The 57,671-nt window shown below is 22.8% G+C and carries 81 protein-coding genes (2 of these 81 only partly in view); 34 read left to right on the top strand and 47 right to left on the bottom strand.

Annotated features, from left to right (window positions below; translation table 4 throughout):
• The 3 genes in view from AACL03_RS04750 to AACL03_RS04740 are tightly spaced (at most 14 nt apart) and all read right to left on the bottom strand, a layout consistent with a single transcriptional unit that may run on beyond the window.
• Positions 1–1,002: the 5' portion of a hypothetical protein gene (locus tag AACL03_RS04750; RefSeq protein ID WP_339039614.1), read on the bottom strand. It extends 237 nt beyond the left edge of the window; only the first 1,002 of its 1,239 coding nucleotides appear in the window; it begins with the start codon at positions 1,000–1,002; its stop codon lies beyond the left edge, outside the window.
• A 14-nt stretch (positions 1,003–1,016) separates the two neighbouring features.
• Positions 1,017–1,139 (bottom strand): hypothetical protein, encoded by a 123-nt coding sequence (locus AACL03_RS04745; protein ID WP_338957828.1) that lies wholly within the window; start codon positions 1,137–1,139, stop codon positions 1,017–1,019.
• A 4-nt stretch (positions 1,140–1,143) separates the two neighbouring features.
• The gene (locus AACL03_RS04740) at positions 1,144–1,701 is read right to left on the bottom strand and encodes a hypothetical protein (protein ID WP_339039612.1); all 558 of its coding nucleotides are present in this window, start codon (positions 1,699–1,701) and stop codon (positions 1,144–1,146) included.
• 40 nt (positions 1,702–1,741) lie between these two features.
• Here AACL03_RS04740 and AACL03_RS04735 point away from each other — a divergent pair, with 40 nt between their 5' ends.
• Positions 1,742–2,692 carry an IS30 family transposase gene (locus AACL03_RS04735; protein WP_339038665.1) on the top strand — a complete coding sequence of 317 codons (951 nt, stop codon included), beginning with the start codon at positions 1,742–1,744 and terminating at the stop codon, positions 2,690–2,692.
• Here the strand turns inward: AACL03_RS04735 and AACL03_RS04730 are convergent.
• From AACL03_RS04730 to AACL03_RS04660, 15 genes are all read right to left on the bottom strand, one after another.
• Positions 2,689–3,825: a hypothetical protein gene (locus AACL03_RS04730; RefSeq protein WP_339039610.1), complete on the bottom strand. Its 1,137-nt coding sequence runs from the start codon at positions 3,823–3,825 to the stop codon at positions 2,689–2,691. The genes AACL03_RS04735 and AACL03_RS04730 overlap by 4 nt on opposite strands.
• 244 nt (positions 3,826–4,069) lie before the next feature.
• A complete protein-coding gene (locus AACL03_RS04725) occupies positions 4,070–5,767 on the bottom strand; it encodes a hypothetical protein (RefSeq protein WP_339039608.1) in 1,698 nt (565 codons plus the stop codon).
• Positions 5,768–5,781: 14 nt separating this feature from the next.
• Positions 5,782–6,966, bottom strand: a complete 1,185-nt coding sequence (locus AACL03_RS04720) for a hypothetical protein (RefSeq protein ID WP_339039606.1) — start codon at positions 6,964–6,966, stop codon at positions 5,782–5,784.
• Between the two features lie 18 nt (positions 6,967–6,984).
• On the bottom strand, positions 6,985–7,362 hold the full coding sequence (locus AACL03_RS04715) for a hypothetical protein (protein ID WP_339039604.1): 378 nt from the start codon (positions 7,360–7,362) through the stop codon (positions 6,985–6,987).
• A gap of 17 nt (positions 7,363–7,379) precedes the next feature.
• The gene (locus AACL03_RS04710; RefSeq protein WP_339039602.1) at positions 7,380–7,565 is read right to left on the bottom strand and encodes a hypothetical protein; all 186 of its coding nucleotides are present in this window, start codon (positions 7,563–7,565) and stop codon (positions 7,380–7,382) included.
• Between the two features lies 1 nt (position 7,566).
• The gene (locus tag AACL03_RS04705; RefSeq protein ID WP_339039600.1) at positions 7,567–7,755 is read right to left on the bottom strand and encodes a hypothetical protein; all 189 of its coding nucleotides are present in this window, start codon (positions 7,753–7,755) and stop codon (positions 7,567–7,569) included.
• A 23-nt stretch (positions 7,756–7,778) separates the two neighbouring features.
• Positions 7,779–8,513: a hypothetical protein gene (locus AACL03_RS04700; RefSeq protein WP_339039598.1), complete on the bottom strand. Its 735-nt coding sequence runs from the start codon at positions 8,511–8,513 to the stop codon at positions 7,779–7,781.
• Entirely contained in the window at positions 8,482–8,763 is a 282-nt protein-coding gene (locus AACL03_RS04695) for a hypothetical protein (protein WP_339039596.1), read from the bottom strand. Before AACL03_RS04695 ends, AACL03_RS04700 begins: the two co-directional genes overlap by 32 nt.
• Entirely contained in the window at positions 8,756–8,947 is a 192-nt protein-coding gene (locus AACL03_RS04690; RefSeq protein WP_339039594.1) for a hypothetical protein, read from the bottom strand. Before AACL03_RS04690 ends, AACL03_RS04695 begins: the two co-directional genes overlap by 8 nt.
• Positions 8,940–9,101: a hypothetical protein gene (locus AACL03_RS04685; protein WP_339039592.1), complete on the bottom strand. Its 162-nt coding sequence runs from the start codon at positions 9,099–9,101 to the stop codon at positions 8,940–8,942. Before AACL03_RS04685 ends, AACL03_RS04690 begins: the two co-directional genes overlap by 8 nt.
• A gap of 112 nt (positions 9,102–9,213) precedes the next feature.
• Positions 9,214–9,507, bottom strand: a complete 294-nt coding sequence (locus tag AACL03_RS04680; RefSeq protein WP_339039590.1) for a hypothetical protein — start codon at positions 9,505–9,507, stop codon at positions 9,214–9,216.
• The gene (locus AACL03_RS04675) at positions 9,497–9,934 is read right to left on the bottom strand and encodes a hypothetical protein (protein WP_339039588.1); all 438 of its coding nucleotides are present in this window, start codon (positions 9,932–9,934) and stop codon (positions 9,497–9,499) included. Before AACL03_RS04675 ends, AACL03_RS04680 begins: the two co-directional genes overlap by 11 nt.
• A gap of 2 nt (positions 9,935–9,936) precedes the next feature.
• Positions 9,937–10,092 carry a hypothetical protein gene (locus AACL03_RS04670; protein WP_339039586.1) on the bottom strand — a complete coding sequence of 52 codons (156 nt, stop codon included), beginning with the start codon at positions 10,090–10,092 and terminating at the stop codon, positions 9,937–9,939.
• Positions 10,093–10,226: 134 nt separating this feature from the next.
• Entirely contained in the window at positions 10,227–10,745 is a 519-nt protein-coding gene (locus AACL03_RS04665; RefSeq protein WP_339039584.1) for a hypothetical protein, read from the bottom strand.
• Positions 10,746–10,757: 12 nt separating this feature from the next.
• Positions 10,758–10,889 carry a hypothetical protein gene (locus AACL03_RS04660; RefSeq protein WP_339039582.1) on the bottom strand — a complete coding sequence of 44 codons (132 nt, stop codon included), beginning with the start codon at positions 10,887–10,889 and terminating at the stop codon, positions 10,758–10,760.
• Between the two features lie 229 nt (positions 10,890–11,118).
• On the opposite strand from AACL03_RS04660, the gene AACL03_RS04655 reads away from it, so the two are divergent.
• The gene (locus AACL03_RS04655; protein ID WP_339038665.1) at positions 11,119–12,069 is read left to right on the top strand and encodes an IS30 family transposase; all 951 of its coding nucleotides are present in this window, start codon (positions 11,119–11,121) and stop codon (positions 12,067–12,069) included.
• A 453-nt stretch (positions 12,070–12,522) separates the two neighbouring features.
• Positions 12,523–13,764 carry a DEAD/DEAH box helicase gene (locus AACL03_RS04650; RefSeq protein ID WP_339039580.1) on the top strand — a complete coding sequence of 414 codons (1,242 nt, stop codon included), beginning with the start codon at positions 12,523–12,525 and terminating at the stop codon, positions 13,762–13,764.
• A 63-nt stretch (positions 13,765–13,827) separates the two neighbouring features.
• Here the strand turns inward: AACL03_RS04650 and AACL03_RS04645 are convergent, their stop codons facing one another.
• From AACL03_RS04645 to AACL03_RS04635, 3 genes are all read right to left on the bottom strand, one after another.
• On the bottom strand, positions 13,828–13,983 hold the full coding sequence (locus AACL03_RS04645) for a hypothetical protein (RefSeq protein ID WP_339039578.1): 156 nt from the start codon (positions 13,981–13,983) through the stop codon (positions 13,828–13,830).
• A 157-nt stretch (positions 13,984–14,140) separates the two neighbouring features.
• Complete coding sequence (locus AACL03_RS04640; RefSeq protein ID WP_339039576.1) at positions 14,141–16,312, bottom strand: hypothetical protein; 2,172 nt, start codon at positions 16,310–16,312, stop codon at positions 14,141–14,143.
• A 166-nt stretch (positions 16,313–16,478) separates the two neighbouring features.
• Positions 16,479–17,339 carry a ribonuclease HIII gene (locus AACL03_RS04635; protein ID WP_252319664.1) on the bottom strand — a complete coding sequence of 287 codons (861 nt, stop codon included), beginning with the start codon at positions 17,337–17,339 and terminating at the stop codon, positions 16,479–16,481.
• Positions 17,340–17,470: 131 nt separating this feature from the next.
• Here AACL03_RS04635 and acpS point away from each other — a divergent pair, with 131 nt between their 5' ends.
• The 6 genes from acpS (at position 17,471) to AACL03_RS04605 (ending at position 22,752) form a co-directional block, all read left to right on the top strand.
• A complete protein-coding gene (gene acpS, locus AACL03_RS04630; RefSeq protein ID WP_339039573.1) occupies positions 17,471–17,791 on the top strand; it encodes a holo-ACP synthase in 321 nt (106 codons plus the stop codon).
• A gap of 28 nt (positions 17,792–17,819) precedes the next feature.
• Complete coding sequence (locus AACL03_RS04625; protein WP_339039571.1) at positions 17,820–19,127, top strand: thymidine phosphorylase; 1,308 nt, start codon at positions 17,820–17,822, stop codon at positions 19,125–19,127.
• A 75-nt stretch (positions 19,128–19,202) separates the two neighbouring features.
• Positions 19,203–20,540 (top strand): hypothetical protein, encoded by a 1,338-nt coding sequence (locus AACL03_RS04620; RefSeq protein ID WP_339039569.1) that lies wholly within the window; start codon positions 19,203–19,205, stop codon positions 20,538–20,540.
• Positions 20,541–20,695: 155 nt separating this feature from the next.
• Positions 20,696–21,448: a segregation/condensation protein A gene (locus AACL03_RS04615; protein WP_339039567.1), complete on the top strand. Its 753-nt coding sequence runs from the start codon at positions 20,696–20,698 to the stop codon at positions 21,446–21,448.
• Positions 21,441–22,022, top strand: a complete 582-nt coding sequence (scpB, locus tag AACL03_RS04610; RefSeq protein WP_339039565.1) for an SMC-Scp complex subunit ScpB — start codon at positions 21,441–21,443, stop codon at positions 22,020–22,022. Before AACL03_RS04615 ends, scpB begins: the two co-directional genes overlap by 8 nt.
• Complete coding sequence (locus AACL03_RS04605) at positions 22,015–22,752, top strand: pseudouridine synthase (RefSeq protein ID WP_422397986.1); 738 nt, start codon at positions 22,015–22,017, stop codon at positions 22,750–22,752. The genes scpB and AACL03_RS04605 overlap by 8 nt, the downstream gene beginning before the upstream one ends.
• Before the next feature lie 21 nt (positions 22,753–22,773).
• Here AACL03_RS04605 and AACL03_RS04600 read toward each other — a convergent pair whose 3' ends face one another.
• From AACL03_RS04600 to AACL03_RS04590, 3 genes are all read right to left on the bottom strand, one after another.
• Positions 22,774–23,118 carry a hypothetical protein gene (locus AACL03_RS04600; RefSeq protein ID WP_339039561.1) on the bottom strand — a complete coding sequence of 115 codons (345 nt, stop codon included), beginning with the start codon at positions 23,116–23,118 and terminating at the stop codon, positions 22,774–22,776.
• An 82-nt stretch (positions 23,119–23,200) separates the two neighbouring features.
• On the bottom strand, positions 23,201–23,713 hold the full coding sequence (locus AACL03_RS04595) for a ribosome-inactivating family protein (RefSeq protein ID WP_339039559.1): 513 nt from the start codon (positions 23,711–23,713) through the stop codon (positions 23,201–23,203).
• Between the two features lie 31 nt (positions 23,714–23,744).
• Entirely contained in the window at positions 23,745–23,906 is a 162-nt protein-coding gene (locus AACL03_RS04590) for a hypothetical protein (RefSeq protein ID WP_339039556.1), read from the bottom strand.
• A 352-nt stretch (positions 23,907–24,258) separates the two neighbouring features.
• Here AACL03_RS04590 and AACL03_RS04585 point away from each other — a divergent pair, with 352 nt between their 5' ends.
• The 4 genes from AACL03_RS04585 (at position 24,259) to AACL03_RS04570 (ending at position 28,270) form a co-directional block, all read left to right on the top strand.
• Positions 24,259–25,209, top strand: a complete 951-nt coding sequence (locus AACL03_RS04585; RefSeq protein ID WP_339038665.1) for an IS30 family transposase — start codon at positions 24,259–24,261, stop codon at positions 25,207–25,209.
• Between the two features lie 62 nt (positions 25,210–25,271).
• Positions 25,272–25,769 (top strand): hypothetical protein, encoded by a 498-nt coding sequence (locus AACL03_RS04580; protein WP_338959305.1) that lies wholly within the window; start codon positions 25,272–25,274, stop codon positions 25,767–25,769.
• A gap of 125 nt (positions 25,770–25,894) precedes the next feature.
• Complete coding sequence (locus tag AACL03_RS04575; RefSeq protein ID WP_339039554.1) at positions 25,895–27,829, top strand: hypothetical protein; 1,935 nt, start codon at positions 25,895–25,897, stop codon at positions 27,827–27,829.
• A 315-nt stretch (positions 27,830–28,144) separates the two neighbouring features.
• Positions 28,145–28,270, top strand: a complete 126-nt coding sequence (locus AACL03_RS04570; RefSeq protein ID WP_338959655.1) for a hypothetical protein — start codon at positions 28,145–28,147, stop codon at positions 28,268–28,270.
• Positions 28,271–28,395: 125 nt separating this feature from the next.
• On the opposite strand, the gene AACL03_RS04565 is transcribed toward AACL03_RS04570, so the two are convergent.
• The gene (locus AACL03_RS04565; protein WP_339038665.1) at positions 28,396–29,346 is read right to left on the bottom strand and encodes an IS30 family transposase; all 951 of its coding nucleotides are present in this window, start codon (positions 29,344–29,346) and stop codon (positions 28,396–28,398) included.
• A 435-nt stretch (positions 29,347–29,781) separates the two neighbouring features.
• The gene (locus AACL03_RS04560; protein ID WP_339039552.1) at positions 29,782–30,462 is read right to left on the bottom strand and encodes a hypothetical protein; all 681 of its coding nucleotides are present in this window, start codon (positions 30,460–30,462) and stop codon (positions 29,782–29,784) included.
• 620 nt (positions 30,463–31,082) lie between these two features.
• Between AACL03_RS04560 and AACL03_RS04555 the strand changes: the two genes are divergently transcribed.
• The 12 genes from AACL03_RS04555 to AACL03_RS04500 all read left to right on the top strand — a co-directional run bounded on the left by AACL03_RS04555 (position 31,083) and on the right by AACL03_RS04500 (position 35,132).
• Positions 31,083–31,601: a hypothetical protein gene (locus AACL03_RS04555; RefSeq protein ID WP_338956794.1), complete on the top strand. Its 519-nt coding sequence runs from the start codon at positions 31,083–31,085 to the stop codon at positions 31,599–31,601.
• Between the two features lie 134 nt (positions 31,602–31,735).
• Positions 31,736–31,939, top strand: coding sequence for a hypothetical protein (locus tag AACL03_RS04550; protein ID WP_338956796.1), 204 nt, complete (start codon positions 31,736–31,738; stop codon positions 31,937–31,939).
• 8 nt (positions 31,940–31,947) lie between these two features.
• Positions 31,948–32,403, top strand: coding sequence for a hypothetical protein (locus AACL03_RS04545; protein ID WP_339039551.1), 456 nt, complete (start codon positions 31,948–31,950; stop codon positions 32,401–32,403).
• The gene (locus AACL03_RS04540) at positions 32,393–32,686 is read left to right on the top strand and encodes a hypothetical protein (protein ID WP_338956800.1); all 294 of its coding nucleotides are present in this window, start codon (positions 32,393–32,395) and stop codon (positions 32,684–32,686) included. The genes AACL03_RS04545 and AACL03_RS04540 overlap by 11 nt, the downstream gene beginning before the upstream one ends.
• Before the next feature lie 3 nt (positions 32,687–32,689).
• Positions 32,690–32,851, top strand: coding sequence for a hypothetical protein (locus AACL03_RS04535; protein WP_339039549.1), 162 nt, complete (start codon positions 32,690–32,692; stop codon positions 32,849–32,851).
• Positions 32,851–33,006: a hypothetical protein gene (locus AACL03_RS04530; RefSeq protein WP_338956806.1), complete on the top strand. Its 156-nt coding sequence runs from the start codon at positions 32,851–32,853 to the stop codon at positions 33,004–33,006. Before AACL03_RS04535 ends, AACL03_RS04530 begins: the two co-directional genes overlap by 1 nt.
• A gap of 144 nt (positions 33,007–33,150) precedes the next feature.
• Positions 33,151–33,285: a hypothetical protein gene (locus AACL03_RS04525; RefSeq protein WP_338956809.1), complete on the top strand. Its 135-nt coding sequence runs from the start codon at positions 33,151–33,153 to the stop codon at positions 33,283–33,285.
• Positions 33,285–33,521, top strand: a complete 237-nt coding sequence (locus tag AACL03_RS04520; protein ID WP_338958883.1) for a hypothetical protein — start codon at positions 33,285–33,287, stop codon at positions 33,519–33,521. Before AACL03_RS04525 ends, AACL03_RS04520 begins: the two co-directional genes overlap by 1 nt.
• An 11-nt stretch (positions 33,522–33,532) precedes the next feature.
• Positions 33,533–34,354, top strand: coding sequence for a hypothetical protein (locus AACL03_RS04515; protein WP_339039546.1), 822 nt, complete (start codon positions 33,533–33,535; stop codon positions 34,352–34,354).
• 16 nt (positions 34,355–34,370) lie between these two features.
• Positions 34,371–34,529, top strand: coding sequence for a hypothetical protein (locus AACL03_RS04510; RefSeq protein WP_281747961.1), 159 nt, complete (start codon positions 34,371–34,373; stop codon positions 34,527–34,529).
• 34 nt (positions 34,530–34,563) lie between these two features.
• Entirely contained in the window at positions 34,564–34,725 is a 162-nt protein-coding gene (locus AACL03_RS04505; RefSeq protein WP_339039544.1) for a hypothetical protein, read from the top strand.
• A gap of 47 nt (positions 34,726–34,772) precedes the next feature.
• Positions 34,773–35,132: a hypothetical protein gene (locus AACL03_RS04500; protein WP_339039542.1), complete on the top strand. Its 360-nt coding sequence runs from the start codon at positions 34,773–34,775 to the stop codon at positions 35,130–35,132.
• Between the two features lie 19 nt (positions 35,133–35,151).
• On the opposite strand, the gene AACL03_RS04495 is transcribed toward AACL03_RS04500, so the two are convergent.
• Positions 35,152–36,102, bottom strand: a complete 951-nt coding sequence (locus tag AACL03_RS04495) for an IS30 family transposase (protein WP_339038665.1) — start codon at positions 36,100–36,102, stop codon at positions 35,152–35,154.
• 149 nt (positions 36,103–36,251) lie between these two features.
• Between AACL03_RS04495 and AACL03_RS04490 the strand changes: the two genes are divergently transcribed.
• Entirely contained in the window at positions 36,252–37,436 is a 1,185-nt protein-coding gene (locus tag AACL03_RS04490) for a hypothetical protein (RefSeq protein ID WP_339039540.1), read from the top strand.
• A 15-nt stretch (positions 37,437–37,451) separates the two neighbouring features.
• Entirely contained in the window at positions 37,452–39,113 is a 1,662-nt protein-coding gene (locus AACL03_RS04485) for a hypothetical protein (protein WP_339039538.1), read from the top strand.
• Here the strand turns inward: AACL03_RS04485 and AACL03_RS04480 are convergent.
• The 16 genes from AACL03_RS04480 to AACL03_RS04405 all read right to left on the bottom strand — a co-directional run bounded on the left by AACL03_RS04480 (position 39,110) and on the right by AACL03_RS04405 (position 46,209).
• Positions 39,110–40,060, bottom strand: coding sequence for an IS30 family transposase (locus tag AACL03_RS04480; protein ID WP_339038665.1), 951 nt, complete (start codon positions 40,058–40,060; stop codon positions 39,110–39,112). The genes AACL03_RS04485 and AACL03_RS04480 overlap by 4 nt on opposite strands.
• 72 nt (positions 40,061–40,132) lie before the next feature.
• Complete coding sequence (locus AACL03_RS04475) at positions 40,133–40,282, bottom strand: hypothetical protein (RefSeq protein ID WP_339039536.1); 150 nt, start codon at positions 40,280–40,282, stop codon at positions 40,133–40,135.
• Between the two features lie 9 nt (positions 40,283–40,291).
• Positions 40,292–41,347, bottom strand: a complete 1,056-nt coding sequence (locus AACL03_RS04470) for a hypothetical protein (protein WP_339039534.1) — start codon at positions 41,345–41,347, stop codon at positions 40,292–40,294.
• A gap of 2 nt (positions 41,348–41,349) precedes the next feature.
• Positions 41,350–41,541: a hypothetical protein gene (locus AACL03_RS04465; RefSeq protein ID WP_174481228.1), complete on the bottom strand. Its 192-nt coding sequence runs from the start codon at positions 41,539–41,541 to the stop codon at positions 41,350–41,352.
• 9 nt (positions 41,542–41,550) lie between these two features.
• Entirely contained in the window at positions 41,551–41,748 is a 198-nt protein-coding gene (locus AACL03_RS04460; RefSeq protein ID WP_339039532.1) for a hypothetical protein, read from the bottom strand.
• Positions 41,749–41,750: 2 nt separating this feature from the next.
• Entirely contained in the window at positions 41,751–42,074 is a 324-nt protein-coding gene (locus AACL03_RS04455) for a hypothetical protein (RefSeq protein ID WP_339039530.1), read from the bottom strand.
• Positions 42,075–42,086: 12 nt separating this feature from the next.
• Positions 42,087–42,347: a hypothetical protein gene (locus AACL03_RS04450; protein ID WP_338956747.1), complete on the bottom strand. Its 261-nt coding sequence runs from the start codon at positions 42,345–42,347 to the stop codon at positions 42,087–42,089.
• Between the two features lie 34 nt (positions 42,348–42,381).
• Positions 42,382–42,582 (bottom strand): hypothetical protein, encoded by a 201-nt coding sequence (locus AACL03_RS04445; RefSeq protein WP_339039529.1) that lies wholly within the window; start codon positions 42,580–42,582, stop codon positions 42,382–42,384.
• Between the two features lies 1 nt (position 42,583).
• Positions 42,584–42,772: a hypothetical protein gene (locus AACL03_RS04440; RefSeq protein WP_174481232.1), complete on the bottom strand. Its 189-nt coding sequence runs from the start codon at positions 42,770–42,772 to the stop codon at positions 42,584–42,586.
• A complete protein-coding gene (locus AACL03_RS04435) occupies positions 42,772–42,897 on the bottom strand; it encodes a hypothetical protein (RefSeq protein WP_339039527.1) in 126 nt (41 codons plus the stop codon). The genes AACL03_RS04440 and AACL03_RS04435 overlap by 1 nt, the downstream gene beginning before the upstream one ends.
• 1 nt (position 42,898) lies before the next feature.
• The gene (locus AACL03_RS04430; RefSeq protein WP_339039525.1) at positions 42,899–43,756 is read right to left on the bottom strand and encodes a hypothetical protein; all 858 of its coding nucleotides are present in this window, start codon (positions 43,754–43,756) and stop codon (positions 42,899–42,901) included.
• Between the two features lie 101 nt (positions 43,757–43,857).
• Positions 43,858–44,052 carry a hypothetical protein gene (locus tag AACL03_RS04425; protein ID WP_338959227.1) on the bottom strand — a complete coding sequence of 65 codons (195 nt, stop codon included), beginning with the start codon at positions 44,050–44,052 and terminating at the stop codon, positions 43,858–43,860.
• Between the two features lie 49 nt (positions 44,053–44,101).
• Entirely contained in the window at positions 44,102–44,389 is a 288-nt protein-coding gene (locus AACL03_RS04420; RefSeq protein ID WP_339039523.1) for a hypothetical protein, read from the bottom strand.
• A 210-nt stretch (positions 44,390–44,599) separates the two neighbouring features.
• Entirely contained in the window at positions 44,600–45,292 is a 693-nt protein-coding gene (locus AACL03_RS04415; protein WP_339039521.1) for a hypothetical protein, read from the bottom strand.
• Between the two features lie 60 nt (positions 45,293–45,352).
• Positions 45,353–45,856, bottom strand: a complete 504-nt coding sequence (locus AACL03_RS04410; RefSeq protein WP_339039519.1) for a rolling circle replication-associated protein — start codon at positions 45,854–45,856, stop codon at positions 45,353–45,355.
• Entirely contained in the window at positions 45,742–46,209 is a 468-nt protein-coding gene (locus tag AACL03_RS04405; protein ID WP_339039517.1) for a hypothetical protein, read from the bottom strand. The genes AACL03_RS04410 and AACL03_RS04405 overlap by 115 nt, the downstream gene beginning before the upstream one ends.
• Before the next feature lie 143 nt (positions 46,210–46,352).
• Here AACL03_RS04405 and AACL03_RS04400 point away from each other — a divergent pair, with 143 nt between their 5' ends.
• Together AACL03_RS04400 and AACL03_RS04395 are read left to right on the top strand one after the other, a co-directional pair.
• Positions 46,353–46,994: a hypothetical protein gene (locus tag AACL03_RS04400; RefSeq protein ID WP_338957930.1), complete on the top strand. Its 642-nt coding sequence runs from the start codon at positions 46,353–46,355 to the stop codon at positions 46,992–46,994.
• Entirely contained in the window at positions 46,939–48,966 is a 2,028-nt protein-coding gene (locus AACL03_RS04395) for a hypothetical protein (protein ID WP_339039515.1), read from the top strand. Before AACL03_RS04400 ends, AACL03_RS04395 begins: the two co-directional genes overlap by 56 nt.
• Here AACL03_RS04395 and AACL03_RS04390 read toward each other — a convergent pair.
• Both AACL03_RS04390 and AACL03_RS04385 read right to left on the bottom strand, forming a co-directional pair.
• Positions 48,963–49,439 (bottom strand): hypothetical protein, encoded by a 477-nt coding sequence (locus AACL03_RS04390; protein WP_338957926.1) that lies wholly within the window; start codon positions 49,437–49,439, stop codon positions 48,963–48,965. The two genes, AACL03_RS04395 and AACL03_RS04390, sit on opposite strands and share 4 nt — an antisense overlap.
• A 59-nt stretch (positions 49,440–49,498) precedes the next feature.
• On the bottom strand, positions 49,499–49,798 hold the full coding sequence (locus tag AACL03_RS04385) for a hypothetical protein (protein ID WP_338956837.1): 300 nt from the start codon (positions 49,796–49,798) through the stop codon (positions 49,499–49,501).
• A 298-nt stretch (positions 49,799–50,096) separates the two neighbouring features.
• Here AACL03_RS04385 and AACL03_RS04380 point away from each other — a divergent pair, with 298 nt between their 5' ends.
• Positions 50,097–51,218, top strand: coding sequence for an Mbov_0401 family ICE element transposase-like protein (locus tag AACL03_RS04380; protein ID WP_339039513.1), 1,122 nt, complete (start codon positions 50,097–50,099; stop codon positions 51,216–51,218).
• A 228-nt stretch (positions 51,219–51,446) separates the two neighbouring features.
• On the opposite strand, the gene AACL03_RS04375 is transcribed toward AACL03_RS04380, so the two are convergent.
• Both AACL03_RS04375 and AACL03_RS04370 read right to left on the bottom strand, forming a co-directional pair.
• On the bottom strand, positions 51,447–51,737 hold the full coding sequence (locus AACL03_RS04375; RefSeq protein ID WP_339039511.1) for a hypothetical protein: 291 nt from the start codon (positions 51,735–51,737) through the stop codon (positions 51,447–51,449).
• A gap of 151 nt (positions 51,738–51,888) precedes the next feature.
• Positions 51,889–52,497 carry a hypothetical protein gene (locus tag AACL03_RS04370; RefSeq protein ID WP_339039509.1) on the bottom strand — a complete coding sequence of 203 codons (609 nt, stop codon included), beginning with the start codon at positions 52,495–52,497 and terminating at the stop codon, positions 51,889–51,891.
• A 521-nt stretch (positions 52,498–53,018) separates the two neighbouring features.
• On the opposite strand from AACL03_RS04370, the gene AACL03_RS04365 reads away from it, so the two are divergent.
• The 4 genes from AACL03_RS04365 to AACL03_RS04350 all read left to right on the top strand — a co-directional run.
• Entirely contained in the window at positions 53,019–54,137 is a 1,119-nt protein-coding gene (locus tag AACL03_RS04365) for a hypothetical protein (protein ID WP_339039507.1), read from the top strand.
• Between the two features lie 2 nt (positions 54,138–54,139).
• A complete protein-coding gene (locus AACL03_RS04360; protein WP_339039505.1) occupies positions 54,140–55,834 on the top strand; it encodes an ATP-binding cassette domain-containing protein in 1,695 nt (564 codons plus the stop codon).
• Positions 55,835–55,921: 87 nt separating this feature from the next.
• Positions 55,922–57,040 (top strand): ABC transporter permease subunit, encoded by a 1,119-nt coding sequence (locus AACL03_RS04355; RefSeq protein ID WP_338958857.1) that lies wholly within the window; start codon positions 55,922–55,924, stop codon positions 57,038–57,040.
• 2 nt (positions 57,041–57,042) lie between these two features.
• Positions 57,043–57,671: the 5' portion of an ABC transporter permease subunit gene (locus AACL03_RS04350; RefSeq protein ID WP_338958854.1), read on the top strand. The gene runs 286 nt beyond the window's last position; 629 of the gene's 915 nt are visible here — the first part of the coding sequence; it begins with the start codon at positions 57,043–57,045; its stop codon lies beyond the right edge, outside the window.

Here is a 57,671-nt window from a genome sequence, read left to right as displayed (position 1 = left end):
ATTAATGGTTGAAATATTTACTGCTGTGCTTTCAGGTACTGATTGTTGTGCAGATTTCTTTTGACTTGGTATATGAATTCCACAACGTTTAAATATTTCATTAACATTTCAATCGTATATATCAGTTAAATTTTTACCTTTAAAATTACTACTTGTCATATTAATATTTTCGCTTTTTTCATTATTATCACCAGTAGTTTTTCAAATATAGTTTTTAGTAACTAATGTTCTTATAGCATTATCCATTGTAGATTTAGCATTACCATAAGTTTGGTCAAAAATAAATTTTGGTGAGTTTAAAATACTATCTAAAACAATTTGTTCATAAATAACATCTAATGCTTTAATTTTATCCATTACTTTATCACAATCTGCTAACTCATTTGCTTTATTTCTCATAATTGCTATTGGAATATAATTAATGTTTAATGTTTGTTCTTGTTCTAAATTAGGATTATTACTATATTCTTTAAAAGGTAATGGAAATTGTTTTTTATTATCACTAATACTATAAATTGCACGATTAATTGTTACTTGTTCATTATTTAATTTATAAATTTCAAATAATCTTACTGTTTGTGCATTTTTTTGATAATTATCATAAAAAATAGTACATTGAATTAATTTACCAGTAATATCATAAATTCTTTGTTGTATATCAACAACTTGAAAGTATAAATCATCATTAGCAATAAAAATTAAATAACCACTGATTCCTAACTTGCTTAACTTAAATATAGAATTTCAATTTTTTCTATAAAATTCTTGTTGAATTAAATATTGTTTAATAGTTTCATTATTAATATCTAATGGAGCATTATATAAATTAGCATTATTTTCTGCAACAAAATCAGTAAAATAAGTTTCATGATTAAAATCATTAAAACCAAAATAACTTAAAATTGAAGAATGTGTGGTTTTATCTTCTAAAAAAATTAATTTAGATTTTTCTTCATTATTACTATTATTTGTTTTATCTTTTCTTGGTCAAAAAGGTTTCATATTTTTTCTCCTTTCTAAAATATTTGATTAATTTTTAATACAATTTTTACAATAATAAATATAATTAAACCAGCAACAGCAGAAGATAATAAAACTCCAATTAAACTTAAAATAATTTTTATAATTTTTCAAATCATAATTTTATTCCTGTAACTCTTGTAATTTCCAAAAATTACCGTCATTTGAATTATTTTTTCATGATATTTTATGTTGATTAATTATTATTATTAAATGTGAAAGAGTAGTATCTTTTCAATGTGGTAAATTAATTCATAAATCATTAAAACTACTTCCATCAGTATAAATTCAATAAAATTCACTTATTAAACAAGGATATTTACCAATTAATCCAGTACTTCTTTTATTATTAACATCATAAAATATTCTATAATGTGTATTTGTTTTTAATTCATAAACAATTGTTTCTCTATCTTGTGATATTGCTACATCTTTTCATTGTTGATTACTTGGTAAATGTGCAATTTTATCTTCATCTATTGTTAATCTTTCATTAATTTTTAAATTATTATCATTAATTAATTTTGTTAATACAGTAGTTAAATTTTGTTCATCATCATTAATTTGTTGATTTGTTTTTTCACCAGTTCAATATTTATCAAATGTTTTTAATATTTGCTGAGTTATACTTGTAAGTGCAAGTAAATAAAATTGCAAAAAATTCTCATATAAAAATTTCATAATGCTAAATTTAGTTTAGAAAAAAGTAAGGAGTTTTTATATGAGTTATAAACATCTTGGCATAGATGAAAGAATTTATATTGAGAATCAATTGAAATTTAAATTTAAAATTAGTGAAATAGCTAAAAATCTTAATCGAAGTATTAGTACTATTATTCGAGAAATTAATAGAAATAAAGATAATAATCATTATTTTTCATTAATTGCACAAAATAAAGCTGAAAATCGAAAACAATCACATATTAGTTTTCATAAGTTTAAAAATAAGAATTTAGTAAAATATGTACAACAAAAATTACTATTAGGTTGATCACCTGAACAAATTTATGGCAGAATTAAAAATTTTCATAAAGAATGAGTTATTAGTTTTAAAACAATTTATACTTGAATTTATTTTGGAATGCTTGATAAAGTTACTAGTAAAAATTTAAGAAGAAAAGGTAAAAAACGAAAATCTAAAGAAAATCGTGGCAAGTTTAATGGTAAATCAATTAAAGAACGAGATATAAATGTTAATGATCGTATAACACTTGGTCATTGAGAAGGAGATACTATAGTATCATCACGAGGTAAAAGCAAATCATGTTTAATAACTTTAGTTGAAAGAGTATCACGATTTACTTTAGCAATATTAGTTAAAAACAGAACTACTAAAGTTATTAATAAAAATGTCAGTTATTATTTATCAATTCTTCCTAAAAACATTGTTAAAACTATTACTTTTGATCGTGGCAAAGAATTTTCAAATTGACAACAACTTGAAAAAAATTTAGATGTAAAAATTTATTTTGCCAATCCATATTCACCTTGACAAAGAGGTACTAATGAAAATACTAATGGTTTAATTAGAGAAAAATTTCCTAAAAAATTTATTTTTTCAAAAACTAATAAAAATGAAGTTCATAAATTTATATTGTCTTTAAATCAAAAACCGAGAAAAATACTAAATTATCTTTCACCAATCGAATATTTGGATAGAAAAATAATTTAGTTGCACTTACCTTTACAATTTAGCATTTCATTAATAGCACTTACAACATTTTTATTAGTAGTTTTTAAATTATTATCTTCTATATTTTGTTTCTTATCTAATAAGTCATTAGTTTCTATTTTTGTATAATAATCACGTTCAGTACTTTCTGTTGCAATAAATTCAATTGGTTTTCCTTTACCAATATATTGATATAATTTATTATTATCTAATCAACCTTTATATTTTGTAGATGAAGTTTGTACTATAAAATTTCTAGTATTAAAATCAAAAGAAAGTGTAATGTTAATATTATCTTCAACAATAATTTTTTCAACAACAATGAACATTTGCTCTTTTGTCAAATTATATTCAATAATAACTTTTGTTAATTTTGAAACAGAACTACTTAATTGCTTACTATCAAAATAAACATAAGTTCAAGGAACAATATATCATTGGTTTGTATATAAGTCATTATTATCAATTTTCTTTCATAATGGACTAGTTTCAATATTAAATCAATTATTTTTAATATCATCAATACTTTCATTAGTTTTAGTTAATTTATCATTAAATTTAGTTATATTATTTTCATTTGTAGTAATTCTTTTTTGTTGTTTAGCAGAAAAGTCAGCAGTTGCAGCATGGGTAAAGTCACCAATTTGTGGATTATTTTGTAATGCTTCGGGTGGTAATGTCCCAATTTCATTTGGTCAATTTAAAATCATAGTTTCAGTTTCTTTATTATATTCTGTTGCTACATATCCTTTATTGATAAAATTAGTTACAGCACCACGAAAAACTTCATGTTCATTATTATTAACAACATCATCATATAGTTTAATTTGTTTTGATAATGTAAATTCTTTTTGTTGTTCAATCAATTCATCAACTTGATTTCTAGTATAAAATGCTTTTAAGTCAATTTTTTCAACATCTATTTCATCATCATTATAACTTGAAAATATTTGTTTTAATTCCGTTAATCTTGCTCATATTTTCATTCTACTAGGTGCTAAATCTCAAACATTAATCGTAGGAGTACTACTTGCACTAAATTGACTACCATTATTAAATTGAATAGTAGCATCAACATTAAATTCAATTGGTGTACGATTAAATACTCAATGTTCAGCACATACATAAACCATATCTCTTAATGTTTCTTTAATTAATTCATCTTTAAAACTATCAAAAGGAAATTTAGATAAAATAAAATCAAGATAAGCATTAATATCATTTTGAGCACGAATAGCAAATGTTTTAAATCAATCATTAACATTTGGCCATGTTTTTATATATTTTTGTGGGGTTTCTGTAATTTTTTCCAGTTAAAGGGTATCAGTTATTATAATTTTCTAAACTGACACCAGTTCAAAGTTTATTAATCATATTTTATCATTCCTTAAAAAATGCTTTTTTATAATGTTTAGTACGTGTTTTTGTTTTTCTATGTGCTATATGAATAATTTCTTTTTGTAATTTCTTTTTACCTTTTTCTACAACTTGACTATATGCAAATTTTTCTAAATGATGTAGTAGTCCTGTACCAAATAAAGTATTTACTGAAAATTTTAAACCAACGGTTTTAAATGATTTATCAATATTTTCAATAGGATTATTAATAACATTTACTACTTTATGATAAGTTCTAATTGTTCTAAATATTTCTCTATAAACTTTAAAACTATCTCTAATTACTTGTTGAACAACTGGCGGTGCAAATGCTATTGATTTTAATCACTTATTATGATTTACTCCATAACCAATGTATCAGCCACTATATCATCTATATCAATGAAATGGATGTATTTGAGTAACAAAGGTTTCTGCTTTAACAATACTATCAACTACTACAATTAGTTTATATTTAGGATTACGATGATAAATACTAATAGCACATTTATCTAATGACAAAGGTTGAATTTTACAACCCATAAATACTGGTGAATTTAATGGAATTAATTGTGCATGTCTAATTGCTTTTTTCTCAGCATTACTAAATAAATCAGTTACTTTTTCTTTTAATTTGTTAATTTTTTCAATTGCTTTTTCTTCTAATTGTTCAAATTTTTCTTGTAATTTATATATACTTTCTCGTAATTTTTCAAAATATGGTGTATCTTTTCAAAATTTATTAAAACTCTTTTTTAAGTAAAATCGAATATCAAAATATTTAAAAGTTTGATTTGCTTTTAATACCAATTTATGAATTGAACTATTTTTAAAATTAAATTTAATAGCATTAGCACGAATTTTTTGTAAATCCAAAATTAAAGTTTTTCCATATCTATTATCAGCATGTATTGTATGAACTAAATTTAATCAATCATGTTGGTTCATCGATAATACTTCTTTTAAATCACTATTATATTTTTTTAAAAAGTTATTTGCTTTTTCAATATCTTTAATTTTAAACTTTGGAGTTAATTGTGGACTTAATTTTATTAATGTATTTTGTAATAATAAATAATCTTTTAATTCTTGTTCTTCTAGTTTTTGAAAATTATTTTTAAATTGTCTTTCTGCAACAAATCCTAAATTTTGAATTATTGTTTCACGATTAGGAGCAAAACTATAATTAAATAAGTAACGATTATTACCAATAATTTTATCTGTTAAAAATCTTTTTCCAGTTACTTGATTAATTATTTCTTGTAAGTTTTTAACTTCTTTAACACCAATTTGTTCTAAGGTTTTAGTTTTTTGTACTAATTTAATAAATTTTGTAGTCCGATAACCACGAGTAATTCTATTAAGACCTGAGAATGCTGGTAATAAATTAAAGAAAGTATTTAATGATGTTACATTTCCTTTTAAATAATCATAAACTTGATTAATAGTAAAATCAGTTGCAAACTCAACACCAGTAGCACTAATACTTGCAATTAAATCACTTGCACCTAATCCAAGTGCTAAATCTTCACTTAAACCACCAGTAAAAGGAGCAAGTGCTACTGCTATAACTTGTACACCAATCATTTCTAAAATTTCTCATCATAAACTTTTATGTTCTTGTTGTTGACTTATTCTAGTATGTTTTGGTTTATTTATTTTTAAGAATATTGCTGTATTAGTTGTACCAATTGGCATAATTAATTTCCTTGTTATTTAAGATTTATTTTAATTGGATTTGTTGAACCTTGATAATTTTTATCAGTATCATTAGCAGTGATTACTACATATAAATCACCTGCTTTTTGGTTTTGATTACTTACATCAGTTTGACCTTGTGCATCACTAAAATAATTAATAATCGGACTTACTAAATTTGGATTTAAATTATTTAGTTCAGTTGTATTTTTAATTGTTGTGTCTAATAATTTATTCTTTTTAGTAGTATCAGCATTAATATTAGTTGTTAATGTTGTAATTTCTGCACTTAAATATTTTTTATTAACAATACCACATAACATTCATCTTGATTCTGTTTCTGAGTTTGACATATAAGGAATAGATTCTCCTGTTACTTGTCCACCAACTAAATATCTTTTAGGAACTTTACCATCTTTAATATCTTCAACATATATACTAGTTTGTTGTAACATATATCTTTTCATTGCTTTTGGTGTTGCTAAAACAAAGTTCATAATTTGATTTTTATTTTCAGTATTTTTAAATGTCATATAATCATCCATAACAATTTGACATAATACACCTTTAATATATAAATTTGTTCCATTTAATCTTAATTGTTGTGCTAATTGATTATCAGTAATTAAACCTTTATTATCTGCTAAATAAACTAAAGTATCATAAAGACTATTTGTTATAAAAAATTTACAATTATTACTATTTCTTAATTGAAATAAAGTATTTCATGCTGATAACATTGATTTTAAATATCCTACTGGTGTTGTATCAGTAATGATTACTTTTTTGGCAGATTTAGCAATTGTATTTGTATCATTATTTGCTAAATAATCTGCTAAATCATTAGCAACTTCATATTGCATACTTTCTAGTAAATTTTGCCCATTATCTGCAAATAAATCAACTTCACCAATCATTTCTCCTGTACTAGCTTCTTTTGTAATTTCTTTAATAATTTTATCAGTATCAACATAACCAACTTCTAATCCTTTACTTTTATCATTTCAATGAAGTATTTTGAATGTTGGGTCTTTTGGTTTTTTAACAATAAATTCAATGTTTGTAGAATTAACCATTTCAATTGGGAAAAAACTTGCTCATGGACTATTTGATTGTTTATAAAATTCTATAAATTCAGGTGCTTCTACTAATTTTGTAGTATTATCTAAATTTTGTTTAAATGGTACTGGATTTGGCATTTTAAATTTTCCTTTCTTTTATAAATTATTTTTCTTTTTATAATCTAATAAACTACTTTTTATTGAAGTTTGTTGATTTGTTAATATTGTTTCTTGTTTACCACCTGTATTAATTGGTTCTTTAAATAGTGGTTGTTCTTTAATCATTTTTTTAATTGTTTCTTCTATTTTTGAATTTTCTATATTACTTGTTTTAAATTTTAAAAAATCATAAAATTCAGTTTTAACTTGATATTTTTTAAATATATTAATCATTTCTTTTTCTTTAATTTCTTGATTAAGTTTATTTAACTTATTTTCTAATTCAACAATTTTGGTTTCTTGTTCTTGTTGTAAATCATTATTTTCAGTTAAAGGTTCAGTTGTTTCTTGAACATTAGTTTCATTTTCTAACATTTAACATTCTCCTAATCTTATCCCAATAATCAATCTTTAACTAATTGTGGCATTTCACTTATTAGTTTTTTATAATCATTAACTGCATTTTCTAATATATCAATATCAGAAAATTTAAAACAATTATCAATATGTAAATCAAAATCTCTATCAATACTGATATCTTTTTTTCTATATTTTTCATTAAATTCGATTTTTGTCATATTATTTTTCTCCTTTATTAATCTTTTCATTTAATTTTGCTAATTTTTTTTGATGTTTTATTACTTTATTATTTGCTCGAACATGTTTTGGAGTTGTAATAAATCGTTTAAATCAAACAATTAATTCTCTGCAAATTAATGTTCCTACACTTGTTCCTATAATTATTAATTCATGTATAAATTCTTTCATTTGAATATTTTCCTTTCAATTATTTATAATGGTACTGTTGTTGAACAATACACAGGTCTTTCATATATAACATTACTAGTTAAACTATCAATACTATCATTTGAACCATAAGTTTGTCTTTGTCTTTCATATTCTTGTTCAGTATTATTAATTAAATTAGCATGTTCATTATTAATACCCATAGCAACACCACTTGAAATTAATGCTCCACCAGTAATCATATTTGCAATTTTTCTTATATTTTCAAATTTACTAGGTATTAATTCAGTAACTCCTGCAATTACATTAGCAATACCATAACTATTTAAAGATAAATATGTATCTCAATCCATTAAATTATTAGGATTATTATTTGCATTTAATAATAAATTTGGTGGTCATGGTGGAGTATCTGTTGTTGTAGTACTTGGTGTTGTACTAGTTGTAGTAGGAATAGGTGTTGTTGGAGTAATTGGTTCAATTATTTCATTTATAAATTTACTATAATTTGCTAATCCAATTGTTCCTAATCCTAACAATATTTTTTTAGAACTGTTAAGTAATTTAGTTTTAGTACTAGGTATTTGATTTAAGTTTCATATATCAATTCCTAATTTCTTACTAAACAATAAAGCATTAATACTTCCTAATACTGGACTTTCTAATAATTGACCATAATAAGCACTTGTACCAATCATTGCTGATAATGGACTTATTCCAGTTCTTATTAATTTCGTTAATGTATAATTATTTGATTGTACAATGGTATCATTTGGCATTTTCATTTACTCCTTCTAAACTTGTTCTTTTTTTAATAAATACTTCTACTCAACCTGTGTAATTAATATTATCTCCTACTAAAATAGCAGTATTTGCATGGGGTTGAGAAACAACTAAATATTCAGCAATTACATTAGGATATTTTCATAAAATCAATGCTTTTATATCTTTACTATCTGTTAAATCGTTTGGATTTGGTGAAAATATTTCTATTTTATCTTGACCAAATAAATCTTTTAATTTAATCATTATTTTTCTCCTTTATGTCAATAACATAATCAATTGTTATATTTCTATAATTATTAAAATGAGTTTTACATAATCCTAATTTTGTATCTTTTTTAATTGAACATACATATATCTCTTGTTTACTATTGTTATTTTTACAACCATAAGTATCACAATATCATAGTCAATCATACTCATTAGTCATTATCAAATTCACCTTTATTAATTCTTTCAATCATAGAACTGATTTCCATTAAAAGATTTTTTACTATACCTTCATTAAGTCTTAGTTCATTTAAATTTCTTTCATGTTGTTTTAATTTATCATGGTAATAGTCAAGTAATTTTTCTTTATTCATATTTATTTCTCCTTATTTTTATTTAAATTCATAACTAATATTTCTAAACAATTCATACATCAATAATTAGTTAATCAAATTCTTTTATTACAATATTTACATTTATTCATTTTTACTCTTTTCATTTTTTAAATCATTTAACATTGATTGAACAAAATGCACGATTTTTAGAAATATTTAAAGTATTAAATATTTCACCAGTTACTATAATTTCATCATTTTTGTTTAATAAAATACATCGGTTATAAAATTTTGGTTTATTAAAAATTAAAGTAACATAGTTTAAACCATTTCATTGACCTCGAACACTATAATATAATTCTTTGTCACCTTTTTCATAATGCTTTGCTTCAATAGTGTTACTCAGTTTTACTGTTAATTTGACATAATTTGCTTTATCTTTCATTTTTATAATTCCTTAAATAATATTGAATATGTTTATATGCATCTTGTTCATGTTTTGTAAATTTTATATTTCCTTTATAATTTTCTATTTTAGTTTTATTTTTTGGTTCACTTTCTAAATAATCTCAATTCATAACATCTTCTACTAATACCATTAATGAACCAATAATTTTAGGAGTTGCTAATGGATTAGTTAATAATTGTTTTGAACTTAAAAAGAAATTTTCTACAATAACTAGTATTTTTTTATTATCAAACTGTTTTTTAATTAATAAAAAGTATTCTTTATATAAATTTTTAGTTTCTAAAACTGTTTTAGTTTTAAATGTTTCATTAAAAAAAATATTATTAGTTTCATTTGAATATATAACAATTCCATTATTGCCAATTCCAGCAGGGTCAATTCCAATAATTAATTCATATTCCATTATTAATCAAATTCACCATTTTGAATTTTTTCTTGTAATCTCATTATTAATTTCATTTTTCAATTACTAATATTAATTTTAATTTCATCACTAATATCATCTTTAAGTAATTCCATAAATTCATTATCAAGATAATAAATTAATTTTTCTTTATCCATATTTAGACCTCCTACTTAACCTAATATTTAAAATACAGTCATAACAAATTGCTTTACTATTTTTATCTCTTAAAAAATATTTTCTTGTTTTTATATCATTAGTATTAAAGAATAAATAATCTAATTTATTTTGTTTACATGTTCAACAAAAATACTTTTTCATTATGAGTTGAAATTTCCTTATAAGAAGTAACTATATAATTAATTGGTAAATCATCATGTTTATATGGATTATTTATTTTAAAACCTTTTCTGTTTTCTTCTCACGTAATGTTATATTTAAAACAAGGATTAGTAATGTTTGTTTTACTATCAGTTATTTCACCCATAAATCAACTATTATGCTGTTCATAAAATGTTAATGGTTCAAGTTTTATATCATTAAGATAATATTCTTTTGGAGCGGTTGGTTTATTAACAGTTATTTTTTGGTCTTTAATATATGGTTCTAATAATTTTATTAATTCATTACCACTTAATTCTCTTTTAATATTTTCTAAATTAAAAACTCAATATGTATATTTATCATCAGCAATAAAACTATTATTTTTAACCATTCATTTTGGACATTGTAATTTATATTCACCATAATCAATAAGAATAGATTGTGGTCTATCTTTAACAATTTGTTCTTTTTTAAATTCTATTTGCATAATAATTCTTTCCTAATATGTTCTGTTGCTTCTAGCATAAAGAACATATATTTTGATTTTTAGATTATTAATACTACTACTATTAGTTTTATTCATTCCAGAAATTCTGGGCTCAAAAATAAATTGTGAAATTTTAAAAAACATTGAGGCATTCGATTCAATATTTATTTAATTTGCGTTTAGCAAATTAATATTTTAATTGAACCGGCACCGCTCAATTTTTTTTACAAGTTTGAAATTTATTTTCTCACCCAAAAATTTTTTCAAAAGCTGAGTTATACTTGTAAGTGCAAGTAAATAAAATTGCAAAAAATTCTCATATAAAAATTTCATAATGCTAAATTTAGTTTAGAAAAAAGTAAGGAGTTTTTATATGAGTTATAAACATCTTGGCATAGATGAAAGAATTTATATTGAGAATCAATTGAAATTTAAATTTAAAATTAGTGAAATAGCTAAAAATCTTAATCGAAGTATTAGTACTATTATTCGAGAAATTAATAGAAATAAAGATAATAATCATTATTTTTCATTAATTGCACAAAATAAAGCTGAAAATCGAAAACAATCACATATTAGTTTTCATAAGTTTAAAAATAAGAATTTAGTAAAATATGTACAACAAAAATTACTATTAGGTTGATCACCTGAACAAATTTATGGCAGAATTAAAAATTTTCATAAAGAATGAGTTATTAGTTTTAAAACAATTTATACTTGAATTTATTTTGGAATGCTTGATAAAGTTACTAGTAAAAATTTAAGAAGAAAAGGTAAAAAACGAAAATCTAAAGAAAATCGTGGCAAGTTTAATGGTAAATCAATTAAAGAACGAGATATAAATGTTAATGATCGTATAACACTTGGTCATTGAGAAGGAGATACTATAGTATCATCACGAGGTAAAAGCAAATCATGTTTAATAACTTTAGTTGAAAGAGTATCACGATTTACTTTAGCAATATTAGTTAAAAACAGAACTACTAAAGTTATTAATAAAAATGTCAGTTATTATTTATCAATTCTTCCTAAAAACATTGTTAAAACTATTACTTTTGATCGTGGCAAAGAATTTTCAAATTGACAACAACTTGAAAAAAATTTAGATGTAAAAATTTATTTTGCCAATCCATATTCACCTTGACAAAGAGGTACTAATGAAAATACTAATGGTTTAATTAGAGAAAAATTTCCTAAAAAATTTATTTTTTCAAAAACTAATAAAAATGAAGTTCATAAATTTATATTGTCTTTAAATCAAAAACCGAGAAAAATACTAAATTATCTTTCACCAATCGAATATTTGGATAGAAAAATAATTTAGTTGCACTTACCTTTACAATTTAGCATGATAAAAAATTTCTAATATAATTTAAATTTTTAAATTGATTAAAATTAAAAATTTGTATAGTATTTTAATTATTATTTTTATATTTTCATTTCTAAAAATTTATCTTTACATTTAATTAAAAATAGTGTATTATATTTAAGTTGTTGATTAATTCGCAATTTTCTTTTAAGATATGATTGATAAAAAAATATCAAAAAGTTGTTAATGATGTCAAAGAAATAAATAATATCATGAAATTATTTGACAACTTTTAATTTTAGAAAAATTAGATGAATTAATACTTTAAAATGTAAGTAAGTATATTATATATAAATAATAAATAAAACTAATCCTTTTTTAAAATAATCCTCTTTTAGAGGTTATTTTTCAGGTTATAATTATCATTTTTTCTAAATTTATTCAAAATTTATTTTTAAGGAGAAATATATGAGTTTTACAGAACTAAATTTAAAACAAGAATTAACTGCTGCTATTGCTAAATGAGGTTATACTACCCCAACACCAATTCAAAAGAAGACAATTCCAGTTTCTTTACAAAAAAAAGATATTATTGGAAAAAGTCATACCGGAACCGGAAAAACTGCTGCTTTTGTCTTACCTATATTACATAATTTAGATATAAAATTATATCGTAATCAAGCCATTATTGTTTGTCCAACTAGAGAATTGGCAATCCAAGTTGCTAAACAAGTAAAAAAATATGCTTATTTTTTAAATGGTGTTAATGTTGCTTTATTATGTGGTGGTGTTAATATTAGAAATCAATTATATGATTTAAGAACTAGTAATATAGTTGTTGGAACACCAGGAAGAATTACTGATCATATTAATCGTGGTAGTTTAAGATTAAATTCAATTAAAACATTAGTTTTAGATGAAGCAGATGAAATGTTAAAAATGGGATTTAAAAAAGATATTGATTTCTTATTTGAGAATTCACCACAAAATATTCAAACTGTCCTTTTTTCAGCAACAATGTCAAAACCAGTTTTAAAAATTGCTGATGATTATCAAAATAATCCAGTTAGTATTACTGTTGAAGATGAAAGTCAAAAATTACAACAAGCAAATATTAAACAATATTATTTTGATTGTCGTAATATAACAAAAGAAACTGCATTAGTTACTTTATATCAAAAATTACAACCACAATTAAGTATTGTTTTTTCAAATACAAAAGCTTTTACTAACAAAATTGCACAATTATTAGAACAAAATAATATTAAATGTGCTGTTATTAACGGTGATAAAAGTCAAAGAGAACGTATGGAAGCAATGAGACAATTTAAAAATGGTAAGGTTAAAGTATTAATTGCTACTGATGTTGTTGCTAGAGGAATTGACATTAATGGCATTGATTATGTTTTTAATTATGATATTCCACGTGAATATGAATACTATACTCATCGTATTGGTAGAACAGCTCGTGCTGGAGCACAAGGAACTGCTATTACTTTAGTAAGTAATAGAGTTCAATATAATGAAATTCAAGAAATTCAATATTATCAAAATCATGAAATTACTTTACTAGATACTACAGGTTGAGATTTGCCTAAAAATGTTGTTAAAGTACCAACTAAATTAAATTTTTCATCTCATAATAATAGAAATGATTTTAAACGTAATGTTGATAATAATTCAAAATGAAAAAGAAAACCAAAATATTAAAATTAATCATTTTTATAAAAAAATCACTTAATAATTAAGTGATTTTTTCTTTAAATATTAATTTTATAAAGTTTTTTTATTTTCATTTTTTTTCTTATTTTCGATTTCTTGTTGTTGTCTTTCTTTTTCAGCTTTTTCGGATTCTTTTTTTAATTTATTAGCTGCAATTTTTCCTTTTATTCTTGCTATTTCTTTTTCTCTTTTATTTTTTTCATCCATAAAAATCCCTTTCTCACTACTTTTTTGGTATATTTATTCTTATACATCTAAAATACCCAAAATCAGTGTACATTTTTTAGAAAAAAAATAAATATAAAATATTAAAAAAGTCACTCTTTTAAAAAGAGTGACTAAAAATTAAATTTAAATAGTGCTTTTAATTGAATGGCATTGGATGGTATATTCCTGTACTTGTTGATGGTTGGTTATTTATATCATTTGCAAATTCATATGGATTGTCAATAGGAAATTCTTCTATTGATGTTTCGTCATCAGTTTCTTTTTCATTTGATGATTTTTCTGATTCTATTTGTTGTGATAAAACTTCTTCAATACCAGAATCTTCCAATTCTTCTTCCTGATATTTTTTAAACAATTCATCAAAAGTTGTGAATTTCCCATTGTTTTCTAATTTTTCTAAATGTTTTTCAAGAAAAACTGCTTCTTTTTTAGTAAATCCACAACAACTAGTTAATATTGCTGTTATTTTTTTTATAGTTATTGGTTGATTAAATACATCTTTATAAAAATCAGAAATAGCAAAAGCAATCATATCAATTGCTGTTACACCAATTGAAAATCCTAATGTTGTTCATCTAACAAATTTTTCATAAAATAATTTTGTGGCTTTTTGAAATCCATATTCAGTAACTAATGCAGCTTCTGTTTTAACAGCATTAACAGTACAAGTGACTGATAAAAATAAAGGGATTGCCATTAATATTTTTTTATATCTAGTTTGTTTTTCAACTCATTTTGAAAGTTTTTCAGGACAAAGATTAGTTGGAATTCCTAAGTTTGTTAAACCCGATTTAAAAATATTATTAATTGGTCTCATAACAAAATAACGACTTATATTTGCTGCTAAAGCACCTGTAGTAAAAATGTCTTTCGTGATTCAATCATGTAAATTAAAATCTTCTTTAGAAGTATTTTCTGATGAACCAGTTAGAATAATATGACTACCTGCCCATGTTAGTGTTTCTAAAGTTAAATTAACTAAAAGATTACGTCCTCAATTAGTTACTAATGCTATTGGTTTATTATTTTGTTGTTCCATAGTTTTAATTGTTTTATTTGCTAAAGATATTACTTGTTTAATTTCAATATCATTATTAGCATTATTATTTTCTGTTTGTGAATTAATAATTAGTTTTTTAATTCGTTCAATTTCTTTTTTAAAATTTGGATGATATTCAAATTCTGTTTCTACACAATTTTCAATTTGATTAAATTTCTGTATTAAATCATTAAGTATGGAAATATTTGAAAAATATTTCATTAATTTTTGATGGTCTTCTTCAAATAAAAGTGTTTCAAATATTTCTTTATATTTTTCAAAGTCACTGGTATTAAATTGATTGATTTCAATGGGATTTGTTTTGTTTTTTTTATTAAAAAAAACATCTCGTGATCAACTTGAAGCTGCTGAAGTGAAAAATGTGCCAAGTGCAGTATCAAGTAATACCATAACATAATTTTGTCAATTTCAAAATATAGCATCAATATAATCTTGGGATGTGTGTTCTTTACCATCAATGGGAAAATTAGAAACTACTCTTTGTAAATTTTTACCAGTAAGTCCAATATAAATTTCTAATAATCCTAAAAATTTATATGCAATATTTCTTATTATTCCTGGTTTTGTTTGATCAATAAAATTTTGTATTATTGTTAAATATTTATATAATTTTAATAAAACATTTAAATCTCTATTATTAGAATTTTCTTTAAATAATTTTAATTGTTCATTAAGTGAGTTGGTATTTGTTATAAATTTATTAAGATTATTAATAGTTTTTATAGTAATACCTTCTAAGAATTGATCTTCGGGTGATAATCTTCTTTCTTTTTTTTGAAAAGTTTTTAAATCTAAATTATCATCAATATATTCATCAACATCATTGTATTCTTTTTTATATATTTCTATTGTATTTCTATTAAAGTTTATTTTTAATAATTCTAAAATCACTATAATTACTGTTCCATTTTTTTCAACAAATGTTAGTTTTTGTCAGTATTGATTGTTATTAATGGTAATAGTGCTTTCATTAAAAAAAGTTAAACTATCAAAGTTATTTTTAATTTGGGTTTCATATTTTCAATTTCCATTATCATCGAGTTTTTTTTGTGTTGTTCCTCCATAACGACTACTACAATTTATTCAATTATTTTCTTCACTATCTTCTATTTCGATGATTGTACTTGAACTATTAAGACTTTCAGTACTACTTGAATTACTATTATTTATAGAAGATTGTTGCTGGGTAATTCCATAATTAGTATGTTTATTTTTTTCTAATAAAGGTTTTTTTTCTTCTTTTGGCATTTTATTTTCTCCTTTAAGTATAAAAGTCCTATTTTGTTTTTATAAACAAAATAGGACTTAAAAATATATTTAAACATATATCTGATTTGGATTATATCATTTATTTAATAGTTTTTAAATAAAAAATATCTTTTTATATATAGTTAATAAAAATTAAGTTTTTTATTTATTTAAAAAATTCAGTAAATGATTTTTTGCTATGACGTTCAAGAAATTTATTAAATTCAATTGTTTTTTCATTTTTAATTTTTTCTAAAAATATATTAACTTCTTTTCCAGTACCTAATGGAATTGTATTAGTGTCAATACCTTTTATTTTTTTAATTTCTTCTAAAAATAAATAACGACTAATAATAGTACTACAAGCGATAGCTAAATACTTACTTTCTGCATTAGTAACAAATTGAACTTTATCTTTAATAATTTTATTACGATTATCTTTCATATTTTCAATGTATTTGTAATATGTATCTTCATTAATATATTGATCAATAACTATAGTATCATATTGAATTCTATGTTGTAACATACGAACTAATGCTTGATTTTCTCCTCAGGTTTTAATAATATTGGGGCTATAACCCGCATCAATTCATTGATTATATTTACGATTGTTAATGATTACTGACTCAAAAATAATTGTTTTCATAATATCTTGTGCTAATTCAATAAATTTACTTTGTGATAAGTCTTTATAATCGCGAATGTTAAGTAAACGTAATTTTTCTAAATTACCCGAGCCAATATAAGAACTAATAATAACAAGTGGACCAAAAAAATTATTAATACCAAATTCAGCATTGCCAATGACTGGTGATTGATTTTCATCAAGTTGATTTCAAATTCTACGATATTCTGCAATAATATCCTCTTTAGTACCTTTAAAAATAACTTTTTCTTGATAAATTTCAATTGTTATATTATGATATTGAAATAATTCATAACTACTATTTTTATTATCAACTTTATAGTTTTGGTAGTGTTCTTTAATTAATGATTTTTGTTTTTGATTTAAGTAAAATGTCATTAATATACCACCATCTTTTCAAAATTTATTTGATTTATTGAAATTAATATCACACTTTCTTTCATATTAATTATATAATAAAAACAAGGATTTTAGGGTTTTAACCTTTTATTTTATATAAGGAGTTAACAATGCGTAGTGTAGGTATAGATATTATTGAAGTAAATCGAATAGAAAATATTGAAGAATTTGCTAAAAGAATTTTAAGTAAGAAAGAAATTATACTTTTTAATCAATATTCTTTACAACGTCAACAGGAATTTTTGGCAGGAAGATGAGCATTAAAAGAAGCAATTTTTAAGGCATTACCACAAGAAAAGTTAACATTTAAAAATATTGATATTAGTTATAATCAATATAATCGACCAATAACTATCATTAAGAATTATCAATTACTTTTATCTTTATCACATAATGAAACTAATGCAATTGCAATTGCAATTGTTATTTAATAAAAAGAAAGTAAGGTGTTTTATTAAAATGTATATGATTGATTTAATCTCTAAAAAGAAATTAGGACAAAGTTTAAATAAAGAAGAACTAAAATTTTTAACAGAAGGTATTGTCAATGAAACAATACCAGACTATCAAATTAGTGCTTGAGCAATGGCTGTTTATTTTCAGGGAATGACTAATGATGAATTAGTAGAATATACAAAAGCCGTTATTAATAGTGGTGAAACCATGGATTTATCACAAATTACTGGTTTTAGTATTGATAAACATTCAACTGGTGGTGTTGGTGATAAAACTAGTTTAGTATTTGGTCCATTAGCTGCTGCTTGTGGATTAAAGGTTGCAAAAATTTCTGGAAGAGGATTGGGTATTACTGGTGGTACTATTGATAAACTGGAAATAATTCCAAATTTTAAATGTGATTTGGAAATATCAGATTTTATTAAAGTTGTTAATAAAGTTGGTATGAGTATTATTAGTCAAACTAGTAATTTAGTGCCTGCTGATAAAAAATTATATGCATTACGTGATGTTTCAGGAACAGTTGATTCATTGCCATTAATTGCTGCTAGTGTTATGTCTAAAAAAATAGCAATGGGTGCTGATTTAATTTTACTAGACATTAAATGTGGAAAAGGTGCCTTTGTTCAGGATATAGTAACTGCAAGAAAGTTAGCAAAATTAATGGTACATATTGGTAAAGCTTTTAATAAAAAAATTTATGCTATTATTAGTGATATGAATAAGCCTTTAGGACAAACAATTGGTAATGCATTAGAATTACAAGAAGTTATTTTAAGTTTAAAAAATAAAGGACCAGAAGATTTGAAAATTCTTGTTAGTAATTTAGTAGCTTTAGCCTTATTGGGAGCTAAAAACGTAAAAACCTTAAAAGAGGGTATTGATAAAGTTAATGCTATGTTTACTAGTGAAAAACCACTACAAATTTTTTATGATTTTGTTAAAAGTCAAGGTGGAGATACTAAATATCTTGATAATATTGATAAATTACCACCAGCTAAATATATTATTAAAGTTAAGGCACAATTATCGGGCTATTTATATGTTACTAATAATTATGCTTTAGGTGAATTATCAGTAATATTAGGAGCAGGAAGAACTACTAAAACTGATATCATTGATCCAGTGGCAGGAATTTATTTAAAACAAATTCCTGGTCAAAAAGTTGAAAAAAATAGTGTAATTATGGAACTCCATACTAATAAAGATCAACATTTTCATCAACAATTTTTAGATTTGGCAATTTCTACATTTCAGATTACTAATAAAAAATACGATATTAAACCAATAATTTTAGAAATAATAATGTAATTTAGTTTAAAATTGTTTATAATGTTACAGTATTTTAAAAAATATTAATTAAATGAAATGATAAGGAGCGTTTTTGTGAAATCTTTATTAAAATTACTGGGCACACTTGCTTTAGCAACAACACCAGTTGTAACAGTTGTTGCTTGTGGTAGTGAAAATAATCAAATGACTCCAAGGGATATTCTTAATTTTGCTGCCTCTTTTGTTACTGATAGTAGTGTGCAAATTAAGGCTGATCTTAATTTATCAGATGATACCAATATAGGAGAAATGAAAGGTAAAATTTTTAGCGAATTAGATACTTCTGTGCAAACAGCTATTGGTAACTTTTTCTCTAGTAAACTTAAAGAAAGTACCAATGAACATCCAACAAATTGATATCACCCTGATGCACATGTCAAAATTATGGACTATGTTCCAAAAAAAGATAATGATAATGATGAAAAAGACAAACCTAAGTTTGTTTTACCAACTGGTAGTGAATTAGTCAATGGTCATTTATGAGTAAAAGCGGAAATCTCTTATTTAAATTTACCATCAGTTACTAAAGATATTAAAATTACAATTAATAATGATACAAGTCATACTAGTGATCAAAAAAAAGCTGATGCAATTAGAGACTTTATTAAAGAAGAAATTACTAAAGGTAATCTAAATATTAATGTTGAAAATTTACCAATAACTGGAGAAATTAAAGGAGCAGAAAAAGCAGAAAAAGAAGAAATTGCTAGAACTCAGTTATCATATATTAAACAAAATTTAAATGTTGCCATTAAAGATAAAGTTCAATATTCTGGTTTAAGTTTAAGTTTTGAATTTTCAGGTGATTTTTCAAATGTTCCTAAATCAACTTTATTTAAAATGACAGATCCAACGGTGACCAATAATGATGATAAATCAAATGATGATAAATCAATTGTATTTAATGGTAATGTTAGTAATATTACTATTGATTTCTTAGTTGGTAATGATGGTAATTCTACTTTTAATACTGGTGATATTGAAAGTACTACTGCTATTAAGATTAACCAAACTTTTGTTGATGCAACAACACAAATTTCAAAAATATTTTCTGACTGAACAGTTGATACAGTAAAGGAATTACCAAAAGCTTCAGATAAGTATTCAGATTATGACAAAGATGGAAAAATAAAAGAACAAGTTATAACAAATGGTTATTTTGCTAATATTAATAAAATTTATAGTATTCTTGTTCCTAAATGAAATAATGTAATAACTATTACTAATCCTGAAAGTAGATTTAATCTTAATCCTAATGAAAAAAATGGTTATTTTAATTTAAACTTTAAATTAGAATATGATCTAAGTAAAGTCTTTCCAGATATAAAGACAACTTCAAAATTTGAAATATCTGCTGAAAATATTCATATTACGTTACGTGAAGTTAAATAATAATATTTAAAAATATAATAACTTTTAAAACTTATTTTAATCATTAAAAAATTAAAAATAAGTTTTTTTTATTTATTAAAGATTAATCAAGTACTATTAAATTAAGTTATAATTAATATTAATAAGTATAAAATGATATTGAGGGAACGAGAATAATGTTACAACCAGTAATTACAATTGAATCTTTTCAAGGACCAATGGATTTGCTTTTGCATTTAATTAAAGAAAAAAATATTGATATTTTAGATTTAAATCTAAATGATGTTACTAACCAATATGTTCATTTTATTAATGAAGAATTAATTAAAAACATTGATTTAGTAAGTGAATATTTACCGATTGTTGCTTATTTATTAGAATTGCAATCAAAACAATTATTACCAAAACAAGAACTAGTAGTAGATAGTGCTTATGAAAATGAAGTTAATCGTCAAAAATTAATTGCTCGTTTATTAGAATATAAAAAATTTAAAGAAATAAGTAATTATTTTAAAGAACAGGCTGTATATAGAACCCAATTATTAACAAAAGCACCTAGTGATTTAAAAACATATTTAGTTGATGAAATTACACCAATTTTGGTAAAAAATAATGTTAATAAACTAACACAAGCAATGTTAAACTTATTTAATAGACTACAAAATGAAAATAAATTACCAGTTAATTTAGCATTAAACTTAATTTCAGCTGAAGATCGAGCTAAAGAAATTAAACAGTTACTGAAAAAAAATCCCAAGCAACATTTTACTTTAGAACAATTATTTTTTACTAAAACATTAACTTTACATTATTTTATTATTACTTTTATTGCAATTTTAGATCTTGCAAATCATCAAATGTTACATATTATACAAACTAATACTTTTACTGAAATTACAGTAATTTATCGAGGTGAGAAAAATGAATAATAGCAATTGAAAAACAAACGAAAGATTAGCAGTTTTACAAGGTTTATTATTTATTGCTGGCAATGAAGGTCTTGATTTATTAACACTTGCTGAATATTTAGAATTAACAAAAAAACCAAAAACTATTGAAAATTTAATTGCATCTTTACAAATGAAATTAAATGATGATGATACCAGTGGTTTAAGTTTAATTAAAGTTGGTAATATTTATAAATTAACAACAAAACCTATTCATTATAATCGCTATCAAGTATTAAAACAACAACCTTTAATACGTTTATCACAAGCAGCTTTAGAAACACTAGCTATTATTGCTTATAATCATCCAGTTACTAAACCACAAATTGAAGATATTCGTGGTGTAAATTGTGATTCTATTATTTTTAAACTAAAAAGTTTAAATTTAATTACCGAGATTGGTCGTAGTGAATTACCGGGAAAACCAATTTTATATGATTTAACTGATGAATTTATGGATCATTTTAATATCGAATCTTTAACTCAATTGCCAACTTTGCCTCAATTTAATAACCAAAATGATGAACAAGAAATCTACAACTTTACTAATGAATAATGATTTAGAACGCTTGCAAAAAGTTATTGCTAATTCTGGAGTATGTTCACGACGAAAAGCAGAATTATTAATTATTAATGGGCAAGTAACAGTTAATGGGCAAATTATTACAACGTTAGGTTTTAAAGTTACAAGTAGTGATGTTATTAAAGTTAATAATCAAATTATTAAGCAATCTAATCATATTTATTTAGCATTTTATAAACCACCTAATTGTTTAACAACAGTAAGTGATCCTAAAAATCGACCAACGGTAATGAATTATTTTACTAATATTAATAGTAGAATTTACCCAGTCGGTCGTTTAGATTTTGATACTTCAGGTTTGTTGTTAATGACTAATGAGGGTGAATTTACTAATGCTATTATTCATCCTCGTTATAAAATAGATAAGGTATATGAAGTATTGGCAAGTGGTATTTTGTCATCAAATGCTATTAAAAAACTACAAGACGGTATTATTTTATCAACTTCATTTACAACTTCTCCTGCTATTGTTAAAATAATTTATAAAAATATAAAAAAAGAAAATACTTTACTACATCTCACTATTCATGAAGGACAAAATCAACAAGTTAAACGTATGATTAAAGCAGTAGGAAGTAGAGTAATTACTTTAAAGCGTTTACAAGTTGCTAATATTACTTTAAAAGATTTAGCAATGGGTGAATATCGTTATTTGACAGAAGAAGAAGTAACAACATTGATGAAATTGAGTCAAAAGAGTTAAAATAAAAGAATAATTTATTTTTTAAATATAACAACTTTTTATATTTTCTGGGTTTGTCTTTATATCAAAAACCTTATTTATTTCAATAATATTATCAGCAAAATCTTTTGCTGTTTTTATTTCGTCTTGTAATTTTTTATTTGTAATAATATCATTTTTAAAATTTTTCAGTATTTCAATAAGATTATTTAAGTTTTGAAATTTATTTATTTCTTTAGCAATAGCGTATTTTTGTTTTTCACAGATTTTAATACCGATATCTATTCAATCTTGTAATTTTTTTATTTTTCATTTTTGATTTGGAGTTATTAATGGTGGATTTTGATAATTGTTAATTGCATGATACATGCTTGTGTTAAAAACCATTATTCTTAATCCATTATTACTTAATTCTTGGTGAAAATATTTATTTAAGTTACCTTTATTATTTAAAAGATAATTAATAGCATTATGTGTTCCGCGATCTCAATTTCTTATAATTTTTTGAAAAAAAAACTCAACTTTGTATTATTGGATTTATAGGTCTTTGACTTTGAAGAATAAAATATTTAACACTTCTGAAACGAATACTTTCTGATGTAGTTAGAATTACTCCTATTAATGAGCATTTAATTTGATTTTCATTTAAGTTAGAATTTGTTAACAATAAAAAATCATTATGTATTGTTTGTCAAGAATAATTATTATGTGCCTGGAGTCCATTACTTGCTACATAACTTCCTACAAAAGGTAAAGATTGGCAAAAAATATTTTTTATATTAGGATTTATTAATGTGCTGTCTTCAAAATAATAATAAGTTGTTTCAAAAGTAAATCCTTGTAGGTATAAACTTTTTGAACAAAAAAATAATTTTAACGTTTTTTGTTCAATATTTACAGTAATTGAAAAGTAATCATATTGTGCTTTTTGATTTATATAATAAAACTCTGAGTTAGCATTTGAACCATATGTATTTGGCATTTTTAATAAAATAGTTTCTATATATAGTTCTTTAATAATATGATTTAATTTTTTTTAAAAATATTATAGGATTATCATTTAAAACTTCTAAAATTGTTATTGTATGAAAAATACTTGAGTTGATTATTTCTTCTTCATCAAATTTTTCTTTTTCTTTTCAATCTTTTTTTTCAAAATTTGATTTTTTTGGCATATTTAATTTTCCTTTCAAAATAAAAACCCATTTACTTTTTATGAAAGTAAATGGATTAAAAACTAATATTTAGTTATATACAGTATAGAAAATAAAAAAAATTTGTCAACTTTAGAATCTTTTATATTATTTCAAAATAGGTCAAATTTCAAAAAAAGTAATAATAAAAACTTTAATAGTGTTAAAAGCATTTTTTATGTTTTTTAGATAATCATTTATTATTATTATTTATAGTTTATTTTAAAAATGCTGAGTTATACTTGTAAGTGCAAGTAAATAAAATTGCAAAAAATTCTCATATAAAAATTTCATAATGCTAAATTTAGTTTAGAAAAAAGTAAGGAGTTTTTATATGAGTTATAAACATCTTGGCATAGATGAAAGAATTTATATTGAGAATCAATTGAAATTTAAATTTAAAATTAGTGAAATAGCTAAAAATCTTAATCGAAGTATTAGTACTATTATTCGAGAAATTAATAGAAATAAAGATAATAATCATTATTTTTCATTAATTGCACAAAATAAAGCTGAAAATCGAAAACAATCACATATTAGTTTTCATAAGTTTAAAAATAAGAATTTAGTAAAATATGTACAACAAAAATTACTATTAGGTTGATCACCTGAACAAATTTATGGCAGAATTAAAAATTTTCATAAAGAATGAGTTATTAGTTTTAAAACAATTTATACTTGAATTTATTTTGGAATGCTTGATAAAGTTACTAGTAAAAATTTAAGAAGAAAAGGTAAAAAACGAAAATCTAAAGAAAATCGTGGCAAGTTTAATGGTAAATCAATTAAAGAACGAGATATAAATGTTAATGATCGTATAACACTTGGTCATTGAGAAGGAGATACTATAGTATCATCACGAGGTAAAAGCAAATCATGTTTAATAACTTTAGTTGAAAGAGTATCACGATTTACTTTAGCAATATTAGTTAAAAACAGAACTACTAAAGTTATTAATAAAAATGTCAGTTATTATTTATCAATTCTTCCTAAAAACATTGTTAAAACTATTACTTTTGATCGTGGCAAAGAATTTTCAAATTGACAACAACTTGAAAAAAATTTAGATGTAAAAATTTATTTTGCCAATCCATATTCACCTTGACAAAGAGGTACTAATGAAAATACTAATGGTTTAATTAGAGAAAAATTTCCTAAAAAATTTATTTTTTCAAAAACTAATAAAAATGAAGTTCATAAATTTATATTGTCTTTAAATCAAAAACCGAGAAAAATACTAAATTATCTTTCACCAATCGAATATTTGGATAGAAAAATAATTTAGTTGCACTTACCTTTACAATTTAGCAAAATTAAAATAAATGAATTTTTTTGAAAGGAAAAAAAATGAAAGAAGAACATTTAAAAGAGATAAATGAAAAAATATTAAATATAAAAAAATTATATAAACGTAATAATGAAATTTTAAATGAAATCATATTTAATAGAAATAACTATTGTGACGAAGAGATAGATATGATAAAAGATTCAATTTTAGAACAAAATTATAATTTTCAAGAAATAAAAATTCAACTTTTAGAACATCAAAATTTTTTATTAAGTAAAAATATAAATAATGAATTCTTAGTTAATAATCTTGAGTTAGAATTATCAATCAATAAATTTTGATATAAATTTTCTATTAAACTTTATAAAAAAGAAAAAGAAATAGTTAAATATTGAAAAGAACAGTATTTTGAATGTTATAAAAAACAATTTTTTGTAAAGAAAAACTTAGAAAATGATAATAAAATATCAAATTTTGTTATTAAAAAAATTAATAAAGATGTACAAAATATTTCGATTTCAACTCCTTCATTAAAAGTACATACATTAAAAATGTAAAATATATAACAAGCTATTTTTTAATAAAATCATTTAAAAATCTAGAATTTAATTTTTTTTAAATTATGATATAATCACTTTAAAATAATTATTAATTTTTTACAATATTTAAATGAGGTATATATATGAAAAAACCATTATCATTTATGGGTGCATTATTATTATCAAGTGCAGTCACTGCTAGTACAACGGCATGTAATAATCTAACTATATTCAAAAAAGATTTAAAAAAAGATTTAACACAAACAGATTTAAAAATTGTACCAGAGGAACATCGAGGAACAATACCTACAGATTATGAATTAAAATCACAACTATTTATTTTAAATCATGAACTTCATACTGATAATATTAAAATTATTAATAAAACCACTAATTATGCTTTTGTTGTTGGTGATGGTATTTTTTATAATCAAGATAAAATTAAAATTACTTATCAAATCCAAACTATTGATATTAGAACAATAATTGTTGATGGAGCATCCATTGGTAATTTTAGTACTAGTGGTCAAAAACCTACTGTGGAAGCTGTTTACAGTCGTATTCAAGAAAAATATTCTAATTTAGAAATGGATCGCCTTAAAATTGACGTTATTTCTAATAAAGAAGCAACTATTACAGGTATTACGGGTGATGATATTATTCCTCTTTATACTGGTAAGGTAACAGTTACATTTAGTACTAATGATAGTGTTGATTTAAGTACTATTATTAATAAAAAAGATTTAACGGTTAAGACTAGTGGTCATGATATACCATCAAATAATGATGTAATGAGAGCATTACGTGATACTTACCAAGAAAAGTTAGATACTTCTTTTATTGCAATAGAAATTACTTCTACTAATAGTGCCACTATTACTAGTACAAATCAAAAAAAATATACTGGTAAAGTAATACTAAGTTTAAATCTTGATATTAGAATTGCTCTTAAAGACGTTATTAATAAGGGATTAGATAAAATTGCTATTATAGGAAAAATAATAACTTTAGAAGATGTTAATAGTGCATTGAAAAAACAATATTCAAGCTTAAATATGAATGCTATTCAAGTAACGTTGCAAAATAATAGTGTTACTATTAAATCTATTAATCAATATGTATACACTGGTCCTAATGTAGTAATTGATAATTTACTTATTGATTTCAATAGTGTTTTAAATAATAAATTACCAACTTTTAATATTCCTGGACAAAACAAACCAAGTAAAGGACAATTAATTTCAGCACTTAAAACCGCTAACTATAATCTTGATGTAAGCAAAATTATAGTTGATAAAATTACTGATAATAGTGCAGTTATTAATGGTGATGGTAAATTTTATAGCAATGATAGTATTGTTGTTACTTATGATTGTGATAAAACAGAACTTTTAAGTGATGTTTTTAAAAATTTAAATTTAGGAACAATTAAAACTAATGGATTATCAAAACCAAATATTGAAGAAATTAAAACTGCGATTAGTAAAAGTAATCCAAATGTAAAGTTAGATGCAATTAAATTTAGTGAAGATGATATTACTAATCAACAAGTAACTATTAGTGGTGATGAAACTATTTATAAAGGGAAGATAGTTGCTGATTTTACTATTGATAGTAGTATTATTAATAATGATCAACTAAATTATAATTATAGTGAAACTAATAGTGTTGGTTCATTAAAAAGTACTTGAACCAGCCCCGATATTACTCTATTATCTAATTGAACAAATTATGCACCAGATTGAGATAGTTTTTCTAATAAGTTTAGTAAATTAAGTTTTGGTGATAATTCGTATTTTAGTCTTTATTGTAATACTTATACTGATCAAAAATTAAAAGGTTCGCAATTAAGTATTAATACTAATGATATTAATAATGATAGAAACAAAAATATATTTGAGCTTAGTTATTATTATGATGGTGGATTTTGAGGAGCCTTTCTTGAATTACATGGTTATATTCATATTTGACATGATGAAGAAAATGTTTATGTAAGCATTAATTGAAGCATTGATACAGTTAAATGTTTCCGTGATCGAGTATGGAATATTAACTTGCAAGGTGTAACCTTTAGTTAGAATTTAATAGATTATATTTATATAGTTTTACTGTTAATCATATAATTTTGAAATATTAATTTTTATTAAAAAGATAAATGAGAGATAATACTCTCATTTTTAATATCTTTTTATATAAATTAAGTAAATAACTAAAAAAGGATATACAAAGTAAGTTTAAAAATTAAAATTAAAAATTATTAATTTATAATTATTATAAACTTAATATAGTTTTTATTTTAAAATAAATGAGTTTAGATTGAAAGGAAAAAAATGATGAATAGAGGGTAAGAAATAAATATATTAAATGTAGAGATAAGTTTAATTGAACAAAAAATGGCTATTATTAAAAGTAATTTAGAAACTTGTATCAAAAATATAAGTGATAATCAAAGACAAGTATCTAATTATTTAGAACAACTTAAAAGAGAAGAATTAGAACATAAAAATTTATTGTCTTAACCATGTTTAGAAAAAAGTATAATGATAATAATAAATCCAATACAAGTTATAGTAAATTAACATAATTGAAGTAATTATATAAGTTTTATATTTAATTTATTGCTAAATTGTAAAGGTAAGTGCAACTAAATTATTTTTCTATCCAAATATTCGATTGGTGAAAGATAATTTAGTATTTTTCTCGGTTTTTGATTTAAAGACAATATAAATTTATGAACTTCATTTTTATTAGTTTTTGAAAAAATAAATTTTTTAGGAAATTTTTCTCTAATTAAACCATTAGTATTTTCATTAGTACCTCTTTGTCAAGGTGAATATGGATTGGCAAAATAAATTTTTACATCTAAATTTTTTTCAAGTTGTTGTCAATTTGAAAATTCTTTGCCACGATCAAAAGTAATAGTTTTAACAATGTTTTTAGGAAGAATTGATAAATAATAACTGACATTTTTATTAATAACTTTAGTAGTTCTGTTTTTAACTAATATTGCTAAAGTAAATCGTGATACTCTTTCAACTAAAGTTATTAAACATGATTTGCTTTTACCTCGTGATGATACTATAGTATCTCCTTCTCAATGACCAAGTGTTATACGATCATTAACATTTATATCTCGTTCTTTAATTGATTTACCATTAAACTTGCCACGATTTTCTTTAGATTTTCGTTTTTTACCTTTTCTTCTTAAATTTTTACTAGTAACTTTATCAAGCATTCCAAAATAAATTCAAGTATAAATTGTTTTAAAACTAATAACTCATTCTTTATGAAAATTTTTAATTCTGCCATAAATTTGTTCAGGTGATCAACCTAATAGTAATTTTTGTTGTACATATTTTACTAAATTCTTATTTTTAAACTTATGAAAACTAATATGTGATTGTTTTCGATTTTCAGCTTTATTTTGTGCAATTAATGAAAAATAATGATTATTATCTTTATTTCTATTAATTTCTCGAATAATAGTACTAATACTTCGATTAAGATTTTTAGCTATTTCACTAATTTTAAATTTAAATTTCAATTGATTCTCAATATAAATTCTTTCATCTATGCCAAGATGTTTATAACTCATATAAAAACTCCTTACTTTTTTCTAAACTAAATTTAGCATTATGAAATTTTTATATGAGAATTTTTTGCAATTTTATTTACTTGCACTTACAAGTATAACTCAGCTATTTAATAAAAAGTTATCATTTCTGATAACTTTTTTATATGTTTATTTATATTATTGAAAATTTCATTTAAGTAATCTTGTTGAAAGTTGGTTTTAAAAATTTTGAAAGTGTTGAAAATCAAATTTAATTTATTCTGTAGGAGCTATTCCACAATCAATTCTATGGATACTTACATTACCAAAATGGATTTCTAAAAAAACTTTTGAATTTGGAAAATTTCCTGTTACTGGTGTTCAAGTGTTACTATCACTAAAAAATTGTGTAGAAATTTTTGTATTTAGTATTTTAACTAGTTCATCAAATTGCTTTTGTTTATCATTAGTTTTAAATTAAAATTTAAAACTAGTAATCGGATTACCTTGTCTAAAACCTTCTTCTGTTGTTAATTTTAAAGTACTTTTATTAAATATAATATTAGTAATAATTATATTATTAATACCTAATTGATTATTTTTGCTTGTATTGATAGTATAAGATGTAATAAGTTTATCAATTTTGTCATCTTTGTTTACAATATCAATTTGACAAGTACCGTCACTAACTTGAAAGTCATTTTCATTATTTTCTGTAATTTTACCTGGATTACTATTTCTAACTTTTGCAATTAAATTACTAATTTCATTAACATCATAACTTGAATAATCCTGATTTTCATTACCAGATGTATATCCTAATTCTTGTAAAAATGCTGCAGCATGCTCATTTCTTGCTTTATATTTTTTTGAAGTAGAACCTGTAATTAATAATTTATTTTTAAAGAGATTATCGGGTGTAATTAATGAATCATCGGCAATAATTAAATATTTTTCGTTATTACTATCATAACTTAATTTTTGTTGGATTAAACTTATTGAGTTATCTGAATTATATCATTCTAATAATTTTGCATATCTAGAATTTAAATCAGGCACTTTTATTGAATCATATTCACAAGCAATAATTGAGCTTGTGCTAATAGAAGTTAAAGTAATTGCACTCATCATTTTTAATGTTATTTTTATACTTCTCATATTTGTACCCCCATAAATAGTATTAGGGCGGTTGTCAAAGTTACGAAATAATTTATTATCATATTAGTAACTTATTTCCAAAAATGAATTATTTGAAAAATAATGAAAATTAGACAAAATTACTCTCTTTTCTTAAAACATTAAATTTATATTTTATATTCGACGTATTTAAAAAAAATAAAATATACATTTTGTAAGTTAAATTAAAATTATCAACAAGGAAAAAGACAAGAAATAATCTTGTCTTTTTTTGTAATTGTAAAATTTTAAAATTTTTAATAACAATCTTTAGCACTATTATCAACACGTGTTAGGGAACTAAAAAAGTGAACTACAACACAGTTGTTAAAAATAGTAGCTAGCATGTGGACTTGCATGGATAAATAAAAAGTGGAGTGATACCTAATAAAATATACTAACCATTAATGGTAATTCTTGGGGTGGGAGCGAATTGGAAACTAGTATATATAGACCTGTTGTAGGGACCCATTGTATTAATTCTATTCTTTATTTAACCAACCTTGCCACTCCCCAGTGAGCAAGTGTTGGTTTTATTTTTTATTTTTTTTGAAAAATTTTTTTGGGCGAGAAGCAACAGAACATATTAGGAAAGGATTATTATGCAAATAGAATTTAAAAAAGAACAAATTGTTAAAGATAAACCACAATCTATTCTTATTGATTATGTTGAATATAAATTATCACTTCCAAAATGAATGATTAAAAATAATTCTTTTATTGTTGATAACAGTTACACATATTGAGTTTTTAATTTAGAAAATATTAAAAGAGAATTAAGTGGTAATGAATTAATAAAATTATTAGAACCATATATTAAAGACCAAAAAATAACTGTTAATAAACCAATTACTCCAAAAGAATATTATCTTAATGATATAAAACTTGAACCATTAACATTTTATGAACAGCATAATAGTTGATTTATGGGTGAAATAACTGATAACAAAACTAAAATTACTAATCCTTGTTTTAAATATAACATTACGTGAGAAGAAAACAGAAAAGGTTTTAAAATAAATAATCCATATAAGCATAATGATTTAGCAATTAATTATATAGTTACTTCTTATAAGGAAATTTCAAATCATAATGAAAAAGTATTTTTGTTGAACATGTAAACAAAATAAATTAGATTATTTATTCTTTAATACTAATGATATAAAAACAAGAAAATATTTTTTAAGAGATAAAAATAGTAAAGCAATTTGTTATGACTGTATTTTAAATATTAAGTTAATTAGGAGGTATAAATATGGATAAAGAATATTTAACTAAAAGAGAAACGATTTGCATACCAGACAGTGATGATATTGAATTTAAAATAGGGCTAATTAAACTGATTGATGATTTAAAAAAAGATAATTTAGTTTGTGGTCATAAAGAATTTATTGAAGAATGTAAATATTGTTGATGTAATTGTGATTTAGAAATTATTAAAACGGTTATTAGAGGTTAACTTAATTAATGCAATATGACTTAATTATTGGAATTGACCCTGCTGGAATTGGTAATAATGGAATGGTTATATATTCAAGTGAAACTAATAATATTGTTTTTAATGAAACATTTAATACATTAACTGTTTTATGAACTAAAAATATGTATAAAGAAAAATTTATTGATAAAAAAATATTAGTTATTGTAGAAAATTTCTTTTTAAGTTCAAAACAATTATTAACTAATCCATTATCAACACCTAAAATTATTGGTGCATTAATGGTATTAGTTCAAGATGTTTTTAACTGAGATTATTTCGAAAATCACCCAAAAAATAAAAATAAAATAACAAATTATAAAGGAAATATAAAATTAACAAAACATGAACAAGATGCTTATAAGCATATTCAATATTATTTAAAAAATCATAAGAAAATATTGATTTTTGATAATTATTTAAGGAATTCTAAAAATGAAAGATAAAGAAAATTATGTCAAATTAAAAGTAAAACTGAGTAACACTATTGAAGCAAAATATTACGAAAAAGGTAATAAGGAATTATATTATAGTGTTCGTGGTCAATGAAATGGATTAAATTATGTTACTTTAATTTTTAATAACCCAAAACTTTATAGACGCTGTATTTTATTAAACAAAAATGATGAAATTTTAGTAACTGGTCAAATCTTTAACACTTTAAACATTCCTAAAAATCGTGCATTTTGTTCAATCAATGTTAAATGATTTAAAAAATGAAAAGAGTAAAAAATGATATTATGAAAAATTTTATTGATAATACCAATATTAATAACATCTATAACACTAATAATATTTTTAATATTTATTATTAAAGAATTAAAAAATGAATATAAAGTATTAAAAATATTAAGTGAAATTGCTAATCAAATTAAAAATAAGGAGAAAAATTAATGATTAAACAAAAATTAATTGATTATATTGAAGAGGAATGAAATATTAATGTACATCATTGTGATTGTTGTGATTATTCTTATGAAAATGATAAACCAGAAAGAATTATGAAATTACTTGAATTAATAAGAAATGGAGAATTTGATAATGAGTAATAATAAAAATGAATTAAAAATTCCTAATTTTATTAAAAGTAATAAAGAATAATAAATGTGGTTATGGTAGATTTTATGCACATAAATGTAATAACTTTTGTAAACAAAAACAAAATAAAAGAGTTAGAAAAGAAAAGTTAAATTATGAATAAAGAAAAATTAATTATTTCTATGAAAGAAAGAATAGATTTATTAAATAATTCATTAATAGAATATTCATCCAAACTTTATGAGTTAGAAAACTGAATTATAAGACTTGAAAGAGGTGAATTTGACTAATGATAATATTACCTACTTTGTTTGAAAATAAAGATGAAATTGAAATATTATCACCATTTCCAAAAGCAATTCATACAAGTAATGATATTAGAGCAATTATTTTAAGACAATACCCAAATGTTAAATCCAAACACATAATTGTTTCTGACCCAGAAAGTAATGTTGCATTAATAGTTGGTGATAATGATTTTTATCAAGGTTGAATTAAAGTAACAATTAAAAAATTAGAAAATTAAAGGAGAATAAAATGCCAAGTATAGAAAATCAATCAAATTATACTTTAACTAAATTAATTAGAATTGGAATAAGTCCAATTTGTGCAATGATTGGTACAAGTGCTTATTATGGTCAAGTGATTGCAAATCCAGTATTAGGTTCAATTAATAGTTTATTATTTGGTAAAAAATTAGGTTTAGATATTTGAAATTTAAATCAAAGACCAAATACTAAAACTAAATTAATTAATAGTAGTAAAAAAATATTATTAGGTTTAGGAACAATTGGATTAGCAAATTATAGTAAATGAACAAAGAATAATATTACTCCAATTGTTCCAACAACACCAATGCCAATAACTACTACAACTACAACTGAGGGTCCTCCATGATTACTATTAAATAAACAAGAAAATCAGTCATTAATGGATTGAGATACATATATTAGTTTAAATGCTTATGGTATATCAAATCTTATTAGTGGATTAACTGAGTTAATACCTAATAAATTTGAAACAATAAGAAAGATTTGTAATATGGCAACTGGTGGATGTTTGATTTCAAGTGGTGTAGCAATGGGTATAAATAATGATTTTAATAATGCTTATGCAGTACCTACCATAATTGCTGATGCAAGTGAAATAATCCATAATTTATTACCTATTGAAATTAATCATGATACTGAAATGCAAGAAACTTCATTTACAAATGAAACTGCAAATCTTATTAATGATAATAGATTCACAATTAATAGTGAAACAACTAGTCAATATGGTAGTGATAATATGAGCGAAGTTCCATTAAATCATGATAATGCTTCACTAAATTGAGATTATAATCACATGAGTTTATAAAGGAGGTGAATAATTTATGAATAAAGAAAAATTACTTGAATATTATAATAATGAAATTCAGACATATAAAGAGAGAATGGAACAATTAAATAAAGAAATTGCCTTATTAGTAAGCATTATAAGTAATTCAAAATCTATGATTGAAAGAATTAATGGTGGTCAATTTGATGAATAATTAAAAAATAAATAATTGAAAGGAAAATATTGAAATGAAAGAATTTTTACATGAATTAATAATTATTGGAACAAGTGTTGGAACATTAATTTGCAGAGAAATTATTGTTTTATTAAAAAGATTTATCACAACTCCAAAACATATTAGAAGAAATAATAAAGTGATGAAACATCAAAAAAAAATTAGCAAAACTTAATGAAAAAATTAATGGAAAAGAAAATAAATAATAAAGGTGTGATTTAAATGTTAGAAAATGAAACTAATGTTGAACAAAATACTGAACCTTTAACTGAAAATAATAATTTACAACAAGAGCAAGAAATTAAGATTGTTGAATTAGAAAATAAGTTAAATAAACTTAATCAAGAAATTAAAGAAAAAGAAATAATTAATATATTTAAAAAATATCAAGTTAAAAAAGAATTTTATGAATTTTTAAAATTTAAAACTAATAATTTAGAAAATTCAAAAATTGAAGAAACTATTAAAAAAATAATTAAAGAACAACCAGTATTTAAAGAAACAATTAATACAGGTGGCAATAAACAAATAATTATTAATAATAAAACAAATGATAAAGAAAATTTTTTAATTAATTGCTAAATTGTAAAGGTAAGTGCAACTAAATTATTTTTCTATCCAAATATTCGATTGGTGAAAGATAATTTAGTATTTTTCTCGGTTTTTGATTTAAAGACAATATAAATTTATGAACTTCATTTTTATTAGTTTTTGAAAAAATAAATTTTTTAGGAAATTTTTCTCTAATTAAACCATTAGTATTTTCATTAGTACCTCTTTGTCAAGGTGAATATGGATTGGCAAAATAAATTTTTACATCTAAATTTTTTTCAAGTTGTTGTCAATTTGAAAATTCTTTGCCACGATCAAAAGTAATAGTTTTAACAATGTTTTTAGGAAGAATTGATAAATAATAACTGACATTTTTATTAATAACTTTAGTAGTTCTGTTTTTAACTAATATTGCTAAAGTAAATCGTGATACTCTTTCAACTAAAGTTATTAAACATGATTTGCTTTTACCTCGTGATGATACTATAGTATCTCCTTCTCAATGACCAAGTGTTATACGATCATTAACATTTATATCTCGTTCTTTAATTGATTTACCATTAAACTTGCCACGATTTTCTTTAGATTTTCGTTTTTTACCTTTTCTTCTTAAATTTTTACTAGTAACTTTATCAAGCATTCCAAAATAAATTCAAGTATAAATTGTTTTAAAACTAATAACTCATTCTTTATGAAAATTTTTAATTCTGCCATAAATTTGTTCAGGTGATCAACCTAATAGTAATTTTTGTTGTACATATTTTACTAAATTCTTATTTTTAAACTTATGAAAACTAATATGTGATTGTTTTCGATTTTCAGCTTTATTTTGTGCAATTAATGAAAAATAATGATTATTATCTTTATTTCTATTAATTTCTCGAATAATAGTACTAATACTTCGATTAAGATTTTTAGCTATTTCACTAATTTTAAATTTAAATTTCAATTGATTCTCAATATAAATTCTTTCATCTATGCCAAGATGTTTATAACTCATATAAAAACTCCTTACTTTTTTCTAAACTAAATTTAGCATTATGAAATTTTTATATGAGAATTTTTTGCAATTTTATTTACTTGCACTTACAAGTATAACTCAGCAATTATAAAAAGAAAAATTATTTATAAACGAAAGGAAGAAATAAAATGTCAGTACCATTTAATCAAAATTTAGACAATACAGAGAGATTAGTAGAAGCACCAGAATTTATAGAATTTTTTAAAATTTCAAATAGTCCATGGGCAAACTTTTTCCCTACTGAAATTGTTGACTCAGTAAATATTGAATTTATTGTTAAAAAACCAAAAAAACCGGAAATAAAAATTATTGCTTGAGATGATAAAAGTAAAAGATATGAATTATCATATGTTGATACAGATAAAATTAGTAAAAAAATAACTAAAAAATATCTTGCAGGAGAAATTATTGCAGATGTAGATTTAAATGCAAATAATGGACAAAATTTATTAGATAGCATGCAATATGAAGTTGCAAATGATTTAGCAGATAAATTAGCAATTGATGATACACAAGCAATTGCAAAATCTGCTACTAAAATAGATATTGAAGATACAACGCCAATAGGATATTTAAAATCAATGTTATCTGCTTGAAATACTTTGTTTCAATTTAGAAACATTGCAAATAGTAAATTTTTTATTACTAATGGTCTTTATGATAGTTTAGTTTATTTAGCAGATAATAAAGGTTTAATCACCGATAATCAGTTAGCGCAACAATTACGTTTAAATGGAAATAATTTATATGTAAAAGGTGTATTATGTGAAATCGTTCTTGATGACTATATGATTTTTACTAATGATAAAAATGAACAACAACTAATGACTTTTGTTTTAGCAACACCAAGAGCAATGAAAAGATACATGTTAGAAAGAACAATTATTTATGTAGACTTTATTAAAGATGATAAAGCAGGAAGAGCATATAAAGTTGCTGGTGAAGTTGTTGGAGAATCAATACCTTATATTTCCAATAATGAAACAACATCAAGATGAATGTTATGCGGAATTATTAAAGCAGAGAAAACTGATTTAAAAACTAAAATTACAAATTTAACAACTGATATTACTGCAAATGTTAATAACAATAATAGTGAATTAAATACACAAATAAAAAGTACTAATGAACTTAAATCATTAAATCCTAATTTAACAAATCCAACTATTAAATATTTTAGTGATGCACAAGGTAAAACTAATGTAAGTAATCAAAAACAAAAAGCAGGTGATTTATATATAACTATTACTGCAAATGATAATGATTTAAATTATAAAGGAACAACAAATCCAATTAAAATAACTCTTAAATAAAGGAAATTAAATGCCATGCCAATTGGTACAACTAGTACAGCAATACTTTTAAACATAAATAAACCAAAACATACTAGAACAAGTAACCAACAAGAAAATAAAAGTTTTTGATGAGAAATTTTAGAAATGATTGGTGTACAAGTAATTGCAGTAGCACTTGCTCCTTTTACTGGTGGATTAAGTGAAAGTGTAGCCCTTGGATTAGGTGCAAGTGATTTTATTGCAAGTACTATTAATTTTGGTATTTATGCTACAACTGATTTTACTATTAATCAAGTTTATGATTATTTAAAAGGAAATGTAACAAAATTAAATACTTTCTTAAATTTATTACCTGCATTTGCTGGACTTAATAAAATTAGTCGTGGTTATCGTACTACTAAATTTATTAAACTAGCACAAGAAACTAAAACATTAAAACAAGTTGGTATTAAAGAAGCCAAAAATTTACAAGAAGTTATTAGTCAAGTAAGTGGAAAAGAAATTTTAACAGATAAAATTATTGGTAATAAACGTTATTTAATGAATTATAGTTTTACTCCTAATCGTGAAACAGTATTACGAGATTTAGGTTATGTTGCTGAAAGACAATATAAAAATAATTTTCAAAAATTAGAAGCACAAGAATTAAAAGATTATTTATTATTACAAAATACATTAATAAAATTAAGTCCACAATTAACTCCTAAATTTAAAATTAAAGATATTGAAAAAGCAAATAACTTTTTAAAAAAATTTAATACTGATTTAAAAAAAGTACTATCTATGAACCAACATGATTGATTAAATTTAGTTCATACAATACATTCAGAAAATAGATATGGAAAAACTTTAATTTTAGATTTACAAAAAATTCGTGCTAATTCTATTAAATTTAATTTTAAAAATAATGTTATTCATCAACTTGTTTTAAAAGCAAATCAAAGTTTTAAATATTTTGATATTAGATTTTATTTAAAAAAAGGTTTAAATAAATTTTGAAAAGATACACCATATTTTGAAAAAATAAGAGAAAGTATATATAAATTACAAGAAAAATTTGAAAAGTTAGAAAAACAAGCATTTGAAAAAATTAATAAATTAAAAGAAAAAGCAACTGATTTATTTACTAGTGCAGAAAAAAGAGCAATTAAACATGCACAATTAATTCCATTAAATTCACCAGTATTTATGGGTTGTAAAATTCAACCTTTGTCATTAGATAAATGTGCAATTACTATTTATCATCGCAATCCTAAATATAAACCAATTACAGTTGTTGATAGTATTCTTAAAGCAAAAACTTTTGTTACTCAAATACATCCATTTCATTGATATCGTTGATATAGTGGTTGATACATTGGTTATGGTATTAATCGTAATAAATGATTAAAAGCAATAGCATTTGCTCCACCAGTGGTACAACAAGTAATTAGAGATAGTTTTAAAGTATATAGAGAAATATTTAGAATAATAAGAACTTATCATAAAGTAGTAAATGTTATTAATAACCCTATTGAAAATATTAATAAATCATTTAAAAGTGTTGGTTTAAAATTTTCAGTTAATACTTTATTTGGCACTGGACTATTACATCATTTAGAAAAATTTGCATATAGTCAAGTTGTAGAAAAGGGTAAGAAAAAGTTGCAAAAAGAAATTGAGCATATGCTAAATTGTAAAGGTAAGTGCAACTAAATTATTTTTCTATCCAAATATTCGATTGGTGAAAGATAATTTAGTATTTTTCTCGGTTTTTGATTTAAAGACAATATAAATTTATGAACTTCATTTTTATTAGTTTTTGAAAAAATAAATTTTTTAGGAAATTTTTCTCTAATTAAACCATTAGTATTTTCATTAGTACCTCTTTGTCAAGGTGAATATGGATTGGCAAAATAAATTTTTACATCTAAATTTTTTTCAAGTTGTTGTCAATTTGAAAATTCTTTGCCACGATCAAAAGTAATAGTTTTAACAATGTTTTTAGGAAGAATTGATAAATAATAACTGACATTTTTATTAATAACTTTAGTAGTTCTGTTTTTAACTAATATTGCTAAAGTAAATCGTGATACTCTTTCAACTAAAGTTATTAAACATGATTTGCTTTTACCTCGTGATGATACTATAGTATCTCCTTCTCAATGACCAAGTGTTATACGATCATTAACATTTATATCTCGTTCTTTAATTGATTTACCATTAAACTTGCCACGATTTTCTTTAGATTTTCGTTTTTTACCTTTTCTTCTTAAATTTTTACTAGTAACTTTATCAAGCATTCCAAAATAAATTCAAGTATAAATTGTTTTAAAACTAATAACTCATTCTTTATGAAAATTTTTAATTCTGCCATAAATTTGTTCAGGTGATCAACCTAATAGTAATTTTTGTTGTACATATTTTACTAAATTCTTATTTTTAAACTTATGAAAACTAATATGTGATTGTTTTCGATTTTCAGCTTTATTTTGTGCAATTAATGAAAAATAATGATTATTATCTTTATTTCTATTAATTTCTCGAATAATAGTACTAATACTTCGATTAAGATTTTTAGCTATTTCACTAATTTTAAATTTAAATTTCAATTGATTCTCAATATAAATTCTTTCATCTATGCCAAGATGTTTATAACTCATATAAAAACTCCTTACTTTTTTCTAAACTAAATTTAGCATTATGAAATTTTTATATGAGAATTTTTTGCAATTTTATTTACTTGCACTTACAAGTATAACTCAGCTTTCAAAAAATAACTTTAATTTATCTACATCAAAATCAAAAAATAAAGCAGTAAACGATGATATTAAAAAACAAAAAACAACTCCACTACAAATTTCAAATAAATCTTTCTTTTTCATAATAAACTCCTAACCTATAATTAAACTAATTGCTCTAACAAATAATCATAAAGGTATAATATTTTCTATTCCACTAACAATATCAACATTTAAAGCAGTACTAATAATATCTGAAAAAATATGTCGTAATAAACTATCTGTTGTAAAAAGAAACTGTCTTAATGGTTCTACTGGTAAAACTTTACCAACAACGCCATAAAGTAGTCACCTAAAAACATTACGTAATTGTCCAAAAACATCATATCAAGACACACGTTCATACTCGGGGTTAAAAGGACTAATTGGTGGTACTGGATTAATATCTTGTGCAGAAAAAATATTCATCTGACCAAACTTAACATGCAAACCGTCACGATTAGTTAAAGAAGATAAATCAAAATCAATTGTTAAATGCTTTAAATTTGGAACACGAACCGGCATAGTAACAAAATTATATTTTCCTAAATTGTAAACACTATCTTTATCATTTAATACACCTTTAAAATTATAACGAATATTACCTTCATAATCTAAAAATGAAAATGTATAAATAGAAGAAAAATAACTAAAATATTCAGCAGAAATATAAAACATAAAACCTTGTATATAAAAACTCAAAGGTTTTGTAATTTCAAAAGTCAACTTAAAACTTAAATTATTAGAAACATTATAATTTCAAAAAACTAACTCATTAAACTTACCAGTTTGTATATAATTATGATTAAATAAAATAAGAGATAACTGGTCTAAATCTTGCTCTGTAAAATCATAATTTGTAGATAAATCACTAACTCGTCTATCAAAATTACCTACAACATCAGAATGAAATTGAATTGAATAAGGAGTATCAGTAGTTTTATGTACAACAGCAGAAACTAATTTTAAATCTGGTTGGCCAACATCAAAATAAGCAGAGTTTCATGGAATAGTTGCTCAATCATTAAAATCATTATATTTAACGGGTTTAACCATATCGCTAGTTATAGTGTAATTACTTTCACTAGGTGCATTAGAAACAATTAAACTAGTTGGTGCTTGAACAGTACTATTTACAACAAAAAATAATTTAACAAACTTAAATCACATAATTATTTACCAAATAAACATTTTAAAATTCACCATGAACCATAAAATATAATAAATCCAATAAAAAACTGAGTTCCATAAACTACTAAATTTCATAAAATAGTAGTAAAATCATCAACTGGACTACCTATAAACATAGTTCAATAATCAACTATACATTGATGTATTTTATTATAAATATCTCAAACACTCATATTTAACACCTACCCAAATAATGACCTAAAAATAAATTTAATACTACGATAAACAAAATTAAAAAATACACCTAATACCAATCAAAAAGTCAAATTAAACAAAATATAAACTTCATCAGTAATATTTGGTTGATTTAAAAATATTGAAATATCTTTATTAGAAAATATAAAAATTAAATGCAATATACTATTCACAAAATCACTCATAATTAATTACCTACAAACTTCCCTTTTTTATTTTCAACACCCTTAGCCTTATTTTTTAAACGTTTTCTTTCATGTTGTTTAGCAATTTGCTTTCCAACAAATTTTGAACTTCCCTTAATATTTTTATAACTTTGTTTTACAGTACCCGATGTAGAAACTGGCTGAATATCAATACTTAAAAAAACTGACATAGCAAACTTTATTAAAAGAATAAAAACAACAAAAGTTCCTAAGTTAAAACCTAAATCTGCCATTGGCAAATTTCAAAATTTCATAAAGATTTGTGTAAATAATTCTAAAATTTTTGAAATAAAAGCAACACCCATAATAAACTACTCCTATATTATTTTTAATAATTTTAAAATTAATGAAAAAGTAAAAAGTACTAAAATAATTGCTAACAATGGTGCTGGCATAGAAACTATTTGTTGTGAACTATCACCAAAAATAAAACTTTTAATAACCAAAGATAAATTATGTAAACCAGAAAAATCAGTAATATAACTTTGTAAAATATTTTGCACAATATTATTTAAAGAAGGTAAAAGTTTACCCAATAAAGGAAAAACAAAAATTATTGCAAAAAATAATTTAATCATAACTATTACCTCCTAAAAATAACTTTAATTCTTTCTATCTAAATCCACGAATAATATGTCCTATGAATTCTTTAATAAATACTAAGATCATCATAAATATTGGAATTAATACCGGTCAATTTGTCATAATTGAGTCACCAGCAAATACTCAATCAAATACATAACTAAAAGATTCTAATAATTTTTGGCCAATACCTCCAATCATATTTAATAGTGCGGTTAAACCTGCGGGCATTCTAATCACCTCCCTCCTCTAATTCTTTTCTTGCTCTTTCTTTCCGTTTTTGTTCTTTACAATACCAACAATCTGGGTCAATTACATTATGCTTTTTATGTTTAAATTTTCAAATTATCTTTTTAATAGTACCCTTAAAAGCCCAAGCAGTACCAAGCACAGCAATTATCACAACTATTCATTTAACCATTATTTTCTACCTCCTAAAAAACTATCAAAACTCATATTTTCATATAATCTCTGTTCAAAATTTCTTTTTGCCTTTTTCTTATGCAACTTTTGTCTTGGCATATTTTTTCATTTATCTTTTTTCATTTTAAACACCACCTAGTGTATAAGCATAAGAATAATCCCAGTTTAAACTTGCTCTATCTAAATTAATCTCCGACATACTATCATCATTTAAATCAACATCAACCATACTGTCATTTGTACTTTGATAATCACTAACACTACCATTAATTAATCTTGCTCTTTCATCTGTAAATACTTCTTGTAATTCTGTATTATTATATGTACTTCCCAAAGGTAACAATAAAGTATTAATAATCTCACTTGTTCCGGCAATAATCGTAGGAATAGCAAAATAATTATTAAAATTATTATTAATACCCATTGCAACACCACTACTAATCAAACAATCACCAGGACCCATATTTGCTATTTTACGTATAGTTTCAAATCTATTAGGTATTAATTCAGTTAAACCACTAATAACATTCGCTATACCAAAACTATTTAAAGATATATAAGTATCTCAATCTACAAAAGGTTTATCAATTACTGGCTTAGGAGTTGGTATTGGAGTAGGAATTGGTGGTTCAGTAGGACAAGGTGGCCAAAAACAAGGTTCATCTCTTAATAAAGAAACTGACTTATCTACATACTGAACAAACTTAGCATAATTAATTAAACCAATTGTTCCTAAACCTAAAAATATCTTTTTATAACTATTAATAACTTTATTTCTAGTAGTAGGTCTTTGATTAATATTCCATATATCAATTCCTAACTTTTTACTAAATAACAAAGAATTAATAGAACCTAAAATTGGGTCTTTTAAATATTGACCATAATAAGCACTAACTCCTACCATAGCACTTAATGGACTTAATCCAGTTCTTAAAATTTTAGTTAAAGTATAATTACTAGTTTGTTCTAATTCGTTAGGCATAAATAAAACTCCTTACTTTATTAATAAGGAGCATATTTATACTAATTAGAGTAAGGGGCAAAAATACACTAAAAAGTATATATATGCCCCTTATTTAATTTTTAATTTTCTTTTTGTTGTAATTGTTCTTTTTGTTTAACTAAAGCAATATCTAATATGCAATTTGGACAGTAATATTTTCCAGTATATAAATTTTGTAAAACTCTTTTAGGACAAATAACTTGATCACAAAGTTTACATATATACATTGCTAAATGAAAATGTTGTTCACAAGCACAATTATTAATTTTTGACATAACTTAAATCCTTTAAATAATTATTTAACAATTACCCTATAATAAATAACTATTTAGTTTTTAAATTATGTATGTCAATAATTTTTGCTTCTCACGTTATTTCAACATCATAATAAGAACCAAGACTTAAATTCATTTTAGAAAGTTTAGTAAATAATTCACTATCATGTAAAACTCATTTATCCTTAGATTTTTCACCAGTTGATATTTTAATACCTTTATCAGTAACATAAAACGGCGAAAAAGTAAGTACATCATAATTTTTGGACTTACCACTTTTCTCATCTTTAATTACTTCATTATTTCTAATTTTTGTCAATTGACATAAAAAATACATCTTAACCTCCTAGACAGAGACTTAATTTAAGTCAGATTAATAATGCGGGTAATTAACATTATTAATTATAATATAACATAAAAAAAATAAAAAACAACAAAAAACGCCATAAAGAAAAATAATGTCTGTCTAGGACACAGTAATTATCTTTATGACAATAACCATTATATATATATATATATATATATACAAGTATTTTTCTAATATTTTTTATAAATTTTCAACAAGAAAGTGAGAATTAATTAATTCTTCCATAACAAATTTAACAATGCTTAATTCTTTATCTGTTGCTACTTTTAATTGATGATTTTCATTATTACCAAGATTTTTAACTAAATCTAACTTACTAGCTCAATTTTTACCTAATAACTGACTTTCTTTAATATGATTTACATAATAAGGAAATTTTTCATCTCTTTTATATTTACAGCCTAATTCACAAGCAAAATGTATTAATAATTTTCTTGCTAGCAAAGTAGCACAAGAATTAAGTTTCAATTTTAATGCAAAAAAATATTCTTTTAATAAAGAAAATAAAATATCTTGTTTCTTTTGTTTTAAAATATCTAAAACCTCTAAACTTTTATTATTTAATACAGCAATATTATACATTGGTTTACCAGAAAGTATATTAAATGATATTTTTCCACAACTTCGATAACTACAAACAAAACTTATTTCATCATTATCAATTAATTTACCGCATAAATCTTTATTATGAACTTCATAATTATTATTACAATATCCAATATAAACATAATTACTACTTATAAGTTGTTTATTAAGACAATTAGAACAAATAAAACTCTTATTTTTTATTTCAGAACAATAATTTATACTATTATTATAATTACAGTTTACATTAAAATTATATTTTTCATATTTATAAGGACAATTTTTCATAAATATAGATTTTTCCTTTATTTATTTTATTAATCACTAAAAATTATATCAAAATATTTTCTAATGTAAAATTCTTTTTCCAAAATTAGTTTTTAAATAATTTCGTAAACGCAAACTTTCTAAACTTACATAAGGTTCAAAATCCTTAAAATTATCACCAAAAACAGTAGTATCAAAACTTCCACCAAAAAGAATAGTACGACCTAAATTATCAATTTTCTTTTTAAAAAATTGTGTATGTAAAGCATTAACAGAAGCATCAATTAAACGTTGATACAACATCACTTTTTGACCTTTAACTAATTTGGGATTAGAACAATTACGAGAAAAAGTATAAGCACGCACACCTAAATCATATTGATTTTGAGATTTTATATCATTTTGTACTTTTACTACATATTTGCTTAAATATTTAACTATATTTTCATTTGTACCTTTTCTAACTACTCTTACATCATTAAAACCAAATGGTCATCATTGTGGTAACATACTTTTATGTATTTTTCTATTAAATAAAATATGAAAATGTATAGCACCTCGTTTTTGATATTCATAAACATACATATATTTAAGTTCACACCTAAATACTTAATACGTTTTGGATTATTTCATCAACGTTTTAAACGTTTAAAGAATATAGCAATATCATGTTTTGCTTTATTAATATCTTGCATATTATTAGCATAAGTTAAAGTAACAAAACTTAAAACTTTTGAATTATAAAAATTATGATACGCTTTATGTATTAATTTTGTTTTAGTACGAATTGCATTATTACGTAACTTTTTATCATTAATACCTAAATTTTTAACACCAATTTCATTACGCTTATTATTTAATATAGCACTCATAGGTAAAATTATATTTTTAACATAAGCACCATAATATATTTTTTTAATATAAAAATTTTCTTGCATATATAAAACTCCTAGACAGTATTATTAATTTTATATATTTTTACTAACAAAATAATCATAACACAAAAATCAAAATAATTAATAAATTATCTTGCGGTGAATTGTGATACTTAATAAATATTAATTATATACCAATATCAATTATGCGAAATAAAGCAAATGAGTTAGCAGATTGTGATAAAGTAATGGATAAAATTAAAGCATTAGATGTTATTTATGAACAAATTGTTTTAGATACCATTTTAAATTCACCTAAATTTATATTTAGTCAAACTTATGGTAATGTTCAATCAACATTAGAAGAAGCAGTAAGAACATTAGTTACTAAAAACTATATATTTAAAAGTGGTGGAGATAATAATGAACAAAACGAAAATATCAATATGACAAATAGTAATTTTAAAGGTAAAAATTTAACTGATATATACGATTGAAATGTTAATGAAATATTTAAACGTTGTGGTATTCATATACCAAGTCAAAAGAAATCTGCACAACAATCAGTTCCCGAAAGTACAGCTGTAAATATTTCAACTATTAATTATATTGAACAAAAATTATGACAATTTAATATTGATATTCTTAAATTTATTCAAATATTAGTAAGTGTTGATAAAGACTTATTAAATAGTAAAACCTTTAATATTAATGATGAACAAGAAATTAATAACTTAACAGTTAAATTAAAATTATTTAATCCCGAAAATAACCAATTAATAGGAGAGAACAATGGAAAACAACAACAAACCACAAACGAAGTTTCCACAGAAACAGAAACAAACTAAACTTAATCAGGCAGAAGTAGAAAATGATTATTTAATTGATAATATTCCTTATGATTTTACTAATATGATGAGTGCTACTAGTGACCCAGATATTAATAGAGCATACGATGAATTTAAAAAAAGAACTATATATATTTATGAAATTGAACGTTTATTTAAAAATAATGAAAATAATAGTTTAAGATTTTCAGCAAATACTATTAAAATAGGTTTTATTGATATTGATAAAGTATTAAAAACTATTGCAGTTGAAACATCAGACTTTACTATGCAATTAAATCAAAGAGCTAGCACAAATATTAATGATAATACTATTGAATATAGTATGACTGATATTAAAAATTTAATATTTCAAGAAATAAATTTATTAAATCAATTTAAGTTATATGCAGTATCTATTAATGAACCATTAACTGAAAATAATATTGATAACTTATATATAATTAATAATTATTCACAACCTTATCAAAATCCAAAAACAAGAAGTACTAAAAGTATTACTATTATTAAAATTAAAGATTTTAAAACAAGAGATGGTTATCCCATTATTATTAAATTACAAAAACCATTAGATAAAGATACAAAAGTTATCGGTTTAAAAATTAAAGCCCCTAGAAGCATGATTTTCGGTAATATAAAGGTACTTGGTGAAGTTGACAATATGGAAGTATACCCAAAATTATTTGTTAAAGATAAGATAGCATTTCCCCTATTATCAATGCCTATTGAAACTCAACCAAAAGTTAGAATATTACAACAATGATTTAGTGAACAAATATTACCTTGACATTTAGCAAAACAATTTATAGAACAAGAAAAATCAGTTTTAGATTTAATTGCTATTGGTGGTGGAAGTGAAACAAGAAAAGAAATTATTAATAATGCAAGAGTAACTAATGCTAAAATTGGTTATGATGTTACTAAAAATTCAAAAGTATGACCATTATCTGATGAACTAGAATTAAAAGATACAAAATTAGAGTCATGATTTTTAGCAGGTAACTATAATTTATTTATTTCTACAACTAATAAATTTCATGATGTTGAACTAGAAATAAATGATAAACCACCAATTGATAGTTTACAACAACTATTATTAGACATGTTAAGTTACACATATAATTATAATCGTAATTTTGATGGAGCATCATTAGACCCAACAAAATCACCAAATAAAATGGACATGTTAAGAGGAAAGTTTGAAAATCAAAAACCCGATGAAGTAATAACTAATTTATTTAAGCAATGAAAATTAGATTATCCTAATTATATTAATTTAGAGCAAGTGAAAATATTTAAACAACTAATTATTATGTTATCAAATAATATTTATTCAAGTATGTCAATTAATAAAGGTTTAAATGATGATAATAAAATATTGTTACCTTATTATTTTGAATTAAAATCAAATCCAATACATCCTACTAAGGAAGATATTTGACAATTTAAAAATGCAAAAGTGATTTTAAAATCAGCATATTTTGATTTTACAGATATAAATAACATTAAACTAAAAAATAATGATATTAGTCAAAATGAATTATTTAAACTAGATGATAATCAATTTAATTGATTATCTATTACAAATGAATTAGAAAGTAATAATATTCCATCATTAATTCCAGCAGATTGAACACTAGGTAATGGAGAATATGGTAAATATTTTACAAGAGCAATTATTGATAAAAATAAAATTAAAAATGCTTTAAATTTATATGGTTCAAATAAATCTCAATTATTTTCTAAATTAGAATTTTATAAAGAAATTATAAAAATTGATAATAATAATGAATTTGAATTACAAATTGAAAATCCGATTAATAATTTAAATCGGATTGAAATTAGTGGGATATTTGGTGCTGGTAATTATAATTTAATTTTAATAACAGATAAAGAAGAAATAGACTTAAAAAATATTAATTTATTTGATAAATATAACGAAAATATTTCTTATATAAATTTAGAAGTTTAATTATCAAAGTAACCTTTTCAATATTTTCCATTTCATTTAATATCTACATCATGTAACTTTTTATTTGAGCAGTATAAAGAATAATAAGAACCATTATACATATTAACTCATATTGGAGCATTACATAATACTACTGTATGGTCTGGTTTTTCATAAGAATTAAATTTGTTATTTTCATGGGTAAGCAGCCCCCCCATGATTAATCCTATTGTTCCAGTTGTAGCACCAGTTAGTGCTAATGCTAATGTTATTTTACTTAAATTTGCTTTTATTCATGTTTTCATAATAAATTTCTCCTTTTTATTTTTTCTTAATTTTTCAGAAGTTTTTAATCATTTTGGTAATAATTCATGTTCTAAATTAATTGCATGATTTTCACAAAGAAAAAGACTAAATGTTGTTGATTTTAATTCTAATAAAACAATATTACTTCATTTGTTATTACAATTTTTACTTTGACAAACAACATTCATTTTTCAAAATCTTTTTTAAAGATTTTAAATTAGTTACAACTTTTAATGATTTTCCTTTACTATTTTGCATTTAAATTCTCCCTTTTTAAAATTTCTTTTCCTGTTTGACTAAAACTAACTTTGGGATTTATTTTTTTATTTTCTTGGTGAATAAACTCTGCTGCTTTTAAATTAACAAATTCTGTATGTAATTTTGGATATTTTCTTCATTTTTCTATTGTTGCATTTGGAATTCATTGATTACCAATAAAATCTGTAAATTTAATATTATGCTCATTACAAAAAATATCATATTTTTTATTAAAAAATTCTTTTCTTTTATTACAATTTATTATTAAACATTTATTTATTTTGCTCATTTAATTACTCCTTTTTTCCTTGATTTTACTTATAAATTGTACTATTTTTGATTATTTTTACAAGTATGCTTTTAAACTCAAAATAATGCCTAAATTAAAGGTGTTTATTTTGTGATACCTATACTATTAATTATATTGAAATTGTTTGTTATATTTTAAATATGAAAGTGGTTTTTTAAATAATTTTTATTTTATTTAAAATTACACTTATATATTTATATAATAATTAAGTAAATTAATTTTTTAAATATATTTACAATAAATTTAGATTTTTTTAAAATAGTTAGGAGAAGTAAATGTGAATTTTAATTATAAATGAAATTTTAGAGAACAAAGTGCAAAAATTGATAAATTAGTTTTAGAACATATAACAAAAAAATGAGAAAAATGAGATTGAAGAATAAAAAATACAAGAGATAAAAAGAAATATAAAATTGTTGATTATCAATATCGAACAAGAAAAATAATGTATGGATTAGTAACTTATAAAAGAAGAATTTATGAATATTTTGATGAAAAATTACAAAAATGAGTTCGTGTTTTTTTAGTTGATGAATGACTAGAATTACCTAAATATAAAAGAATTGGTGAAGATGTTGAACAAACTATTATTGAATATTTTGCTGATGGAAAAAGATATCATGATATTTGTGCTATTTGTAAAAAAGCAGGTATTAGTGTTAGTACTGTTCATAGAGTTTTTAAAAATTTAGAAGTAATTGAAGCAAATCCAGTAAAAGTAAAATTAGAAAAAAATCAACCTATTTTTGTAGCAATTGATGATGGACATCGAAAGTTTTGAGATTTTAAACGTAAAGGTATAAAACACTCTATGAGATTAATAACAACATATACAGATAATATTAATCATAAAGTACAAAATAAAAGAGTAAAAGCAATTATTAGACCAACAAGAACAGCAATTGGAGTTAAAAAAACTGCTGAATTTGTTAAAGAACATTGTCAAAAATTTTATGAAAATGTTGAACAAGCAAAAATAATTATTTGTGGAGATAGTGCTGGATGAATTAAAGATGTAGCAGATTATCTTGGTGCTGAGTTTGTTTTAGATAAATTCCATTTAATTAGAACATTATATCTTGGTATAATGGCGGGAAATAAAGGAAAATATTGAAGTGAATATAATAATTGTAAAGATTTCATTAATAATGGTCAATATGAACAATTAATTGATTATTTATATAAAGAATTAGATAATCATAAAAAGTTAAAAAAACAATATTTTAAAAATAATAAAAAAGGTATTGTTAATCAAGGTGCAAAATGAAATATTGGTTGTTTTACTGAAACAAATATTTGACATGTTTTAAAAGAAATGATTGTTAATAGAACATATAGTATTTTTATTTATATAAAAATGGTTATTTTTAAATGTAATCAAATAAATTTAAAAACATAATTTTACTTATTTTAAAATAAAAAATTAAAAAAACTTATTAAATTAAAAGTTAATAAGAATTTTTGTTATATATTTATGTTAATTAAATTATTAAAATGTTTTTATAATTTATAAAATTGAGTATTTTAATTGTAATATTTTTAAATTAGTAGTAAGATAAATTTACAATTTCATAAAAATCCAAATTATTTCTTGTCTAAATTTATAATAAGACTACAACGATTTAATTTATTCCGGATTTTTGACAATCTCCCAAAGAGTTGTTATAAAATAAATTTTATTATTGATTGGTAAAATTTCTTCATGGATGTTTTTTATTTTTTTTAAGTCTTTATTTTTAATATTTTTTATTTCTTCTTCGAGTGTTAAAATTTGATCATCAAATTTTCTTTTTTCATTTAAAGATGTAGTTTTATTTATTTTATCATTTAATTTTTCAATTTCTTTTTCTTTTTTATTAATTTCTATATTTTTATTTTTAATATCTTCATTTAATCCGACTGTATAAGAAACAGGCAATCCCTTACTTAATGAATTTAGTGGTATAGATTCTTGTTCTAAAATTTTTTCTTTTTCATCTATTTCTGCTTCTAATTTAATCTTTTCTCTTTTTCAAATATTTTGTTCTCTAATTTGTTTTCTTGTAATATTTTTATTTTCTTTTGGACTATTATTTTTTAATTTTTCGTTTTCTTCAATTATTTTTCTTTTTTCTAAAATTTCTTTTTTTATATTTTTTTTGTTGTTTAAGTTCTTGTAATTCTTTTTTTTGATCTTGCAACTGATTTTTTAAATCTAAAATATCTTTATATTCATCTAAGATTGTTACAGCATTATATTTAAAATTGTCGAAGTTAATATTTTTTTGTTTTTCTTGTTCTAATGACTCAATTTTATTTTTAAGTTGCTGATTTTCTTTTGTTAGTTCTTTAATTTTTTTTGATTTATCTAATGATTCTTTTACTGATTTTGCATAAAGACTACTTATTTCTTCTAATTCATTAGCTGTTTCTTGCATATTTTCACTCTCTGTTAAAATAATAGAAACTGTCTCTGGATTTTCTATATGACTTTTTGATGGGTTATCATTAATTATTACATCTGTTAATTGATTATTAGTGTTATTAATTTTATTAAATTTAAATGTTAACCCACCATGTCTTTCTTTTTTTCTTCCTTTTTTATTTTTAAATGTAGAATTTGATTGGTTTAAAATATCTTTCATTTCTTTTTGTGCTGTTATTTTTTGAAATATTTCTGATTTATTTTTGTTTGCCATTTTAATACCTCCTTTTAACAAAAAAATCCATTTACTTTCCTATAAAAGTAATTGGTTAAAACTTATGTATACTAATAATAATTGTATATTATCAAATTTTATGTATTTTACAATTAATTAATTTATTATTAAAAATAAATATAAAGTATGTAAAATTTATATAAATAAGTCAAAGTTAATAGTAAATAATTTATTTTTTTTGTTTTTTAAAATCATTCAAAAATTAGAATTTCAAATAAATGATCTAGCAAAAGATATAAATAAGAACGTAAATGCGACTAAAAATAAAATTAAAATTCCTCATCATTACATTTTAGGAATAACAAAAGAAAATAACTTTGAAAATAATAACAAACCAAATATTACTATTAATAAAATTAATTGTCATAAATCCTTTTTATTTATATTCTTTATTATTTTTTTAATAAACCGTTTAATTAATTTGCAATAAATTGATTGTTTGATATTAAACTAAGATTTCTTGTATAATTATAAATAAGTATTATTAGTAGGTGGTTTTTATGTTTCGACGTTTTCTATTATTCACTATAATTTTGCCAACAATAACTACTATTAGTAGTAGTATTTATGCTTGTACTTGGAATTTACAACCAACAGTTTTATTAATAACAAGTTATCAACAAGCACAAAATCAAAACATTTATGACCGACTTGTTTATCAAAAGTTACAAACTTTTTATGGTAAAGATCATGTAGTAACATTGTTTAGTTCTCAAGATGATAATTATTATGTATTAATGTTGAGGAACTTTTTATCTACATATAATATCAAAAAAGTTTATATTTTAAATCCTAGTTTTCAAAAGTATATTCCACATCATAGTGAAACTAGTAGTTATTCTACTAAAAACTTAATTAGAGTATTACAACAATTTCAGAATGTTAAATTTTATTTTTTTAATAATATTATTGCTGATACGGTTAAAGTCACTAATAATATTTATGATATTAGATATAATACTGATAACGTAACTAGTAGCCATTTAAATTATGGCAGTAAAATTGCTGAACATTTTCAACAAAATGTTCAGGATGGAATAATAAATAAAAAATATAACTTTGATGTTGATGACAACGGTAAATTGATAGTTAGAATTGGTATTATTAATAATATTGGTATTGATTATGATCAAACTATTTTGAATCAATTTGCTGAGATAATTAATGGTATTGATAATCCAAAAATTACATATAAAATTATTTATGTTAATCCTCATGATAGTTTTGTAACAAGTAATATTTATAGTGCTGATAGTGTTGCCGGTGTTGGTCAGATTGCCCAATCATTATATGAAACACATGGTGTTAATTTTATTATTAATACTAATTATTGATATAACAGTATTATTGCTTATACTGCTAGGTTAATATCTTCCCGTCCAACTTATAGTAAAACTATTAGTTTTATTGGATCTAATGTCATTAATAATAATGATTATGTTTATGATGATATTAATTATTTAGCTTTTGGTTTTATGCCTGGTTTGGAAATTTTTGATGAGACATTTAACGAAGAAATTAATCCTAATTTTAAAATTATACCTAGTGCTTCAGAAAGTAAAATCCAAACTTATGGTGTTAATAACATTGATTTTACTAATCAGTATGGAGATATATAATTATGGAAAAAACAATATTGAAGTTACAAAAAATTAGTAAATATTATGATACTCGTGTTATATTTGAAAATGTTAATTTAGAAATAACACAAGAAATTCATGCCATTGTTGGTAATAATAGCGTTGGTAAATCAACGTTAATTAGAATGCTTGCTGGTTTTGAACAACCTTCTAAAGGAAAAATTGTTATTAATAGTTTAAGAAAAGGATGTTATTTTCCTCGTGATCCTAGTGAAATGCTTTATTTTAGAATGGCTTATGCTGGTCAAGAAGATTTTTTCTTAGACAATCTTACTGTTAAACAAAATATTATACTTGGTAATGAACCAACTATTGCCAAAATTTTTCCTAATTGAAAAGAAGCTGAATTTAAAATTAATAATTTAATGGAAAAATATAAAATTAAGCTTAATTTAAATAAGAGAGTATCAACACTTGCGATTGAAGAATTAAAAAAATTATCTTTGCTTCGTGCTTTATTCAAAGAACCTAAAATATTATTGTTAGATGAACCAACTGTTGGTTTATCTGATAGTCAAAAAGTAGAGTTTTGAATGATTTTTAAAACATTTCGTAATGAAGAAATAACGGTCCTTTTCACAACTAGAGATGAAGAATTTGCTAAAATGGTTGCTAACCGAGTATCTTGAATTGAAAACTTAAATATTGGTAAAACAAAAGTAATGAAATTAGAAGAAAATACTAAATTATTTACAACTAATTATTGAGGTAAGATTTTTAATTATAAAAAGCCAAAATCGATAAATTCAGTACCAATGCTTTATATTGATAATCTTTCTTTGAATAAACCTAATATTTCAAATTTTCATAAAATTGAATTTGCAATTCGCCCTGGTGAAATATATGGTATTTATGATTATGAAAACCTTTATAGCGAGGTTTTACTTGAAAGTATAGTACGTATGATTAAAACGCAAACAGGACGCATTTTTTTTCAAGAACAAGAAGTAACTTATTTTAAACCGCAAGAAATTAGTAATTTAGGAATTGATTGAATATCTGGACATTATAGTAATACTGCTATAATTCCTGATGCCACTTTATTTGAAAATTTTACCTTTTGAAATTATAATAAAGAAAAATATGTAACTAAATCCGGAGTTGTCAAAACAGCCGTTGTTAATAAAAAGGTACGAGAAATTATTAAAAAATATCAAATATTTAACGATAATAATATTTTTATTAAAATTAATAAATTATCAAAAGGAGAAATGCAGAAATTTGTATTAGCAAGAAGTATTGAAGAGCAACCACAATTATTAATTTTATCTAATCCATTTTCTGATTTAGATGAAAATTCTTCATTATTAATTATTAAAAAGATAATAGAGTTACGCGAAAGTGGCTCAAGCATTTTAATTATTGATACTGATCCGTACTTATTACAATTATTGTGTCAACGAGTAGCAGTTATTTATCACAAACAATTTGTTTGTAAATTGGAAAATAAAGATGTTAAAGTTGAAATAATGAACAATCCAGCACTATGACATGATTATCCTATTACAAATGAAATAATTGTTAAAACTGATAAAATGTATCAATTACCACAAACAAAGTGAAGTTTGAAAAAGAAAAAAATAATTAGAACAATTAATTATTTGAAAAGACCATTTGTCAAAATTACTAGTTGAATTAATAAAAAAATGGAAAATATTAGGTCAAGGTTGGGTTAAAAGATGTTGGAAAATATTAAAAAATGAAATTTTTGATTAGTGGGTACATTATTATTACTAATAACTCTATTTTTTGTTAGTTTATTAATGCTATGTTTACAAGTTAATCCATTATCATTTTGGAAAACTATTTTTATTAATCCTTTAACTAATTTAGTAAGTTTTAGTAATTTAATTGAAACATATAGTATATTAATATTAACAGGATTAGCAGTAGCTATTACTTTTAAGTATCGTATTTATAACTTTGGAGTTAGTGGTCAAATGTTATTTAGTGCTATGGTAACATATGTATTGGCAGTAGCTATTTATAAGAGTGGTGGTCATAGTCAATGAATTACTCCTTTTCTTTTATTAATTGCAGTTTTAATTGGTGGTTTAGCCGGTTTAATTATTGCAATTTTAAAAACTTATTTTAAAATTCATGAAATTATTAGCACTATTTTATTTAATTTTATTGCTTGAGAAGGATATAAAGGTTTAATAGCCAGTAATGTTTATCATAACTTAAACATTCCAACGCAAATTACTAATATTAGATTTTCATTAATTAGTGGACCTTTTAGCATTAGTAATTTATTTTCTGCTGGTATTATTATTGCTATTATTGTCTTATTAATCGCAATTATTATTTTTAATAATCGCACTCTTGGTTTTAAATTAAACGCAATTGCTAAAAATCCCGTTGCTGCAAAATATGCCAGATTAAATCCTCAATATCAGGGTTTAATAATTTTACCAATTTCAGGAGCGATAGCAGGAATTGCTGGTTATCTTTATTTTTTAGGAGTTAATAATAATTTACCTTCGCTTTCTGCTCCAATTCAAGAAGGATTTTATGGGATAGTAGTAGCTGCTTTAGCGGGATATACACCAGGAGTTATTTTATTTTCATCATTTTTTATGAGTTTATTTATTAGTCCTATTGAAAATAATGCTTTTATGTATTTGAAAAATCCAGAAATTGCAATAATAGTATTATCAATAACCATTTACATTATTGGTATTTATCCTTTTATTTGGCATTACTTAACTCATTCTATTGCTATTAAAGAATATTTAATAAGACTAAAAAAGAAGCTAATATGAAAAAAAGAATTAATTAAGGATGAACAACAAAATGTTAAAATTGTTAATGTTGAATCAAAATCTTCAAAAATTTTTAAAAAAAAGAAAATATTTAAAAGGAAAAGGAGAAAAAAATAATTATGTTACTCTCATTTTCAACAATTTTAGTTAATACATTATTATTTGCTTGTCCATTATTATTGTTATGTACAGGTGGAATTTTAAATACTAGAGCAGGAATTGTTAATTTTGGTTTTGATGGTATTATGTGTACTGGTGCTGCTACATATTGTATAATTGTTTCACAATTAAAAAATAATTTTGGTGGTGGAGTTGCAATTTTGGCATTTTTTATAACTATTATCATCGGAATTGTATTTGGTTTAATTCATAGTTTAGCAACCTTATTGTTTAGAACAAATCAATTTTTAGTATCAATGGTTATTAATTACTTTGGTTATGGATTAGCAGTAATTTTACCATTAACATTTACTGGAGAAATAAATTATTCATTAGCAAGTATTTATATTTATCAATTTTCTTGAATTGCAATTTTGGTAACCTTTTTAGCAATTTATATTTTTGCAGCTATTTTGTTTTTAACTAAGCTTGGATTATACATTAGAGGAATTGGTGAGAATCCAACTGCAGTGGCTTTAAATTATATTCATGTTCGTCGTTCTCGATTTTATATTTCGCTATTTTCTAGTTCTTTAGCTTGTTTTTCGGGTGCTTTATTTGTTTATGTACTTCCAAGTACTTTTATTTA

Source organism: Spiroplasma endosymbiont of Andrena trimmerana (assembly GCF_964019575.1).
In the GTDB taxonomy this organism is placed as follows: Bacteria; Bacillota_I; Bacilli_A; order Mycoplasmatales; family VBWQ01; genus Spiroplasma_E.
This window is presented reverse-complemented; position numbering and strand designations above follow the sequence as displayed.